The 57671-nt window shown below is 59.0% G+C and carries 46 protein-coding genes and 3 tRNA genes (2 of these 49 cut by a window edge); 12 read left to right on the forward strand and 37 right to left on the reverse strand.

Annotated elements, in window-relative coordinates:
• The 3 genes in view from F3I47_RS15100 to cysJ are tightly spaced (each overlapping or abutting the next) and all read right to left on the reverse strand, a layout consistent with a single transcriptional unit that may run on beyond the window.
• Positions 1-282: the start of a phosphoadenylyl-sulfate reductase gene (locus F3I47_RS15100; RefSeq protein WP_009086951.1), read on the reverse strand. It extends 453 nt beyond the left edge of the window; the window shows 282 of its 735 coding nt (coding positions 1-282); its start codon is at positions 280-282; the stop codon falls past the left edge of the window.
• On the reverse strand, positions 279-2000 hold the full coding sequence (gene cysI, locus F3I47_RS15105; RefSeq protein ID WP_150030187.1) for an assimilatory sulfite reductase (NADPH) hemoprotein subunit: 1722 nt from the start codon (positions 1998-2000) through the stop codon (positions 279-281). The genes F3I47_RS15100 and cysI overlap by 4 nt, the downstream gene beginning before the upstream one ends.
• Positions 2000-3811: an NADPH-dependent assimilatory sulfite reductase flavoprotein subunit gene (cysJ, locus tag F3I47_RS15110; protein ID WP_009086955.1), complete on the reverse strand. Its 1812-nt coding sequence runs from the start codon at positions 3809-3811 to the stop codon at positions 2000-2002. The genes cysI and cysJ overlap by 1 nt, the downstream gene beginning before the upstream one ends.
• 299 nt (positions 3812-4110) lie before the next feature.
• Between cysJ and queD the strand changes: the two genes are divergently transcribed.
• Positions 4111-4470 (forward strand): 6-carboxytetrahydropterin synthase QueD, encoded by a 360-nt coding sequence (gene queD / locus F3I47_RS15115; protein ID WP_009086958.1) that lies wholly within the window; start codon positions 4111-4113, stop codon positions 4468-4470.
• A 106-nt stretch (positions 4471-4576) separates the two neighbouring features.
• Here queD and queE read toward each other — a convergent pair whose 3' ends face one another.
• From queE to rlmD, 6 genes are all read right to left on the reverse strand, one after another.
• Positions 4577-5248, reverse strand: a complete 672-nt coding sequence (gene queE / locus F3I47_RS15120) for a 7-carboxy-7-deazaguanine synthase QueE (protein WP_150030186.1) — start codon at positions 5246-5248, stop codon at positions 4577-4579.
• A gap of 229 nt (positions 5249-5477) precedes the next feature.
• Positions 5478-6773, reverse strand: a complete 1296-nt coding sequence (gene eno / locus F3I47_RS15125) for a phosphopyruvate hydratase (protein ID WP_009086962.1) — start codon at positions 6771-6773, stop codon at positions 5478-5480.
• Between the two features lie 76 nt (positions 6774-6849).
• Positions 6850-8487 carry a glutamine hydrolyzing CTP synthase gene (gene pyrG / locus F3I47_RS15130; RefSeq protein ID WP_009086964.1) on the reverse strand — a complete coding sequence of 546 codons (1638 nt, stop codon included), beginning with the start codon at positions 8485-8487 and terminating at the stop codon, positions 6850-6852.
• Positions 8488-8719: 232 nt separating this feature from the next.
• Positions 8720-9505 (reverse strand): nucleoside triphosphate pyrophosphohydrolase, encoded by a 786-nt coding sequence (gene mazG / locus F3I47_RS15135; protein WP_009086966.1) that lies wholly within the window; start codon positions 9503-9505, stop codon positions 8720-8722.
• A 156-nt stretch (positions 9506-9661) separates the two neighbouring features.
• Positions 9662-11893: a GTP diphosphokinase gene (gene relA, locus F3I47_RS15140; protein ID WP_009086968.1), complete on the reverse strand. Its 2232-nt coding sequence runs from the start codon at positions 11891-11893 to the stop codon at positions 9662-9664.
• A gap of 29 nt (positions 11894-11922) precedes the next feature.
• The gene (rlmD, locus tag F3I47_RS15145; protein WP_150030185.1) at positions 11923-13239 is read right to left on the reverse strand and encodes a 23S rRNA (uracil(1939)-C(5))-methyltransferase RlmD; all 1317 of its coding nucleotides are present in this window, start codon (positions 13237-13239) and stop codon (positions 11923-11925) included.
• Positions 13240-13331: 92 nt separating this feature from the next.
• Between rlmD and barA the strand changes: the two genes are divergently transcribed.
• Positions 13332-16061 (forward strand): two-component sensor histidine kinase BarA, encoded by a 2730-nt coding sequence (gene barA, locus F3I47_RS15150; protein WP_009086972.1) that lies wholly within the window; start codon positions 13332-13334, stop codon positions 16059-16061.
• A 19-nt stretch (positions 16062-16080) separates the two neighbouring features.
• Here the strand turns inward: barA and F3I47_RS15155 are convergent, their stop codons facing one another.
• The 6 genes from F3I47_RS15155 to F3I47_RS15180 form a co-directional block, all read right to left on the reverse strand.
• Positions 16081-17220, reverse strand: a complete 1140-nt coding sequence (locus F3I47_RS15155) for a glycerate kinase (protein ID WP_150030184.1) — start codon at positions 17218-17220, stop codon at positions 16081-16083.
• A 75-nt stretch (positions 17221-17295) separates the two neighbouring features.
• The gene (gene garR, locus F3I47_RS15160; RefSeq protein ID WP_150030183.1) at positions 17296-18180 is read right to left on the reverse strand and encodes a 2-hydroxy-3-oxopropionate reductase; all 885 of its coding nucleotides are present in this window, start codon (positions 18178-18180) and stop codon (positions 17296-17298) included.
• Between the two features lie 18 nt (positions 18181-18198).
• Positions 18199-18969 carry a 2-dehydro-3-deoxyglucarate aldolase gene (gene garL, locus F3I47_RS15165; RefSeq protein ID WP_058958278.1) on the reverse strand — a complete coding sequence of 257 codons (771 nt, stop codon included), beginning with the start codon at positions 18967-18969 and terminating at the stop codon, positions 18199-18201.
• Between the two features lie 42 nt (positions 18970-19011).
• Positions 19012-20343, reverse strand: coding sequence for a glucarate dehydratase (gene gudD, locus F3I47_RS15170; protein ID WP_150030182.1), 1332 nt, complete (start codon positions 20341-20343; stop codon positions 19012-19014).
• A gap of 10 nt (positions 20344-20353) precedes the next feature.
• Positions 20354-21700 (reverse strand): enolase C-terminal domain-like protein, encoded by a 1347-nt coding sequence (locus F3I47_RS15175; protein ID WP_150030181.1) that lies wholly within the window; start codon positions 21698-21700, stop codon positions 20354-20356.
• Positions 21697-23058: an MFS transporter gene (locus tag F3I47_RS15180; RefSeq protein ID WP_009086984.1), complete on the reverse strand. Its 1362-nt coding sequence runs from the start codon at positions 23056-23058 to the stop codon at positions 21697-21699. The genes F3I47_RS15175 and F3I47_RS15180 overlap by 4 nt, the downstream gene beginning before the upstream one ends.
• Before the next feature lie 505 nt (positions 23059-23563).
• Between F3I47_RS15180 and garD the strand changes: the two genes are divergently transcribed.
• Positions 23564-25123 (forward strand): galactarate dehydratase, encoded by a 1560-nt coding sequence (garD, locus tag F3I47_RS15185; protein WP_150030180.1) that lies wholly within the window; start codon positions 23564-23566, stop codon positions 25121-25123.
• 55 nt (positions 25124-25178) lie between these two features.
• On the opposite strand, the gene F3I47_RS15190 is transcribed toward garD, so the two are convergent.
• From F3I47_RS15190 to syd, 4 genes are all read right to left on the reverse strand, one after another.
• Entirely contained in the window at positions 25179-25625 is a 447-nt protein-coding gene (locus tag F3I47_RS15190; RefSeq protein WP_046102465.1) for a flavodoxin, read from the reverse strand.
• 12 nt (positions 25626-25637) lie between these two features.
• The gene (gene truC / locus F3I47_RS15195) at positions 25638-26417 is read right to left on the reverse strand and encodes a tRNA pseudouridine(65) synthase TruC (RefSeq protein WP_150030179.1); all 780 of its coding nucleotides are present in this window, start codon (positions 26415-26417) and stop codon (positions 25638-25640) included.
• A complete protein-coding gene (locus tag F3I47_RS15200) occupies positions 26417-26746 on the reverse strand; it encodes a YqcC family protein (RefSeq protein WP_046102467.1) in 330 nt (109 codons plus the stop codon). The genes truC and F3I47_RS15200 overlap by 1 nt, the downstream gene beginning before the upstream one ends.
• A gap of 588 nt (positions 26747-27334) precedes the next feature.
• Positions 27335-27883 carry a SecY-interacting protein gene (syd, locus tag F3I47_RS15205; protein WP_150030178.1) on the reverse strand — a complete coding sequence of 183 codons (549 nt, stop codon included), beginning with the start codon at positions 27881-27883 and terminating at the stop codon, positions 27335-27337.
• A gap of 62 nt (positions 27884-27945) precedes the next feature.
• On the opposite strand from syd, the gene queF reads away from it, so the two are divergent.
• From queF to xni, 3 genes are all read left to right on the forward strand, one after another.
• Positions 27946-28791, forward strand: a complete 846-nt coding sequence (queF, locus tag F3I47_RS15210) for an NADPH-dependent 7-cyano-7-deazaguanine reductase QueF (RefSeq protein ID WP_009086996.1) — start codon at positions 27946-27948, stop codon at positions 28789-28791.
• A gap of 169 nt (positions 28792-28960) precedes the next feature.
• Positions 28961-30325 (forward strand): nucleotide 5'-monophosphate nucleosidase PpnN, encoded by a 1365-nt coding sequence (gene ppnN / locus F3I47_RS15215; protein WP_009086997.1) that lies wholly within the window; start codon positions 28961-28963, stop codon positions 30323-30325.
• Positions 30326-30360: 35 nt separating this feature from the next.
• Positions 30361-31116, forward strand: coding sequence for a flap endonuclease Xni (gene xni / locus F3I47_RS15220; RefSeq protein WP_046102470.1), 756 nt, complete (start codon positions 30361-30363; stop codon positions 31114-31116).
• Between the two features lie 24 nt (positions 31117-31140).
• Here the strand turns inward: xni and rlmM are convergent, their stop codons facing one another.
• The 4 genes from rlmM to F3I47_RS15240 all read right to left on the reverse strand — a co-directional run bounded on the left by rlmM (position 31141) and on the right by F3I47_RS15240 (position 34155).
• On the reverse strand, positions 31141-32241 hold the full coding sequence (gene rlmM / locus F3I47_RS15225; protein ID WP_150030177.1) for a 23S rRNA (cytidine(2498)-2'-O)-methyltransferase RlmM: 1101 nt from the start codon (positions 32239-32241) through the stop codon (positions 31141-31143).
• Positions 32234-32629: a DUF423 domain-containing protein gene (locus F3I47_RS15230; protein WP_009087000.1), complete on the reverse strand. Its 396-nt coding sequence runs from the start codon at positions 32627-32629 to the stop codon at positions 32234-32236. The genes rlmM and F3I47_RS15230 overlap by 8 nt, the downstream gene beginning before the upstream one ends.
• Positions 32630-32679: 50 nt before the next feature.
• On the reverse strand, positions 32680-33597 hold the full coding sequence (locus tag F3I47_RS15235) for a transcriptional regulator GcvA (protein ID WP_046102471.1): 918 nt from the start codon (positions 33595-33597) through the stop codon (positions 32680-32682).
• A 333-nt stretch (positions 33598-33930) separates the two neighbouring features.
• Positions 33931-34155, reverse strand: coding sequence for a YgdI/YgdR family lipoprotein (locus tag F3I47_RS15240; RefSeq protein ID WP_009087002.1), 225 nt, complete (start codon positions 34153-34155; stop codon positions 33931-33933).
• A gap of 209 nt (positions 34156-34364) precedes the next feature.
• Between F3I47_RS15240 and csdA the strand changes: the two genes are divergently transcribed.
• Entirely contained in the window at positions 34365-35573 is a 1209-nt protein-coding gene (gene csdA / locus F3I47_RS15245; RefSeq protein WP_058958273.1) for a cysteine desulfurase CsdA, read from the forward strand.
• A 2-nt stretch (positions 35574-35575) separates the two neighbouring features.
• Positions 35576-36031 carry a cysteine desulfurase sulfur acceptor subunit CsdE gene (gene csdE / locus F3I47_RS15250; RefSeq protein ID WP_046102473.1) on the forward strand — a complete coding sequence of 152 codons (456 nt, stop codon included), beginning with the start codon at positions 35576-35578 and terminating at the stop codon, positions 36029-36031.
• Here the strand turns inward: csdE and tcdA are convergent.
• Both tcdA and mltA read right to left on the reverse strand, forming a co-directional pair.
• The gene (tcdA, locus tag F3I47_RS15255; RefSeq protein ID WP_046102474.1) at positions 36010-36822 is read right to left on the reverse strand and encodes a tRNA cyclic N6-threonylcarbamoyladenosine(37) synthase TcdA; all 813 of its coding nucleotides are present in this window, start codon (positions 36820-36822) and stop codon (positions 36010-36012) included. The genes csdE and tcdA overlap by 22 nt on opposite strands.
• A 48-nt stretch (positions 36823-36870) precedes the next feature.
• On the reverse strand, positions 36871-38019 hold the full coding sequence (mltA, locus tag F3I47_RS15260) for a murein transglycosylase A (protein ID WP_009087006.1): 1149 nt from the start codon (positions 38017-38019) through the stop codon (positions 36871-36873).
• Between the two features lie 203 nt (positions 38020-38222).
• Between mltA and F3I47_RS15265 the strand changes: the two genes are divergently transcribed.
• The 3 genes from F3I47_RS15265 (at position 38223) to F3I47_RS15275 (ending at position 38572) form a co-directional block, all read left to right on the forward strand.
• Positions 38223-38299: transfer RNA gene (locus F3I47_RS15265), tRNA-Met, on the forward strand.
• A gap of 60 nt (positions 38300-38359) precedes the next feature.
• Positions 38360-38436: transfer RNA gene (locus tag F3I47_RS15270), tRNA-Met, on the forward strand.
• 59 nt (positions 38437-38495) lie between these two features.
• Positions 38496-38572 (forward strand) — tRNA-Met (locus F3I47_RS15275).
• Between the two features lie 112 nt (positions 38573-38684).
• On the opposite strand, the gene amiC is transcribed toward F3I47_RS15275, so the two are convergent.
• Positions 38685-39929 carry an N-acetylmuramoyl-L-alanine amidase AmiC gene (gene amiC, locus F3I47_RS15280; protein WP_046102475.1) on the reverse strand — a complete coding sequence of 415 codons (1245 nt, stop codon included), beginning with the start codon at positions 39927-39929 and terminating at the stop codon, positions 38685-38687.
• Positions 39930-40161: 232 nt separating this feature from the next.
• Between amiC and argA the strand changes: the two genes are divergently transcribed.
• Positions 40162-41490: an amino-acid N-acetyltransferase gene (gene argA, locus F3I47_RS15285; protein WP_009087010.1), complete on the forward strand. Its 1329-nt coding sequence runs from the start codon at positions 40162-40164 to the stop codon at positions 41488-41490.
• 51 nt (positions 41491-41541) lie between these two features.
• On the opposite strand, the gene recD is transcribed toward argA, so the two are convergent.
• The 11 genes from recD to ptsP all read right to left on the reverse strand — a co-directional run.
• Positions 41542-43383 (reverse strand): exodeoxyribonuclease V subunit alpha, encoded by a 1842-nt coding sequence (gene recD / locus F3I47_RS15290; RefSeq protein WP_058958013.1) that lies wholly within the window; start codon positions 43381-43383, stop codon positions 41542-41544.
• The gene (gene recB / locus F3I47_RS15295; protein ID WP_150030176.1) at positions 43380-46919 is read right to left on the reverse strand and encodes an exodeoxyribonuclease V subunit beta; all 3540 of its coding nucleotides are present in this window, start codon (positions 46917-46919) and stop codon (positions 43380-43382) included. The genes recD and recB overlap by 4 nt, the downstream gene beginning before the upstream one ends.
• Positions 46916-49807, reverse strand: a complete 2892-nt coding sequence (gene ptrA, locus F3I47_RS15300; protein WP_150030175.1) for a pitrilysin — start codon at positions 49805-49807, stop codon at positions 46916-46918. The genes recB and ptrA overlap by 4 nt, the downstream gene beginning before the upstream one ends.
• Before the next feature lie 108 nt (positions 49808-49915).
• The gene (gene recC, locus F3I47_RS15305; protein ID WP_150030174.1) at positions 49916-53293 is read right to left on the reverse strand and encodes an exodeoxyribonuclease V subunit gamma; all 3378 of its coding nucleotides are present in this window, start codon (positions 53291-53293) and stop codon (positions 49916-49918) included.
• 101 nt (positions 53294-53394) lie between these two features.
• Positions 53395-53634: a prepilin-type N-terminal cleavage/methylation domain-containing protein gene (locus F3I47_RS15310; RefSeq protein WP_033736452.1), complete on the reverse strand. Its 240-nt coding sequence runs from the start codon at positions 53632-53634 to the stop codon at positions 53395-53397.
• Positions 53635-53680: 46 nt separating this feature from the next.
• The gene (locus F3I47_RS15315) at positions 53681-54085 is read right to left on the reverse strand and encodes a DUF2509 family protein (RefSeq protein WP_150030173.1); all 405 of its coding nucleotides are present in this window, start codon (positions 54083-54085) and stop codon (positions 53681-53683) included.
• Positions 54082-54609, reverse strand: coding sequence for a prepilin peptidase-dependent protein (locus F3I47_RS15320; protein WP_190311365.1), 528 nt, complete (start codon positions 54607-54609; stop codon positions 54082-54084). Before F3I47_RS15320 ends, F3I47_RS15315 begins: the two co-directional genes overlap by 4 nt.
• On the reverse strand, positions 54606-55076 hold the full coding sequence (locus F3I47_RS15325; RefSeq protein ID WP_150030171.1) for a prepilin-type N-terminal cleavage/methylation domain-containing protein: 471 nt from the start codon (positions 55074-55076) through the stop codon (positions 54606-54608). The genes F3I47_RS15320 and F3I47_RS15325 overlap by 4 nt, the downstream gene beginning before the upstream one ends.
• A gap of 188 nt (positions 55077-55264) precedes the next feature.
• On the reverse strand, positions 55265-56059 hold the full coding sequence (gene thyA, locus F3I47_RS15330; RefSeq protein ID WP_150030170.1) for a thymidylate synthase: 795 nt from the start codon (positions 56057-56059) through the stop codon (positions 55265-55267).
• Positions 56056-56937 carry a prolipoprotein diacylglyceryl transferase gene (lgt, locus tag F3I47_RS15335; RefSeq protein ID WP_009087037.1) on the reverse strand — a complete coding sequence of 294 codons (882 nt, stop codon included), beginning with the start codon at positions 56935-56937 and terminating at the stop codon, positions 56056-56058. Before lgt ends, thyA begins: the two co-directional genes overlap by 4 nt.
• A gap of 191 nt (positions 56938-57128) precedes the next feature.
• On the reverse strand, positions 57129-57671 hold the 3' end of the coding sequence (gene ptsP, locus F3I47_RS15340; protein ID WP_009087039.1) for a phosphoenolpyruvate--protein phosphotransferase. 1704 nt of this gene lie beyond the right edge of the window; only the last 543 of its 2247 coding nucleotides appear in the window; its start codon lies beyond the right edge, outside the window; its stop codon occupies positions 57129-57131.

Here is a 57671-nt window from a genome sequence, read left to right on the forward strand (position 1 = left end):
AGCCAGCTCATCAATGAAACGGTAAGTCTCCGGGAAGAGATAGCCGGTGTCGGTCAGGATCACCGGAATATCGGGCTGCTGACGCGTCACCAGGTGCAGCGACACCGCGGCCTGAATACCGAAGCTGGAGGAGAGCACATAGGCGCCCGGCAGATGCTCCAGCGCCCAGCTGACCCGCTCTTCTGCTGACGCCTTTTCCAGCTGCGCATTGGTCGCCGCCAGCGCCATTGCGCGCTGGACTTTGGACATCTCATTCAGTGCTGCGAGGTCAGGATGACTCATTTTGCCTCCTCCCAAAAGTCGCGTGCCGGGTCCAGCACCGGCGCGACAATGCCCACGCGGATGGTGAAGTCACCAAAGCCTTCTGCGGCCTGGCGCTCGGTGGCCCAGCGTCCCACCAGCTCATCAATGGTGGCGAGAATTTCGCTTTCGTTAATGTTCTCACGGTACATGCGGGGAATACGCGTTCCGGTGCGGTTTCCGCCCAGATGCAGGTTATAGCGGCCTGGCGCTTTACCCACCAGACCCAGCTCTGCCAGCATGGCACGACCACAACCGTTCGGACAACCGGTAACGCGTAACACTATGTGCTCATCACCGACGCCGTGCGCATGCATGATGCCCTCGACTTTGGTCACGAAGGCGGGCAGGAAGCGTTCTGCTTCCGCCATCGCCAGCGGACAGGTCGGGAAGGCCACGCAGGCCATCGAGTTTTCGCGCTGCGGCGTGACGTGATCCATCAGACCATGTTCACGGGCGATCGCTTCAATCTTCGCTTTCTCGCTCTCCGGCACGCCCGCCACAATCAGGTTCTGGTTGGCGGTCAGGCGGAAATCGCCCTGATGAACTTTCGCAATTTCGGCAATGCCGCTCTTCAGCGGACGGCCCGGATAGTCGAGCAGGCGACCATTCTCGATAAACAGCGTCAGGTGCCACTTATTATCGATGCCTTTAATCCAGCCAATGCGATCGCCACGGGTGGTGAATTCATACGGGCGGATCGGCTCAAAGGTCACACCGGCACGTTTTTCCACTTCCGCCTTAAAGGTCTCGACGCCCACGCGCTCCAGGGTGTACTTGGTTTTGGCGTTTTTACGGTCGGTACGGTTACCCCAGTCGCGCTGGGTGGTGACGACCGCTTCAGCCACGTCGAGGATCTTATCCACCGGGAAGTAGCCAAACTCGCTGGCGGTGCGTGCGTAGGTCGCTTTATTGCCATGCTCGATCGACAGGCCGCCGCCTACCAGCAGGTTAAAGCCCACCAGCTTGCCGTTTTCAGCGATCGCTACGAAGTTCAGGTCGTTGGCGTGCAGATCCACGTCGTTGTGCGGCGGGATCACCACCGTCGTTTTGAACTTACGCGGCAGATAGGTTTCACCGAGGATCGGCTCTTCATCGGTGGTCGCGATCTTTTCCTTATCCCACCAGATCTCGGCATAGGCACGGGTGCGCGGCAGCAGATGCTCAGAGAGCTTCTTCGCCCACTCATACGCTTCCTGATGCAGTTCCGACTCAACCGGGTTCGAGGTGCAGAGCACGTTACGGTTGACGTCGTTGGCGGTCGCCAGCGCGTCCAGCCCCACTTCGTGCAGCATCTGATGCGTCGGCTTCACGTTCTTTTTCAGAATGCCGTGAAACTGGAAGGTCTGACGGTTGGTCAGACGGATGCTGCCATAAAGGGTTTTGTCGGTAGCAAATCTGTCGATAGCCAGCCACTGGGTCGGCGTAATGATCCCGCCCGGCAGACGGCAGCGCAGCATCATGGCGTGGCGCGGCTCCAGCTTCTGTTCAGCACGCTCGGCACGGATGTCGCGATCGTCCTGCTGGTACATGCCGTGGAAACGGATCAGCAGGAAGTTATCGCCGGTAAATCCACCGGTCAGACCCTCTTCCAGATCTTCTTTAATAGTGCCGCGCAGATAGTTGCTCTGCTTCTTCAGACGCTCAGCGTCGGTTAATTTGCCTTCTACAACCAGCGGTCCAGGGTGTTTATCGCTCATTAGTAAACGTCTCGCTGATAACGGCGCTCAATGCGCAGCTCACTTAAAAATTCGTCGGCCGTTTCACGATCCATTCCGCCGTGTTCGACCACCACATCCAGCAATGCCTGCTCGACGTCTTTTGCCATGCGATTGGCGTCGCCACAGACATAAAGATGCGCGCCCTCCTGAATCCAGCGCCACACTTCGGCACCTTTCGCGCGGATCTTATCCTGAACGTAAATCTTTTCAGCCTGATCGCGTGACCAGGCGAGGTCGATATGGGTCAGCAGACCATCCTTCACATATTTCTGCCACTCGACCTGATAGAGGAAATCCTCGGTGAAGTGGGGATTGCCAAAGAATAGCCAGTTTTTGCCGCCCGCACCGTCGTTATCGCGCTGCTGCATAAAGGCGCGGAAGGGAGCGATGCCGGTGCCCGGCCCGATCATGATGACCGGAGCATCCGGATCGGCCGGCAGGCGGAAGTTGTCGTTATGTTCGATGAACACCCGGACCTCACCCTCTTCTTCGATGCGATCGGCCAGCCAGGTGGATGCGCCGCCGCCACGCTGGCGACCTTCAATATCAAAGCGAACGGCACCCACGGTGATATGCACTTCGGTATCGGTTTCTGCCTGAGAGGAGGCGATAGAGTAGAGTCGCGGCGTCAGCGGACGCAGCAGTCCGGTCAGCTGTTCTGCGCTGAGCTCAGACGGGGCCAGGCGCACCATGTCGACGATGGGGTACTGCTGCGCGTAGTGCTGCAGCCTGGCTTTATCATCCACCAGTGCCAGCAGTTCGGCGTTACGCGACAGCTGAGCGTACTGCGCAACAATCTGCGCCGTATTCACCGTCAGCTCGAAATGCTTCTGCAGCGCCTCGGCCAGCGGCAGCGTGCTGCCCTGAACCTCAACCGGTTCATCGCCTTTCAGCCAGACCAGCTCCAGCAGTTCGCTGACCAGCGCTGCGTCGTTTTCATACCAGACGCCCAGCGCATCGCCGGGCTGATAGCGCAGACCGGAGTCGCCCAGATCGATTTCGATATGGCGCACATCTTTGTCGGAATCCCGTCCGGTGATTTTCTGATTCACCGCCAGGCTGGCGCTGAGCGGCGCCTCTTTGCTGTAGGGGCTGGTGGTCACTTCGTTGACGCTGCCTGCCACTGTCGCGGCCGCCTGCGCCGGCGATTCAGTCGGCACCCGCGCTTTGAGGATCGCTGTCAGCGCACTGCGCCAGGCCGTGGCCTGCTCCGCATACTCGACATCCGCATCCACGCGATCAAGCAGGCGCTCGCCGCCCAGCTCGGCCAGACGGCTGTCAAAATCTTTGCCCGCCTGACTGAAGAATTCATAGGAGGTATCGCCCAGGCCAAACACGGCAAAGGCGGCCCCCTCCATTTTCGGTGCCTTTTTCGACATCAGGAACTTATGCAGCGCCACCGCCTCTTCAGGCGGTTCGCCCTCGCCCTGGGTCGAGGTAACGACGACCAGCATCTTTTCCTGGCCAATCTGTTTGAACTTGTAATCACCGGCGTTCACCAGGTTGACATTCAGCTTGGCGGCCAGCAGGTCATCACGCAGCTGCTCGGCCAGACGACGGGCATTGCCGGTCTGTGAGGCGGAAAGCAGTGTGATAACCGGTGCTTCAGCGGCCGCCGCAGGCGGTGTGCTGCTGGCGACGGCGCTACCCGGTGCCTGTTCTACCCTGCCCCAGAAATAGCCTGACAGCCACGCCAGTTGAGTCGGGGAATAATCTGTCGTCGCCGCCTGTAAGCGGGCGAGTTGTTCCGGAGAGAGCGGAAGCATTGAACCAGGTGCCTGAGTCGTCATCGCGTTAAAAATTCCAGTATCAGAAGTCCGGACCGTAAAATGGCGGAAGAGTGCGTAGGTTACCGGGCTGTATATTAACGATTAAATACGCCTTCGACATATCAAATAACCAAAATGACTAAATGGTTTTTCAGGTAGGATTAATCAGCAAAAGTGGTAAGCAAAGCGGCGCTATATCAGTTAATTAGCTGGACATCAGAGGAAGACGGGTGAAGAAAAAGAACGCTTCGTGCGCAGCGGGTGCGAAAAAAGCGGTAATCAGGTAGAATCCAGCGGTTTTTTAATGTCTGAGAACCACTATGTCTACCACCCTGTTTAAAGAATTCCAGTTCGAGGCCGCGCACCACCTTCCGAATGTGCCGGCCGGACACAAATGTGGCCGTCTGCACGGTCATTCGTTCCTGGTTCGTCTGGAGATTACCGGCGAAGTGGATGCGCATACCGGCTGGGTTATGGATTTTGCTGAACTGAAAGCGGCGTTTAAGCCGGTCTACGATCGGCTGGATCACTACTACCTGAACGATATTCCCGGCCTGGAAAATCCCACCAGCGAAGTGCTGGCGAAATGGATCTGGGATCAGATGAAGCCGCAACTGCCGCTGTTAAGCGCGGTCATGATCAAAGAAACCTGCACTGCGGGCTGCGTTTACCGCGGCTGACCCTGTCGGATCGAATCCTTCGATCCGACGCGGCTCCCCTTTTTCGCCTCTGCCATCCCCTGCCCTGCACGCCCCCCTCCGCGCGCAGAAACCACCGCGATGAAAATCAGGCGATATTGAGATATTTGTGAGTCTGCATCGACAGACGCCAGTTACGGGCGATGCAGGTCTCAATGCAGAGGCGGGTCGCCTCCTCTTTGCGGCTGATGGGCTGAAGCGCGATGATGCGCGGTTTGCTGTCCTCAATGCCCGCCAGTAGTTCATCCAGTGCCTCGACATCACGCTGGCGCGCCACCGGATGTTTGATTTCATCAGCCCGGCTCAGGGCCTGCGGCAGCACGTCGTAGCCGCCGCGCATGTTCACCTTCGGCGACACCGTCACCCAGGTCCGTTCAGAGCAGTGGATTTCGTGAGTGCCACTGGTCTCAATCTGGCACTGAAAACCCTGCTGCTCCAGCGCAGCGGTTAACGGACGCAGATCATATATCGCCGGTTCACCGCCGGTAATCACCACGTGCCGCGCCGTCCAGCCCTGCTGTTCGATGGCGCGAAGCAGGGTCGCCGCGTCGGCATCGCCCCAGGCGTCACTCTCCACCGTTTTGATCAAAATATCGCCCAGCGAGGTCTCCCGATCTGCCCGCTTGTCCCAGGTATGTTTGGTATCACACCAGCTACAGCCCACCGGGCATCCCTGCAGGCGGATAAAGAGAGCAGGCACGCCGGTGTAGTAACCTTCGCCCTGCAGTGTCTGGAACATTTCGTTAATCGGGTAGAACATTTTTTACTCGCCTGGATAAATCGGGGCGCTGATTATGGCAGATTTGTCGCGCAGCTCAACCACGCGTTGTGCCTTTTCTCCGCGCGCAGGGAACTGCACGGGCCGGCAGGATTGCCGCTTGATCGGGCCCTGCCATCCGTGACTGTACACTGCATAAACAGAAAGCCCCGCACAGGGCGGGGCTTTCTGTTTATGCGATGCCACGCAACGTGGCATCAGCATCGGGTCATTACTGACCTTTAACTTCTTTCAGACCGTTGAATGGCGCTTTAGAACCCAGCGCTTCTTCGATACGGATCAGCTGGTTGTACTTAGCAACACGGTCAGAGCGGCTCATTGAACCGGTTTTGATCTGGCCTGCTGCAGTACCAACCGCCAGGTCAGCGATGGTCGCATCTTCGGTTTCACCTGAACGGTGAGAGATCACCGCAGTGTAGCCCGCGTCTTTCGCCATTTTGATCGCAGCCAGAGTTTCGGTCAGAGAACCGATCTGGTTGAATTTGATCAGGATGGAGTTAGCGATACCTTTTTCGATACCTTCTTTCAGGATTTTGGTGTTGGTTACGAACAGGTCATCACCCACCAGCTGGATTTTGTCGCCCAGAACTTTGGTCTGGTAAGCGAAGCCGTTCCAGTCAGATTCATCCAGGCCATCTTCGATAGAGACGATCGGATACTGTTTAGTCAGATCTTCCAGGAAGTGGGTGAACTCTTCAGAGGTGAACGCTTTACCGCCTTCACCGGCCAGAACATATTTGCCATCTTTGTAGAACTCAGATGCCGCACAGTCCATCGCCAGGGTGATGTCTTTGCCCAGCTCGTAGCCTGCTGCTTTTACCGCTTCTGCGATAACAGCCAGTGCTTCAGCGTTGGAACCCAGGTTTGGTGCGTAGCCGCCTTCGTCACCGACAGCGGTGCTCATGCCTTTGCTTTTCAGCACTTTTGCCAGGTTGTGGAACACTTCAGAACCCATACGGATGGCTTCTTTCACGTTAGCTGCGCCAACCGGCTGAATCATGAACTCCTGGATGTCGACGTTGTTGTCGGCATGTTCGCCACCGTTGATGATGTTCATCATTGGCAGAGGCATAGAGTATTTGCCTGGGGTGCCGTTCAGTTCAGCGATGTGCTCATACAGTGGCTGACCTTTAGACGCCGCCGCCGCTTTTGCCGCTGCCAGGGAAACAGCCAGAATGGCGTTTGCACCGAAGTTAGATTTGTTCTCAGTACCGTCCAGGTCGATCATGATCTTGTCGATGTTCGCCTGATCTTTCGCGTCTTTGCCTTTTACCGCTTCAGCAATCGGACCGTTTACTGCAGCAACGGCTTTGGTTACGCCTTTGCCCAGGAAACGTGATTTGTCACCGTCACGCAGCTCCAGCGCTTCGCGTGAACCGGTAGAAGCACCTGATGGCGCAGCGGCCAGGCCTACGAAACCGCCTTCCAGATGCACTTCAGCTTCAACAGTCGGGTTACCACGTGAGTCGATAATTTCGCGACCGATGACTTTTACGATTTTGGACATTACGATTTTCCTCAGTACAAGTTAGTCAATCCTAAGACAAACAACGCGCGAAAAGTTCGCGCGCTGTTTGTGAAACTTACTTCGCTAAACGCTTCTGATGCTCATGCGCGGCTTTCACAAAGCCGGCAAACAACGGATGGCCATCGCGTGGTGTCGAGGTGAACTCCGGGTGGAACTGGCAAGCCACAAACCACGGATGGTTCGGGATCTCGATGATCTCAACCAGCTGATCATCACCAGAGCGACCCGCCACGCGCAGACCGGCTGCTTCAATCTGCTTTAACAGCATATTGTTGACTTCATAGCGGTGGCGATGGCGCTCAACGATGGTGTCAGAGCCGTAGAGCTGGCGAACCTGGCTGCCCGGCGTTAACTGACACTGCTGGCTGCCCAGACGCATGGTGCCGCCCAGATCGCTCTGCTCGCTGCGGACTTCGACGTTGCCCTCTTCGTCACGCCATTCGGTAATTAACGCCACCACCGGGTATTTACAGTCTGGCACAAATTCGGTGGAGTTGGCGCCCGGCATCCCGGCGACATTGCGCGCAAACTCCATCAGCGCGACCTGCATGCCCAGGCAGATACCCAGGTACGGCACATTGTTTTCACGCGCGTACTGCGCGGTCATCAGCTTGCCTTCCACACCGCGGTAACCGAAGCCACCCGGAATCAGAATCGCATCCAGATCTTTCAGCAATTCGACACCGCGTGATTCCACATCCTGCGAATCGATCAGTTTGATGTTCACGGTCACGCGATTTTTCAGGCCGCCATGTTTCAGCGCTTCGATCACGGACTTATAGGCATCCGGCAGCTCAACATACTTGCCCACCATACCGATGGTGACTTCGCCACCCGGATTGGCTTCTTCGTAAATCACCTGCTCCCACTCGGCCAGGTTGGCTTCCGGTGCGTTCAGGTTGAAGCGCTTGCAGATATAGTCATCCAGGCCCTGCGATTTCAGCATGCCAGGAATCTTGTAGATGGAATCGACGTCCTTCAGCGAGATAACCGCTTTTTCAGGGACGTTACAGAACAGGGCGATTTTGGCGCGTTCGTTAGCCGGTACGGCACGGTCAGAACGGCAAATCAGCACGTCTGGCTGGATACCGATCGACAGCAGCTCTTTAACAGAGTGCTGAGTCGGTTTGGTTTTCACCTCACCCGCCGCCGCCATATAAGGCACCAGCGTCAGGTGCATGTACATGGTGTGCTCGCGGCCCACATCGACGGCCATCTGACGAATCGCTTCCAGGAACGGCAGCGATTCGATATCGCCTACCGTGCCGCCGATTTCGACCAGCACGACATCATGACCTTCGCCGCCTTCAATGATGCGCTCTTTGATGGCGTTGGTGATGTGCGGGATAACCTGAATGGTTGCGCCCAGATAGTCGCCCCGGCGCTCTTTGCGCAGGACATCTGAGTAGATACGACCCGTGGTGAAGTTGTTGCGACGCGTCATTTTGGTGCGGATGAAGCGCTCGTAGTGACCCAGATCCAGGTCAGTTTCGGCGCCGTCGTCAGTGACGAAAACTTCGCCGTGCTGCGTCGGGCTCATGGTGCCTGGATCCACGTTGATATACGGGTCCAGCTTCATGATGGTCACGTTCAGACCACGGGCTTCGAGAATGGCTGCGAGGGAGGCTGCGGCAATGCCTTTACCCAGAGAGGAAACGACCCCGCCGGTCACAAAAATATAATTCGTTGTCATGCTGAACCTGAGAGTTTAGGTTTAAAGACGGTGGAATAACCAGGACGGGAAAACAGTATACTGGAAACCGCTATCAGCCACAATTGATGAATCACAGCCATCCTCCAACGCATTGCTGCGGCTAACATAGCGGATAGCCGCCAAAGAAATGTTGACGTGCGTCACAAAGTTGATGGCGCGCTGAATCGTGTAAGCGCAAACGGCGACTTTATGCACAGCGCTGGAATAATCATCACTTCTCCCCGGCTTTGACCTGCTGCCAGGCGGCCTCCATCTGTTCCAGCGTCGCACCCGGCATACTCAGTCCCTGCGCGGCAATGATCGCTTCCACCGCGCGGAAGCGGCGCTCAAACTTGTCGTTGGCCTTCTGCAGCGCGGTTTCTGCTTTGCTGCCCAGATGGCGCGACAGGTTGACGGTGGCGAACAGCAGATCGCCAATCTCCTCTTCCAGCTTTTCGCTGTCCACCACGCTCTGCTGCGCCTCATGCATGACCTCATCAATCTCTTCATGCACTTTCGCCACCACCGGCCCCAGGGTGGTCCAGTCGAAGCCGACATTATGGCAACGCTTCTGGATTTTATGAGCGCGCATCAGCGCGGGCAGTGCTTTCGGGATGTCGTCCAGCGCCGAATGCTGCGCTTTCTCTGCCCGTTCGGCGCTCTTAATCGCTTCCCAGTTTTTCAGCACCTCCGTGCTGGTTTCCGCCGTGGCCTCGCCAAAGATGTGCGGATGACGGCGCTCCAGCTTGTCGCTGATGGCGTGGCAGACATCCTCAAAGTTGAAGCGATCCGCTTCGCTCGCCATCTGGGCATAAAAGACCACCTGAAACAGCAGGTCGCCCAGCTCGCCGCGCAGGTCGCTGAAATCTTCGCGCTGGATGGCATCCAGCACCTCATAGGTCTCTTCCAGCGTATAGGGCGCGATGGTGGCAAAGGTCTGTTCACGATCCCACGGACAGCCATGCTCGGGATCGCGCAGGGTTTTCATAATGCCAAGCAGGCGCTCAATAGCGTTCATTCGGGTAGATCCTTGATTGATGGTCAGATGACAGGAAACAGAGAGGCGCATGACAGTCGCTGACGGATGCAGTAACGCGCGTCCGGCAGCGCCCCGGGGTGCAGATTGCGCCCGCGCAACCGCACGCTGCCGGTTGCCGCAGGGCCTGACTGATAATCAGTGCAGGCGACGGGCGTCAATGATATCAGAGACCTGGTTCAGACGCGCCAGGACACGTCCCAGTACCTGATGGTTGTAGATCTCAATATCCATGTCGATGGTGGCGAGCTGTTTTTTGGTGTCGCTGCGGCTCGACACGCCCAGCACATTCACTTTTTCATTGGCGAGAATGGTGGTGATGTCGCGCAGCAGCCCGCTGCGATCGTTGGCCGTCACCCGCACCACCAGCGAATAGCCGCTGGAGTAGCTTTCGCCCCACACTGCATCGACGATGCGTTCCGGGGCGTGTGAGATCAGTTCGGCCAGCTGGTCGCAGTCGGCGCGGTGGATAGAGATGCCGCGCCCCTGGGTGATGAAACCGACAATATCGTCGCCCGGGATCGGCTGGCAGCAGCGGGCGATATGGTGCATCAGATTGCCCACCCCTTCCACGACCACACGCCCGCTCTCTTTGCGCGCCGGCGGAGTGTAGGCTTTCTGCGTCAGCTGGCGCAGCGCCTCGCGATCTTCCTCTTCGGCGCTCGGCTTGTTCAGCTTCGCCTGCAGGAAGTTCACCATCTGATTAAGACGAATATCGCCGCCGCCAATCGCCGCCAGCAGCTCTTCAAGCGAGGTCACGTTATAGCGCGGCAGCAGCAGTTTTTCCGCCTCGCGCAGGCTGATATCGAACTGGTTCAGCTCGTTATCCAGAATCTGCCGTCCGGCGGCAATGTTCTTGTCGCGATCCTGCTTGCGGAACCAGTTGTGGATCTTCGAGCGTCCGCGGCTGGTGGTGATGTAGCCCAGGTTCGGGTTGAGCCAGTCGCGACTCGGGTTCGGCTGCTTCTGGGTAATCACCTCAACCTGATCGCCCATCTGCAACTGATAGGTAAACGGCACAATGCGGCCGCCAATTTTTGCGCCGATGCAGCGGTGACCGATGTCGCTGTGAATATGGTAGGCAAAGTCGAGCGGTGTCGATCCGGCGGGCAGATCCACCACGTCCCCTTTCGGGGTAAAGACGTAGACCCGGTCATCAAACACCTGGCTGCGCACCTCTTCAAGCAGCTCGCCCGAGTCCGCCATCTCCTCCTGCCAGCTGATCAGCTTACGCAGCCAGGCGATGCGCTCTTCGTGGCCGGCAGCGCCACGCGCGCTGCTTGAGGTTGGCCCCTCTTTGTATTTCCAGTGCGCCGCCACCCCCAGCTCCGCATCTTCATGCATCTGGCGGGTACGGATCTGAATCTCCACCGTTTTGCCCTGCGGGCCTAACACCACGGTATGAATCGACTGATAGCCGTTGGGTTTCGGGTTGGCGACGTAGTCATCAAACTCGCTGGGCAGATGGCGATAGAGCGTATGCACCGTGCCCAGCGCGCCGTAGCAATCCTGCAGGCGATCGGCCACAATGCGCACCGCCCGCACGTCAAACAGCTCATCAAAGGCCAGCGACTTTTTCTGCATCTTACGCCAGATGCTGTAGATATGTTTCGGACGACCGTAGACCTCGGCGCGCACGCCCTCTTTGGCCATCTCTTTGCGCAGGTTGCTGACGAAGTTGTCGATATACTGCTCGCGGTCGATACGCCGCTCATGCAGTAACCGGGCAATATGTTTGTATTCGTCGGGATGCAGATAGCGGAAGCAGTAATCTTCCAGCTCCCATTTGAGCTGACCGATGCCGAGACGGTTGGCCAGCGGGGCATAGATGTTGGTGCTCTCTTTGGCCGCCAGCACCCGCTCATCTTCCGGCGCATCTTTCATTTCGCGCAGGTTCATGATGCGCTCGGCCAGCTTCAGCACCACGCAGCGGAAATCTTCGACCATCGCCAGCAGCATACGGCGGACGTTATCGACCTGTTCAGAGGCCATGGAGTCGTTGTGAATCGCTTTCAGCTGGCGGATGGCGTCCATGTCGCGCACGCCGTGCACCAGCGAGACGATGCCTTTGCCGACGGCGGTTTCCAGCTCCTCCTCACTCACCACTTCATCGTTAGCCAGCGGGAAGATCAGCGCAGCACAGAGGCTTTCGATATCCATGCTGAGCATGGAGAGGATTTCCACCATCTCGATCCCGCGCCACAGCAGCAGCGACTGATCGGGATGGTCCTGCGTCTGCGCTTCACAGTAGCGCCAGGTATCGGCAACGCGTTGACATGATTGCGGGTTGGCGATACCGAGACTGGCGATCCACTGGTCGAGGGCAAATTCCCCCTCAGTATTTAAATGCGCACTTCTGACCGCAACCATAACCTCTCCTGCACAACGACATACATCGCTTATGTTTTTCTGAACAGCACCATGGATTCGAGATGACGGGTATGAGGGAACATATCCAGCATCGCGACCCTTTCCAATTGGTAGCCTGCCGACAGCAAGACCTGACTGTCGCGGGCGAGTGTTGTTGGATTACACGACACATAGACCACGCGTTCTGGCGCAAGTTTAACCACATGTGCCATTACGCCCGCAGCCCCGGCGCGTGCCGGATCGAGTAATACCTTGTTAAATCCCTGTGCCGCCCACGGCTGGCGCGACACCGTCTCTTCCAGATTATGCTGAAAAAAACTGACGTTTTTAAGATTATTCGAATCAGCATTATACGCTGCCTGCCGCACTAATGCTGCAACCCCCTCCACACCAACCACATTTTGTACGAAGATTCCTATAGGAAGTGTGAAGTTTCCCATGCCGCAAAAGAGATCCAGAACCCGGTCTTCCGGTTGCAGATCGAGCCAGGCTATCGCCTTTGCCACCATCTGCTGATTCACCGCATCGTTAACCTGAATAAAGTCCTGTGGACTGAAGGTTAGCTTAAGCTGGTGAGAGTGATAAAAAGGTGTCTGAGTAGTTAGCGACGTTAACCCTTCATCACCCGCATCCAGGAAGAGCATCAGCTGATGCTTATGCGAAAACTGTTCCAGTTTTTCACGGTCGTCCGGGTGCAGCGCATCAAGATGGCGCAGGATCATCAGCGGGCCGTTATCCGCCAGCACCAGTTCCACATGACCGAGACGCCTGACGGCGCGCAGTGCACTCAGGCAGTGGTGCAGCGGCACCAGCAATGCCTCAAGTTCGGGCACTAAAACGGGGCAGTGCTGGATATCGACCAGATCGTTGCTCGCCTCCTGGCGGAACCCCATCTGCAGCCGCTGCGCTTTATTCTGCCACTGCAGACCCAGACGGGCGCGACGCCGGTAGCCCCAGGGTTCACCGGCGATCACCTCCTCCACCGCGATCGTCCGCGCGGCGGCCTGGCTCAGCATCCGGCTCAGCGCCTGAGCTTTGCTCTGCTGCTGCAGCTCCACCTCTGCATGCTGCTGCTGGCAGCCACCGCAGCGATCAAAGTGGGGACAGCGCGGTGCGACGCGCGCCGGACTGCGGCTGAGCAGCCGTTTCACTTTCCCCCGGGCAAACTGGCGTTTATCCTCTGTCAGCGTGATCTCCGCCTGCTCACCCGGCAAGGCACCGGCGACAAAAATCGTTTTGCCTTTGTGACGCGCCACGCCCTGCCCGAACGGATCGAGCTCATCGATGGTGACGGTGATCCGCTGTTGTGTCGCCACGCGCTGTTTTGCAACGTAAAATTGCGCCATAGTGTTATCAGTTCTCTTTATCGAAACGACCTGCACGGTGCTGTCGACAGGATGTGCAGGGAGGTTAATGCCGGAGTAGCCAGGCGACTATTATGACCAAATACAGCCTGCGGGCGCGAATGATGATTTTAATTCTGGCACCCACGCTGATGGTTGGCCTGCTGCTCAGCTCATTTTTTGTGGTCCATCGCTACAATGAACTGCAGCGCCAGGTAATCGATGCCGGGGCGAATATCATCGAACCGCTGGCTATCTCCAGCGAATACAGCATGACCTGGGACGATCGCGATGCGATGCGGGAGCTGGTGAGTTTACTGCACCGCCGCCACTCCGGCATCGTCCGGGCGATCTCGGTGTTCGATAATCATAACCAGCTCTACGTCACCTCCAATAACCGGCAGAACCTCAGCCTGCTGCAGCAGGAGGATATCCACGCCCTGCCCGATGATGTCTCCATGGAGCGTCACGGTAATCTGTTGATTTTGCGCACGCCGATCACGGCCGAGCGTTACGATCTGGATGAATTGCCCGATGAAAAGGTCAAACCCTCGGGCAACCCCCTGGGCTATGTGGCGATTGAACTCGATCTGCAGTCGGTGCGCCTGCAGCAGTATAAAGAGGTGTTTGTCGCGACCCTGATGCTGCTCTTCTGCCTCTGCCTCGCGATGCTGTTTGCCTATCGTCTGATGCGTGATGTCACCGGCCCGATCCGCAACATGGTGACCACCGTTGACCGCATCCGTCGCGGTCAGCTCGACAGCCGCGTTGAGGGGTACATGCTGGGCGAACTCAGCACGCTGAAAAACGGCATCAACGCCATGGCGATGTCGCTGACCGCCTATCACGAAGAGATGCAGCACAACATCGACCAGGCGACGTACGATCTGCGGGAAACGCTGGAACAGCTGGAGATTCAGAACGTCGAACTGGATCTGGCGAAGAAGCGCGCTCAGGAAGCGGCGCGCATCAAATCGGAGTTCCTGGCAAACATGTCGCACGAGCTGCGAACGCCGCTTAATGGCGTGCTGGGCTTTACCCGCCAGATGCTGAAAACTCAGCTGCGCACGACCCAGCGCGACTACATGCAGACCATCGAGCGCTCGGCCAACAACCTGCTCAGCATCATTAATGACGTGCTCGATTTTTCGAAGCTGGAAGCGGGCAAGCTGATGCTGGAGGCGATCCCCTTTCCTCTGCGTGCCACCCTGGATGAGACCCTGGTGCTGCTGGCCCCGTCGGCGCATGACAAGGGGCTGGAGCTGACGGTGGTGTGCGACAGCAGCGTGCCGGACAACGTCATCGGCGACGCGCTACGCCTGCAGCAGATTCTGATCAACCTGATTGGCAACGCCATCAAGTTTACCGAACAGGGCCACATCGGCCTGCGCGTCACGCAGCGCGTTATGACCCAGACGCGCGTCGAGCTGGAGATTCAGGTAGAGGATAGCGGCATCGGTATCTCTGAGCAGCAGCAGACGCAGCTGTTTCAGGCGTTCCGCCAGGCCGACGCCAGTATTTCGCGCCGTCATGGCGGCACCGGGCTGGGGCTGGTCATCACCCAGAAACTGGTGCGGGAGATGGGCGGGGATATCACCTTCAGCAGCCAGCCGGATCAGGGCTCTACCTTTGTGATTCGCGTGCAGCTGGATCTTAACCCCAACGCGCCCGGTATGCCGCGCGTGCTGGAAGCGCTGTCACAGTCCCGCATCGCCTATGTCGAGGCGGATGCCACCGTTGCCCGCGCGGCGCTGGAGATGCTGAGCGCCACGCCGTTGCAGATCGACTACAGCGAAACGCTGGAGGGCCTGCCGGCGTCCCACTATCCGCTGCTGCTGATGGCGATGCCGGTCAGCATCAGCCAGCCCGAGCTGCTGAACGAGGGGAGGATCAATGCGCTGCTGGATCGGGCAGATAATGTGCTGATGGCCCTGCCCAGCCCGATGATGCTGCTGGCTGATGAACTGAAGGTGCGCGGCATTGACGGCTGCATTGCGAAGCCAATCTCCCTGACGCGACTCCTGCCGATGCTGCTGGATCTGCACACCCGCCAGATCAGCGAGCTGCCCTTCTCCCCGCGCCTGCCGCTGACGGTGATGGCAGTGGATGATAACCCTGCCAACCTCAAGCTGATTGGTGCGCTGCTGGAGGAGCAGGTGCAGAATATCCTGCTGTGCAGCAGCGCCGAACACGCTATCCGCGAGGCGCGCCAGCAGTCGCTGGATGTGATTCTGATGGATATTCAGATGCCTGACATCGATGGCATTCGCGCCAGCGAAATCATCCGTGGTCTGCCGCTGCACGCCACGACCCCCATCGTGGCGGTGACCGCTCACGCCATTGATGGCGAACGCGAGCAGCTCATCAAAGCGGGCATGAATGACTATCTTGCCAAACCGATTGATGAGAGCAAGTTAAGGCAGCTGCTGGCGCGCTATACGCCCGCACCGGTGGTCGCCGTGCCGGAACTGCCGCCGATACTGCCGACGCTGGACTGGCAGCTGGCACTGCGGCAGGCGGCGAATAAACCCGACCTGGCACGGGATCTGCTGCGGATGCTGCTGGAGTTTTTACCGGAAGTTCACGCGAAGATGGCACAGTTTATGGCCGCCAATGAGGTCACGGCCCTGCGGGAGATCATTCACAAGCTGCACGGCAGTGCCAGCTACAGCGGCGTGCCGCGCATGAAGCAGCTCTGCCACCAGCTGGAGAGAGAGCTGCTGCAGGCCAGCGATATCGCCGCCCTGGAGCCGGAACTGCTGGAGCTACAGGATGAGATGGAGAACGTGGCGCGTGAAGCCCGGCAGCTGCTGGGCATCGGGTAATCCGGGGCTGGCCGCAGGATCAGTGAAAGCCGGCCAGCTTTAGCGTGGCGGCGACGTTACGCGCCGTCATCGTTACATTTTTGCCGGCCGTGGCGAGCGCCTCATCCAGCGTGCAGATACTGTAGAGCACGCTGAACACCGCATCAATACCATGCTGATGCACCACCCCCACATCCTCCGTCAGGCTGCCGGCGATGCCTATCACCGGCTTGTTGAAGCGCTTTGCCACGCTGGCGACCCCCACCGGCACCTTGCCATTGATACTCTGGCTGTCGATGCGGCCTTCCCCGGTGATCACGAGGTCGGCATCTTTTACCTGCTCCGCCAGCCCCAGCGCCTCCGTGACAATTTCGATGCCGCGCCGCAGTTCTGCCTGGCAAAAGGCGTGCAGCGCCGCCCCCATGCCGCCCGCCGCACCGCCGCCGGGGATATGCAGCACGTCGATATCAAGGTCGCGCTGAATAATCGCGGCGTAGTGGGTCAGCGCCTGATCGAGCTGCTGCACCAGTGCCGGTGTCGCCCCTTTCTGCGGACCGAAAACAGCCGAAGCGCCCTCCTTTCCGGTCAGCGGATTGGTGACGTCGCATGCCACCTCAATGCGACACTGCCGAAGACGGGCATCCAGTGCGTCAATCTCAATGGTGGCGAGATCAGGCAGCGCCCCGCCGCCGTAACCAATCTGCTGGCCGCGATCGTCCAGCAGCCGGGCGCCCAGCGCCTGCATCATCCCGGCACCGCCATCGTTGGTCGCACTACCGCCAATGCCAATAATGATGTGGCCGACGCCTTTATCCAGCGCATGCCGGATCAGCTCGCCGGTGCCGAACGAGGTGGTGATCAGCGGATCGCGCTGGGCGGCGGGCACCCGCTCCAGTCCGCTGGCTGCCGCCATTTCGATATAGGCGGTGGACGCATCGCCGGAGAGGCCATAGAAAGCCTCGACCTGTGTGCCCAGTGGCCCGGTCACCTTCAGCCTGACGATGTTTCCTTTCGTCGCCGCGACCATCGCTTCTACCGTTCCTTCGCCGCCGTCGGCGACCGGTATTTTCACGTAGTGGGCATCGGGAAAGATGTCACGGAATCCCGCTTCAATCGCCGATGCCACCTCCAGGGCGGATAAACTCTCTTTATATGAATCCGGTGCGATTACGATTTTCATAGGCAATCCGAGCACAGTTGAGTCATTGAAACGGCGCTGAACCCGGCCGGTTTCCGCGGAGACCGGCACCGGGATTTAGCGGGCGATTTCAACCTTCGCTAACTTCTCATAATAGCAGGCCAGCGCACTGTGGTCGGACGTTCCCTGGCCATCATTACGCAGCGCCTGCATCATCTCCATCACCGCCGCCGTCAGCGGCAGATGCGCGCCCAGCGTGTGCGAGGTATCCAGAGCGTTCGCCAGATCCTTGATATGCAGGTCGATGCGGAAGCCCGGCCTGAAGTTGCGATCCATCACCATCGGCGCTTTCGCCTCCAGCACCGTGCTGCCCGCCAGGCCGCCACGAATCGCCTGGAACACCAGCTCCGGACTGACCCCCGCTTTGGTCGCCAGCGACAGGGCTTCGGACATCGCCGCGATGTTCAGCGCCACAATCACCTGATTGGCCAGCTTGGTGACGTTGCCCGCGCCGATGTCACCGGTGTGCACTACCGATCCCGCCATCGCCTTCATGATGTCGTAACAGCGCTCAAACACCGCTTTCTCTCCGCCGGCCATGACGGAAAGCGTGCCTTCAATCGCTTTCGGCTCCCCGCCGCTGACCGGGGCGTCCAGCATGCTGATTCCTTTTTCTGCCAGCGCATCGTGCACTTCCCGGCTCGCCAGCGGCGCAATCGAGCTCATGTCGATCACCACCAGGCCCGGCTTCGCGCCTTCGATAATGCCGCCCTCTCCCAGACAGACCGCTTTCACCTGCGGCGAGTTGGGCACCATGGTAATGACCACCTCGCACTGCTCAGCCACCTCTTTCGGCGAGGTTGCCACGGTCGCGCCCAGTTCAGCCAGTTCAGCTTCATTGCTGGCGTGGTGATCGCGCACCACCAGTGAATAGCCCGCTTTCAGCAGATTTTTGCTCATGGGTTTACCCATGATGCCCAGGCCAATAAATCCAATCTTCATTGCGTGTCTCCTTGCTGCTTAGCGCTTAAATTTGTCGCACAACGCCTGGGTGGCGCTGCGGAATACCCCGAGATCGCTGCCGACCGCCACAAAGGTGGCTCCCCACTCCAGATAACGACGGGCGTCCGCCTCCACCGGGGCCAGAATGCCCGCCGGCTTCCCGGCCGCTCTGGCACGGTCAAAAATGTGTTTAATCACGTCCAGCACCTCCGGGTGGGCGGGCTGGCCGAGGTAGCCCAGCGCCGCAGAGAGATCGCCCGGCCCGACAAAGATGCCGTCCACGCCGTCGACCGCGGCTATGGCGTCGATGTGGTCAACCGCCTGCCGGGTTTCGATCTGCACCAGCACGGTGATGTTGTCATTGATGCTCTGGTTGTAATCCGGCAGGGTGCCGTACATGTTGCTGCGATGGGAGACCGACACGCCGCGAATACCGGCGGGCGGGTAGCGGGTTGAGGCGACCGCGCGCCGCGCCTCCTCTTCTGTCTCAACAAAGGGCACGAGGAAGTTGTTAAACCCGATATCCAGCAGGCGCTTGATGATCACCGGCTCGTTGCAGGGCGGCCGTACGACCGGCGCACTGTGGCTCCCTTTCAGCGCCATCAGCTGTGGCACAAACGTGGTGATATCGTTGGGCGCATGCTCTCCATCCAGCACCAGCCAGTCAAAACCGGCCAGCCCCAGGATTTCGGTAGAGATCGGACTGGCCAGCGCGCACCAGCTGCCAATCAGGGTTTCACCCGCTAACAGGCGACGACGAAATCCGTTGGGCCAGGCTGCATTACTCATGGTTGAACTCCTGTGACGACGGCTCCGCGTGAGCCAGAAAGATTAACGAACCAGGCACGGACGTTTGTTATCGAAAGTCCAGCCTGGCACCAGGAACTGCATCGCTTCGGCATCGTCACGCGCGCCCAGCCCCTGCTTCTGATAGAGCGCGTGGGCCTGCATCACCTGATCCATATCCAGCTCGATACCGAGACCCGGCTTCTGCGGCACCTGCACCATGCCGCCTTTGATCAGGAACGGCTCTCTGGTGAGACGCTGATTCCCCTCCTGCCAGATCCAGTGGGTATCGATGGCGGTGATCGCGCCAGGCGCGGCCGCGGCAACGTGGGTAAACATCGCCAGCGAAATGTCGAAGTGATTATTGGAGTGGGAGCCCCAGGTCAGGCCGAAGTCGTGGCACATCTGTGCGACCCGCACCGAGCCCTGCATCGTCCAGAAATGGGGGTCGGCCAGCGGAATGTCGACCGACTGCAGCGACAGGGTGTGTCCCATCTGTCGCCAGTCGGTGGCGATCATATTGGTGGCGGTAGGCATGCCGGTCGCGCGGCGGAACTCCGCCATCACTTCCCGCCCGGAGTAGCCCTGCTCCGCGCCACAGGGATCTTCTGCGTAGGCGAGCACGCCCTTGAGCTGTTTGCCGAGCAGGATCGCCTCATTGAGTGACCAGGCACCATTGGGATCGAGGGTAATACGCGCCGTGGGAAAGCGTTTTGCCAGCGTCGTCACCGCTTCGGCCTCTTCGCCGCCGCGCAGCACGCCGCCTTTGAGTTTGAAGTCGTTGAAGCCATATTTCTCATAGGCGGCTTCCGCCAGGCGCACCACGGCTTCGGGGGTCAGCGCCTCTTCATGACGCAGGCGATACCAGTCGCATGGATCGTCCGGCTGGCTCTGATATGGCAGGGCGGTTTTTCTGCGGTCGCCGATATAGAAGAGGTAGCCGAGCATCTCCACGCGGTCGCGCTGTTGCCCGTCACCCAGCAGCGAGGCAACGTTAACCCCCAGGTGCTGACCCAGCAGATCCAGCAGTGCTGCCTCAATGCCGGTGACCACATGGATTGTGGTGCGCAGATCAAAGGTCTGGTTGCCGCGACCGGCCGCATCCCGATCGGCAAACGTCGTGCGCACCAGGCTGAGGGTATTTTTATATTCGCCCAGCGTTTTGCCGACCACCAGCGAGGCGGCATCTTCCAGCGTCTGACGAATTTTCTCCCCGCCGGGGATTTCACCGACGCCGGTATGTCCGGCGTTATCTTTGATAATGACAATGTTGCGGGTGAAGAATGGCGAGTGCGCGCCGCTGAGATTCAGCAGCATACTGTCGTAGCCGGCAACCGGGATCACCTGCATGGCGGTCACTTTAGGTGTTGAACTCATCTCCTGCTCCTTATGCTGTTGCACGGCCAAATGCCGGGCGCTTGCGATCAAATGTCCAGCCGGGGATCAGATACTGCATCGCCGTGGCGTCGTTGCGCGCACCGGCGGGCAGTGACTGATAGAGCTCACTGGCTTTGTGCACCTGGTCCCAGTCGAGCTCGATCCCCAGACCCGGCGCATCCGGCACGGCAATCTTTCCGTTGCGGATTTGCAGCGGGTTTTTCGTCAGGCGCTGATCGCCCTCCTGCCAGATCCAGTGGGTGTCAATCGCGGTCGGGTTACCAGGCGCGGCCGCACCGACATGGGTGAACATCGCCAGCGAAATATCGAAGTGATTATTGGAATGGCAGCCCCACGTCAGGCCCCACTCATCGCACAGCTGGGCGACCCGCACGGCCCCGCTCAGCGTCCAGAAGTGCGGGTCCGCCAGCGGGATGTCGACCGCGTTAACCATCACCGCGTGGTTCATCTCCCGCCAGTTGGTGGCGATCATATTGGTGGCGACCGGCAGGCCGGTCGCGCGCCGGAACTCGGCCATCACTTCACGTCCCGAATAGCCCTGCTCTGCCCCGCAGGGGTCTTCGGCGTAGCTCAGCACATCCTGCATCCCCTTGCAGAGGGCGATGGCCTCATCCAGCCGCCATGCCCCGTTGGGATCTACTGTGATGCGCGCGCCGGGAAAACGCTGCTTCAGCGCCACCGCCGTGGCGATCTCCTGCTCGCCGGGCAGCACGCCCCCTTTAAGTTTGAAATCTTTAAAGCCATAGCGATCTGCCGCCGCCTCCGCCAGTCGCACGACCGCTTCGCTGGTGAGCGCCTCCTGATGACGCAGGTGATACCAGTCGTGGCTGGCCTGCTCACCACTCTGATAGGGCAGATCGGTTTTGCGGCGGTCACCGAGATAGAAGAGATAGCCCAGCACCGTGACTTCATCCCGCTGTTTGCCCGGCCCCAGCAGTTCCGCCACCGGCACGCCCAGACACTGTCCCAGCAGGTCGAGCAGCGCCGCTTCCAGCGCGGCCACGGCGTTGACCCGCAGCTCAAAGGTCCAGGCACCGTTGCCAAAGGTGGCGAAGTCAGCCGACGCATTCCCTTTATGCACCTGCTGCACCAGACGATTCATGCGGGCAATCTGCTGGCCTTCGACCTGCGGAATGGCGGCCACCAGGGTCTGGTAGATGGTGTCGCCGCCGGGCGCTTCACCCACGCCGGTGTGTCCGGCGCTGTCGGTGAGCACCACGATATTGCGGGTAAAGCAGGCGTTGTGCGCGCCGCCAATGTTGAGCAGCATACTGTCGTAACCGGCGACCGGGATAACCTGCATCGCCGTAATCACGGGTGAACTTTGCGTCGTCATGAGGCGTCCTTAACCGGCCGGGTTTTCAGTTCAACACGTTTGATATCACCGGCGATCACCAGGAAGCTGAAGGCGGCGACGAAGGCATGGATACCGACATAGATCAGCGCACCCTCAAAGGAGCCGCTGGTGGCAATGATGTAGCCGATGGCGATGGGCGTCACGATGCCGGAGAAGTTGCCGAACATGTTGAACAGGCCGCCGCTCAGCCCACTGATCTCTTTGGGGGCGGTATCCGCCATCACTGCCCATCCCAGCGCGCCGATCCCTTTACCGAAGAACGCCAGCGCCATGAAGAAGACCACCAGCCACTCGGTTTCGGTGTAGTTACACATCACCATCGAGATAGAGAGCAGCATGCCGAGCACAATCGGCGTTTTACGTGCAATATTCAGCGAGCCGGTTTTGCGCATCAGCCAGTCGGAGATCACCCCACCCAGCACCCCGCCGAGGAAGCCACACACCGCCGGCACCGAAGCGATAAAGCCCGCTTTGAGAATCGACATGCCGCGCGCCTGCACCAGATAGACCGGAAACCAGGTGATAAAAAAGTAGGTTAAGGCGTTAACACAATACTGGCCGAGGTAGATGCCGAGCATCATGCGGGAGGTCAGCAGCTGTTTGATCTGGAACCACTTTTCGCTCCAGCTCACCCTGCGGCTCTCCTTTTTGACATCCATATTGATTAGCGCCCCGCCCTGCTCCATGTAGGCCAGTTCGGCTTTGTTTACGCCGGGGTGATCGGTGGGATCGTGGATCACTTTCAGCCAGATGAAGCTCAGGATGATCCCCAGCCCGCCCATGAACCAGAAGACGTGTGCCCAGCCCACTTCCGACACCAGCCAGCCCATGATGGGCGCAAAGATCACCGTGGCGAAATATTGCGCTGAATTGAAGATCGCCACCGCGGTGCCACGCTCCTGCGCCGGAAACCAGGCGGCCACGATGCGGCTGTTGCCAGGAAAAGAGGGGGCTTCAGCCAGCCCCACCAGGAAGCGCAGCAGAAAGAGTGACACGATGATGCCGAAGCCGCTGAAGATATCGACAAAGCCCTGCAGCAGGGTAAACAGCGACCAGGTAAAAATACTCCAGAAGTAGACGCGCTTTGAGCCAAAACGATCGAGCAGCCAGCCGCCTGGGATCTGACCAATTACGTACGCCCATGAGAAAGCAGAGAAGATGTAGCCCAGTCCGACCGAATCGAGGCCGATATCTTTGGACATCGCCGAACCGGCTATCGAAATGGTGGCGCGGTCGCCGTAGTTGAATGAGGTGACGATGAATAACATCACCACAATCCAGTAACGGGCGTTGGTGCGCTTCTGCACCGCTTCCGCAGTCTGGCTGAAACTATTCATGATGCACTCCTGAAATATAGCGTGAGCTACATTCGCTCTGACTGCATACACATCGCGTTGGGTATCAGAGAGAAGTTGGGTTAAACACGGCGATCTCTTTGGTTCAGGACGGGCCAATACGTCGTGACAGATAACCTGACTTTGGCTAACGGCGCTCAGTATAAAAACAGCCTGTGGCGAGCACATTGGCGTATCGCCCTGGAATAATGGCCGTTATGAAGTGATTGTCTGGCGGATGCACGAAACCCTGCGGCATGGCTCACGAAAGCGGCAAATAGCGCGGCCGAAACCGTGCCAGGTCGCCCTTTCCCCTCCGCTTTGTGAGGCGTTTCACTTGCTTCTGGAGAATCGACCCAAAACAGCGCGGCAGATCGGCGTAATAGTGGTCAGTTGCACAATGTGTGGCCTGCTTCCCCTCTTTATACTGAAGCTGGCTAATACACCGCAGGTAACAGGTCAGATTATGCGAGCCGGACAAGCCGGTGCGCCCGACAGGAGATAGGCGATGAACCCCATAACAGATGAACAGCCGCTCTGCATCAGAGTCCATGAGCATGACAACGTGGCGATTGTGGTCAACACGCTGGGTCTGCCCGCTGGCACGCAGTTTGCGGATGGCCTGACGCTGACGGAACATGTGCCGCAGGGGCATAAAGTCGCGCTGCAGGCGATTCACCAGGGAGGGGCGATCGTGCGTTATGGCGAAGTGATCGGCTATGCCGTGCGGGATATTGCCTGCGGCAGCTGGATCGATGAGTCACTGGTGGCGCTGCCGGAGGCGCCGCCGCTGGCGAGCCTGCCGTTAGCCACCCAGGTCCCGCCCGACCTGCCGCCGCTGGAGGGCTACACCTTTGAGGGCTACCGCAATGCGGATGGCAGCGTGGGTACCCGTAACCTGCTCGGCATCACCACCAGCGTCCACTGCGTGGCGGGTGTGGTGGATCATGTGGTGCAGATCATTGAACGGGAGTTACTGCCGCGCTATCCGAATGTGGATGGCGTGGTCGCGCTGAATCACCTCTACGGCTGCGGCGTGGCAATCAACGCCCCCGCAGCGGTGGTGCCGATTCGCACGATTCATAACCTGGCGCTGAATGCGAATTTCGGCGGTGAAGTGATGGTCATCAGCCTCGGCTGCGAAAAGTTACAGCCGGAGCGTCTGCTGACCGGCACCCCCGACGTGCAGGCGATTTCGCTGGATGATGATGACATCGTGCGTTTGCAGGATGAAAAGCTGGTGGGGTTTGGTGCGATGGTAAAGGCGATTCTGCAGGTGGCAGAGCGTCATCTTCAGCGGCTGAATCAGCGTCAGCGCGAAACCTGTCCCGCCTCGGAACTGATTGTCGGCATGCAGTGCGGCGGCAGCGATGCGTTTTCCGGCGTGACGGCGAATCCGGCGGTGGGGTTCGCCTCGGATCTGCTGGTGCGCTGCGGGGCCACCGTGATGTTTTCTGAGGTCACGGAGGTGCGGGATGCCATTCACCTGCTGACGCCGCGGGTCATTAATCAGGAGGTCGGAAGGCGTTTACTTGAAGAGATGGCCTGGTATGACAATTACCTCGACCAGGGCAGCACCGACCGCAGCGCCAATCCGTCACCGGGCAATAAAAAAGGGGGACTGGCGAACGTGGTGGAGAAAGCGCTCGGCTCCATCGCCAAATCGGGACGCAGCGCCATTGTGGAAGTGCTGTCCCCCGGTCAGCGCCCCACCCGCCGCGGACTGATCTATGCGGCAACGCCCGCCAGCGATTTTGTCTGCGGCACCCAGCAGCTCGCCTCCGGCATTACGCTGCAGGTCTTCACCACCGGTCGCGGCACCCCGTACGGGCTGGCGGCCATTCCGGTCATCAAGATGGCAACCCGTAACGCGCTGGCCGAGCGCTGGCACGATCTGATGGATATCAATGCCGGCACGATTGCCACCGGAGAAGAGAGTATTGAGCAGGTCGGCTGGCGGCTGTTTGCGTTAATTCTTGATATCGCCAGTGGCAGGAAGCAGACCTGGTCCGATCGCTGGGGCATCCGTAATCAGCTGGCGGTCTTTAATCCGGCACCGGTGACGTGAGCCGTGCCCGGTGTCTCCCTGCCGTCGGCTGGCAGAGAGAGCCCGGGCGAGGCGATCAGAGCAGCGCACCCCAGGCATCGACCCAGGGCGAGGTCACCGCTTCCGGTTCTGGATTTTCGGTGGCATCCACCAGCAGCACCTCACCGACCCGCTGTGCGCCCTGCTCCTGCAGCAGCGCATCAAAGGCTTTGCCCGCGCCACAGAAGTGGTCGTAACTGCTGTCGCCCAGCGCAATGACGCCATAGCGCAGCGCGGGCTGGTGCCCCAGCTGATCCTTTATCGCGTGGAACAGACCGGAAATGGTGTCAGGAAAATCGCCCTGCCCGGTGGTTGAGGTGACGATTAGCGCCACATCGCCTGCAAAGGCCTGCCAGTCCGCCAGCGTCGGGTCATCAAACAGGGTCACGCTGTGCCCCTGCTGCTGCAGAATCGGCTCGGCCTCTTCCGCCACCAGCAGCGCATTGCCGTAAACCGTCCCCACAAAAATGCCAATCTTTGCCATCTGATCTCTCCCTTATTCTGAAACGTTATCCTGTCCTGGCGCGGCCTCAAACTCAACCCGCGGCACCTCAGGAATGCAATCCTGCCAGCCAAACTGCGTCATCAGCCTCTGCCAGACGCTATCCAGCCCGGCGCGCAGCACCAGTGGCTCGCCGGTCACCGGGTGGGTCAGGGCCAGACTGCTGGCGTGCAGCATCAGCCGGTCAGCGCCAAAATGTTGCGCGGCGCCCCGGTTCTGACGCAGGTCGCCATGCGCCGAATCGCCAATAATCGGATGACGCAGGTGGGACATATGACGGCGCAGCTGATGTTTGCGACCGGTTTTAGGTGAGAGCTCAACCAGACTGTAGCGCGAGGTGGGGTAACGGCTGATGGCGACCGGCATCTCGACCGTGGCCAGCGACTGATAGTCGGTGACCGCGGGCTGTGCGGCACGTGCTTCAGTGGCGTGCTTGTCCGCGATTTTGTCCCGCTCTTCAACCAGCGGATAGTCCAGCGACCCGCTGCTCTCCAGCCAGCCACGCACCACGGCGTGATAGGTTTTCTGCATCTGATGCTGTTCAAACTGCTGAGAAAGCTGGCGGCCAACCTCACTCGAGAGGCCCATCAGCAGCACCCCGGAGGTCGGCTTGTCCAGACGATGGGCGGTAAAGACATGCTGGCCGATCTGATCACGCACGGTCTGCATCACAAACACGGTTTCATGCCGATCCAGCCAGCTGCGATGCACCAGCCAGCCGCTGGGCTTGTTGACCGCAACCAGCCACGCATCCTGATAGAGTATCTCAAGCATCAGTGGGCCGCATCCCTGAGCAACGCATCCAGCTGACGCAGCGTGAGCAGCAGCGGTGCAATACCGGGCTGGTCAGGCACCAGCGCAACCTCATAATAGGGCGCGACGGCAAAGTTTTGCGGCAGCGGATGGCCGGCTGCCATCAGGGCGTGCATCCGCGGAATCAGCACCCACTGGAGCCATTGCAGCGGCTCAAGCGTATCGAGGCAGAAGGGTTCACGACTCTCCAGTGCCTCCACGGCAGGCGGCGTGCTCTGCCAGAGCTGATATTCACGCATCACCGCTTCCAGCTGCTCCAGCCGCTGCGTAATCAATTGTTCAGGCGTCATGCGCCACCTCCGGCTAGCCGTCAAAAAATGGGCGGCAAGCATATCACTTGTTGGCACAGGCACAAAAAAAGGGAGCACTGTATAAACAGTGCTCCCGGTTCGTTTGCAGCCATCCTGCTACGTTAATGCTCCCTGCTCTTCCGTGACAACTTGTCCAGTGCGAACTCCTGTCGCGCATCGTCCTGATGATTCCTAAGCATCCTGGCCCGCCACCTCGTCCGAGGGGCTCCCGTTCTCCATCCTGGAGGTGTCCCTGACTCAATCCTGAGCGATCCTGTTTCATCCTGAAACCTTCCGTGTGCCGTAAGCTCCGTTACGTTCCTGCCTCATGGCTTATCATCATCCTGACGATATCTTTTTCCTGAGCATCCTGCAGTGGGAAATATTTTGACAGAACTCGTTACGCGCACAAGTGACTTACAGCTGAACTTTACAAAATGTGCGGCACAAATTCAGATAATCGCCATTAAGTTGATGATTCACAATATTTTTACATTGCAGCCTTCCGGATGGCTCAGATTTTATATAGCGATCTCTCACACCACATGTAAGAGATCTCTCACAAGCGAGGCGGCAAATCACTGCAATTCAGATGATAACCGGTTGTAATGACTTAAGAAACATCTCAAGATTTTCCGCAATAATCTGGCGCTGTTTACGGCCAGGCTGTTCCAGAATCACCTCGCCAGTCAGGTTAGAGAGGGAGACGATCTCCTCGTCTGACGCCGTCGTGGCGATAAACAGCGTCGGTGACTGTCGGAGGCGGCGCTGCATAACCAGATGCCCAATCAGGTTCTCCTGAAGCCGCAGGAAATCCTCTTCACTCCACACCTGCAACAGCGTCAGCTGATTCTCACCATGACGCGCCGGCATGTCGCCGGCAAACTGCGTGGTATAGAAGGCGGTGACTGACGGCTGCAGCTGCAGATCCACGGCCCGCTCGACTCCATCCAGTGTCGGCGGCAGACTAAAAGGCTGCGGCTGCCAGATGACCTGCTCCTCACGCTCCTCCAGCGCGCAGGGCGACGCGACGCCAGCGAGATCGCGGCTGGCCGGAGCATGCCCCGTCTGCGCCAGCCAGTGCTGGCAGTAACGGGTGGTAAAGTTGCGCAACGCGGCGGCAGTTTGCTGCATCATTCATATTCTCACTTCTGATGGGTTACACTTAGCCACTTTGATGAATTCTGGTGGTAACCGCAATGACTACACACGAACAGGATCAGGCACTCAGCAACCTGACGCTGGGCAAGCCCACAGCCTATCACGATCGCTATGACAATGGCTTATTGCAGGCGGTGCCGCGCAGCCTGAACCGCGAACCTCTTGGCCTGTTTCCTGAAAGTCTGCCGTTTACCGGCGGCGATATCTGGACGCTGTATGAGCTCTCCTGGCTGAACAGCAAGGGGCTGCCGCAGGTTGCCGTGGGTGAAGTGGTGCTGGATGCGCATAGCCGCAACCTCATCGAGTCGAAAAGCTTCAAGCTCTATCTCAACAGCTTCAACCAGACCCGCTTTGCCGACTGGGGTGAGGTGCGTCAGACGCTGGAGCGCGATCTCCGCGCCTGTGCTGAAGGTGACGTGCGGGTGGCGCTGTTCCGTCTGAATGAAATCGAAGGACAGCCGATCGGTCATTTTGAGGGGACCTGCATTGATGAGCAGGATATCGCCATCGAGGATTATCGTTTTAACGCTGACTATCTGGCCGATGCCGCAGGCAGCGAAATCGTGGAAGAGACGCTGGTCAGCCATCTGCTCAAATCAAACTGCCTGATTACCCATCAGCCCGACTGGGGCTCGGTGATGATCCGCTACAAAGGTCCGCGCATTCACCGCGAAGCGCTGCTGCGTTATCTGGTCTCCTTCCGCCAGCACAACGAATTTCATGAACAGTGTGTCGAACGCATCTTTAACGATGTGATGCGCTTCTGCCACCCGGAAGCGCTGACGGTCTATGCGCGCTACACGCGGCGCGGCGGGCTGGATATCAACCCATGGCGCACGAATGTGCCCTTCTCGCCCGGTTTTTCGCGTCTGGTGCGTCAGTAGTTTGCGAGAGCTCTCGCAGGCTGCATGAAGGAAGCGCAGTTCCGCTTGAGCTGGGCGGGCCGACAAGGCTACTCTGGTGATGGCGGCAATCTGCGGGTTGCCGACCAGGGATTTTCGTCACTGCCGTTGCAGTGCCAACACGCACCCAGGCGGGTGTAAAGGAGTTCATTTGATTACCCATATCAGCCCCCTTGGCTCAATGGATCTGCTCTCGCAGCTGGAAGTCGATATGCTCAAGCGCACCGCCAGCAGCGACCTCTATCAGCTGTTCCGCAATTGCTCTCTGGCCGTGCTTAACTCTGGCAGCCAGACTGACAGCAGCCACGAACTGCTCTCCCGCTTTGAAAACTTCGACATCAACGTGCTGCGCCGTGAGCGTGGCGTCAAACTGGAGCTGATCAACCCACCGGAAGAGGCCTTTGTGGATGGCCGCATTATCCGGTCCCTGCAGGCGAACCTGTTTGCGGTACTGCGCGACATCCTGTTTGTCAGCGGCCAGCTCGCCATGCCGGGGCGCTTAACCGCGGGTGAAGAGAATGACTCCGCCACGATCACCAACACCGTTTTCTCCATTCTGCGTAATGCACGGGCACTGCACATCGGTGAGTACCCCAACACCGTGGTCTGCTGGGGCGGTCACTCCATTAACGCGGTTGAATATCAGTATTGCCGCAATGTCGGCACACAGCTGGGCCTGCGTGAGCTGAATATCTGTACCGGCTGCGGACCCGGCGTCATGGAAGCACCGATGAAAGGGGCCGCCGTCGGCCATGCGCAGCAGCGCTACCGTGACAGCCGCTTTATTGGTCTCACCGAACCCTCAATTATTGCGGCGGAACCGCCTAACCCGCTGGTCAATGAGCTGATCATCATGCCGGACATTGAGAAGCGTCTGGAAGCCTTTGTGCGTATTGCCCACGGCATTATCATTTTCCCGGGCGGGGTCGGCACCGCCGAAGAGCTGCTCTACCTGCTGGGCATTCTGATGAACCCGCAGAACAAGGACCAGGTGCTGCCGCTGATCCTGACCGGACCGGAAGAGAGTGCCGACTACTTCCGCGTGCTGGATGATTTCATTGTTAACACGCTGGGCGAGCAGGCGCGTAAGCATTATCAGATCATCATCAACGATGCAGCCGAAGTGGCGCGTCTGATGAAGAAAGCGATGCCGCAGGTCAAAGAGAATCGTCGCGAAACCGGCGATGCGTATAGTTTCAACTGGTCCATCCGCATCGAGCCCGATCTGCAGATCCCTTTCCTGCCGACCCATGAAAACATGGCGAACCTCAATCTCTACACCAACCAGCCTCCTGAAAAGCTGGCTGCTGACCTGCGCCGGGCCTTCTCAGGCATCGTAGCCGGTAACGTGAAAGAGATCGGGATCCGCGAAATCCGTGAGAAGGGACGTTACCGGCTGCATGGCGATGCCGACATCATGCACCGCATGGACGAGCTGCTGCAGGGCTTCGTTGCTCAGCAGCGTATGAAACTGCCCGGCACCGCCTACATCCCCTGCTACGAAATCATTAAATAAACCAGGAGGCAGCCCATCGGGCTGCCCGGACTCTCATGGCTCTTCATCTTGTTATTGTTGATGCGCTGAACCTGATACGCCGTCTCCATGCGGTTCAGGGCTCCCCCTGTGTCGAAGGCTGCGTCGCCGCGCTGCGTCAGGTCTTAGGCCACACCCGCCCGACGCACGCCGTGGCCGTATTTGATGGCGACGCGCGTCATCAGGGCTGGCGTCATCAGCTGTTAGCTGATTACAAAAGCGGGCGTCCGCCGATGCCTGAGGATTTGCAGGCGGAGATGCCGGCGCTGCAGGAAGCCTTTCGTGCCGCCGGGGTAAGCTGCTGGATGGCGGGCGAGGATGAGGCAGATGATCTGGCGGCGACGCTGGCGGTCAAAATGGCCCAGGCCGGCCATCAGGCCACTATTGTCTCCACGGATAAAGGCTACTGCCAGTTGCTGGCTCCGGAAATCCGCATCCGCGATTACTTCCAGAAGCGCTGGCTCGACCAGCCCTTTATCGACGCCGAATTTGGCGTTCCCCCGCAGCGGTTGCCCGACTTCTGGGGATTATGCGGGATCAGCAGCAGTAAGATCCCGGGTGTCAGCGGTATCGGCCCGAAAAGCGCGAAACAGCTGCTCGCAGAGTTTCACACGCTGGAGGGGATCTATCAGCAGCTCGATAAGGTGCCGGCTAAATGGCGGGAAAAGCTCGCAGAAGGCCAGCAGATGGCGGAAATCAGCCGTCAGGTCGCGACACTGAAACGGGATCTGCTGCTGGCAGGCAATCTGAATACGCTGCGTTATCGTGGCTGAGTGCCGCAACACTCAGCCCGGTGATTAACGTTCGTCGCGGCGGCCACCCGTGGCGGCCCAGATGCGACGGACATGCACCGTCACCTCTTCGCGATCGTGATAGAGCTGACGCGCCTGGATCTGAGCGTTAATGCCATTCTCATTCAGCCTCTCCTGAAGCATCGCCAGATTCTGCGTTACCTCTTCATAACGCTTTTTCATCGGCAACTTGAGGTTGAAGATCGCTTCACGGCACCAGCCGTTGACCAGCCAGTCGGCCATCAGATTTGCCACGCGAACCGGTTTCTCCACCATGTCACACACCAGCCAGCTGATATTGGTGCGTGGCGGACGGAACTTAAAACCGTCCGCTTTTTCGTGCATCACCTGACCGGTTTCCATCAGGCTCAGGGCCATCGGACCGTTGTCGACCGCGTAAACCATCATGCTGCGTCTGACCAGCTGATAGGTCCAGCCGCCCGGACAGGCACCCAGATCGACCGCGTACATGCCGCTGGCTAAGCGCTCATCCCACTCATCGGCCGGAATAAAGACGTGAAACGCCTCTTCCAGCTTCAGGGTGGAGCGGCTTGGCGCATCCGATGGAAACTTAAGGCGCGGAATCCCCATGTAAAACGGCGAGCTGTTTTCCGGCAGGGAGTAGCCGACATAACAGGTGCCTGGCGCGATGAAGAAGACATGCACCACCGGCCGTTTCGGGCTTTCGTAGTTGAGCAGGATCTTACTTTCACGCAGGGCCGCGCGCAGCGGCACGGTAAACTTACGGCAGAATTTGGTCAGCTCTTTGGCTTCGTTGGTGTCCGGCACTTCAACACGCAGTTCGCCGCCCTTCTCAACAACGCCGGTCAGCATACCGACAATCGGCGTAATGCGATCCTCCTGCGGCAGGTCGCGCAGCAGTTCGCCCACGACCAGCATCTGTCGGGCAAAGATCAGCTCCTGGAACGGCAGTTCCCGCACCAGACGCTCAGCATCTTCAAACTGATAGCACTCAAAGAGCACATAGCCGGCATCCTCTTTAACCCGCGGAAAACCGTAGACTTCACGTTCTGCCGCTTTGGCGCTGATTTCCGCCGCGCACTCTTTTTCAAAACCGGGACGACAATAGAGTAAAATTTTATTCATGGCGTTCTGCCTTTCGTTTAAGACGCAGCGCGCCAATCAACATCAATACCCAACCGGCGAGGAAACAGATTCCGCCCACGGGGGTGATAAAAACCCAAAACTTCAGATGCGACAGCGCCAGACAGTAGAGGCTGCCGCTGAACAGCACGGTGCCGAGCGCCATCAGCGCACTGCTCCAGTAAAACCAGATATTGGCGCGGCGCAACATCGCCGCCCCCAGGCCCATCACCGCGAGCGTATGATAAGCCTGATATTCCAGCCCGGTATGAATCCAGGCCATTTCAGCCGCGCCCAGCGACTGACGTAAAACGTGGGCACCAAATGCGCCAAAAGCCACCAGCAGAAAACCGCTGATAGCCGCAAAAACAAACATGGCACGACTGGACATTAACCGATCCTCAGGGTGCTTTTGCATCGTAATGCAAACAAATCAAGATGTTATTGTTGGTAACGAAAGCGGAATTTTTCTTGTTCGGTTGCGGCTTTTGCCAGGATCCACTGTCGGAAGGCCGCTATTTTACCCAGTTCTGCCTGACTGTCATGACAAACCAGATAAAAAGCATTTTTACTGACTAAGACATCATTAAACGGACAGATTAACCGCCCCGCTTCGATTTCGCTCTGCGCCATGACGTTATTTGCCAGCGCCACGCCCTGACCATGAATCGCCGCCTGCAGCACCATGGCGCTGTGGCTGAAGATCGGCCCCTGCTGCACATTAATATGCTGCAGGCCGAGCTGCCGGATATAGGATTGCCAGTCACGACGGGACGCGTCATGCAGCAGCGTAAAGCGCGACAGGTCCATCGGCGTTTTCAGCGGATTATCGCCGGTCATCAGCGACGGTGAACAGACCGGCAGCAGATATTCAGCATAGAGTTTTTCCACCCGCAGCCCCGGCCAGTTACCGCGTCCGTAAAAGATCGCCACGTCGACATCGTCGGCCAGTTTTTCTTCGTCGCGGTCTACAGCCTGGATGCGCACATCAATCCCCGGATAAGCCATATTAAAGCTGGAAAGACGGGGAACCAGCCACTGAATGGCAAAGCTCGGCAGTAAACTGACGGTCAGCGCCCCCTTGGCGCTGCGCGCCTGCAGCTTGCGGGTCGCTTCGTTTATCGCCGAGAAGATCTCTTTAATATCGAGGTAGTAGCTTTGTCCTTCTTCCGTCAGTAATAACGAACGATTCCTCCGCCTGAACAGCTTTAACCCGAGAAAATCTTCCAGAGACTTTATCTGATGGCTTACAGCTGCCTGGGTGACAAACAGCTCTTCAGCGGCTTTGGTAAAGCTGAGATGACGCGCAGCCGCGTCAAAAACACGCAGTGCATTGAGAGGAGGAAGGCGTTTCGACATGGTTTTCCGTATCCGGATCGGCGAAAAATACGAGGGCTTATACAAAGCGTTTACGTATTAGAATTTTTAATCCGAGGCATTATAATTTGTCCGTTGAGGAACCACCAGCAAATACCTATAGTTGCCGCACTTCCTGAGCCGGAACGAAAAGTTTTTAGATTTGTGAGTGAGTTCGCAGATTTTCTGAAAGCTTTTGGCTTGTGGTCGTGATGTTGTGTTTGCAATTTTTTGATCCGACGATTGCGGATCGAACTCTTAATTCCTGTAGATTTACCCTGTCTGTCCATAGTGATTTTAAATAGCACCGCAAATTGCGGTGCTTTTTTTTGCTGCTTACTGGCCCATCTCAACCATCTCTTTGACGTCAGTACGGTTAATCTGCTGCTCGTTGCCATTCGCATCTTTATAGCTGATCATACCGGTATCATCATCAACCTTAGGCTTGCCATCAGCAACAATGGTGCGTCCATCATTGGTATGCATCACGTAATTGCTTGAACAGCCCGCCAGGGTAAAAGCCAGAGTACACACGGCCAGCACTGCGGTAAGTTTATTCATCTGCTATCTCCTTGTAGATTGATTGCATCAAACCACCCGCGTTACGCTAACCAGAGGCAGCCGATAAGTGAGATCGACCAGTGAACGTCCGATCGTTATGCGGGTTTGGTTCAAACCTTGCAATATTCAGCATAACGCGCTTTTCCAGCTTTGCCAGACGCCGACCACGCTTTCAGTGTGGTCCTGATTATTCACACTATGGGCCAGGCATGACCGCATTTAATCCCACCGCATTTCGCCAGCAGTTTCCCGCACTCGCCGACGCCGGTGTCTATCTCGACAGCGCAGCGACCACGCTGAAACCCCAGGCTGTTATTGAGAGTACGCAGCAGTTTTACAGCCTGAGTGCGGGCACGGTGCACCGCAGTCAGTTTGCCGCCGCGCAGGCCCTGACCCAGCGCTATGAGCAGGCGCGATCGCAGGTTGCCCGCTGGCTTAACGCCGCGGACGATCGTGAGATCGTCTGGACACGCGGCACCACCGAAGCGATCAATCTGGTGGCAAACAGCTGGCTGCGTCCGCGCTTACAGCCCGGCGACGAGATTGTGGTCAGCGAAGCAGAGCATCACGCCAATCTGGTGCCCTGGCTGATGGCCGCCCAGGCCTGCGGTGCGCGCGTGGTGAAATGGCCCTTAGGGCCGGACCGGCTGCCCGATATCGGCCTTTTGCCCGCCCTGCTGAACCGCCGCACCCGCCTGCTGGCGGTCGGCCAGATGTCGAACGTCACTGGCGGTTGTCCCGATCTCGCCCGGGCGATTCAGCTGGCGCACGATGTGGGTGCCAGGGTGATGGTCGATGGCGCGCAGGGGGTGGTGCACTGCCCGCCCGATCTGCAGGCGCTGGATATCGACTTTTACGCCTTTTCCGGCCATAAAATTTACGCGCCGATGGGCATCGGTGCGCTCTATGGCAAAGCTGAACTGCTGGAGGCGATGGAACCCTGGCAGGGCGGCGGCAAGATGATTACCGATGTCGATTTCACGGGCTTTACGCCGCAGCCGGTGCCGTGGCGCTTCGAGGCAGGAACACCGAATGTGGCGGGCGTGGTGGGCTTAAGTGCCGCGCTGAGCTGGCTGTCGCAGTACGACCTGACGCAGATGGAGCGCTGGAGCCAGCAGCTGGCAACGCTGGCCGAGGAGCAGCTGGCGGAGCTGCCGGGTTTCCGCAGCTTCCGCTGTGGCAGTGCCAGCCTGCTGGCCTTTGATTTTGCCGATCAGCATCACAGCGATCTGGTGACGCTGCTGGCCGAACAGGGCATCGCGCTGCGGGCCGGTCAGCACTGTGCGCAGCCGCTGCTGGCGGCGCTGGGCGTCAGCGGCACGCTGCGGGCTTCTTTTGCCCCCTATAATAACCTGCAGGATGTTGATGCGCTGGTGCGCGCCATGAAGAGCGCCGTCGCGCTGTTATCGGAGTTTTGATTATGTGTTCATCGCTGTTAGCGCCACACCCGTTTGGCGAGCAGATTACCGTTGCCAGCCTGACAGAGCGTTTCAGCCACTTTCATCAGTGGGAAGATCGCTATCGTCAGCTGATTCAGCTGAGTCGTCAGCTGCCGGCTCTGCCGGAGGCGCTGAAAACCGCGGACATCGAGCTGAGCGGCTGTGAAAACCGGGTCTGGCTGGGCAGCCAGCTGCGTGAGGATGGCGCGCTGCATTTCTACGGTGACAGCGAAGGACGCATCGTACGTGGCCTGCTGGCGGTACTGCTGACCGCCGTTGAGGGCCGGATGCCTGACCAGCTGCTGGCAGACGATCCCCTGACGCTGTTTGATACGCTGGGACTGCGCGCTCAGCTTAGTGCTTCACGCAGCAGTGGCCTGCAGGCGCTGGCCGACGCGGTCCGGCAGGCCGCACGTCAGGCGCTGACGGCATCCTGACGGGCTGCGCGCGCCAGAAATTTCTTCAGCGCGTGCGAAACGGCGACAAAGCCAAAGCTGGCGGTCACCATGGTGGCCGCACCAAAGCCAGACGAACAGTCCATTCTCTTTGGCCCTTCTGCCGTGGCGCGTGACGCACAGACGCTGCCATCCGCCTGCGGATAGACCAGCGCTTCGGTGGAAAAAACGCAGTCGATGCCCAGTTTTCCTTTGCTGTTTTTCACCACGCCCAGACCTTTCAGTCGCTCACGCAGCTTTGCCGCCAGCGGATCCTGGATGGTCTTCGCCAGATCGGCGACCTGGATCTGGGTAGGATCAATCTGCCCGCCTGCGCCACCGGTGGTGATCAGCGGGATCTTATTGCGGCGACACCAGGCGATCAGCGCCGCTTTAGGCCGCACGCTGTCGATCGCGTCAATCACGTAGTCGAAACCGGCTGCCATCAGTTCCGCGGTGTTATCAGGCGTAATAAAGTCATCAATGCAGATCACGTCACAGTCAGGATTGATGGCGCGCAGACGCTCAGCCATCACCTCTGTTTTCGCCTTACCGACGTTGCCCTGCAGCGCATGAAGCTGTCGGTTGGTATTGGTGATGCAGACATCATCCATATCAATCAGGGTAATTTTGCCAATGCCGGTGCGCACCAGCGCCTCTGCGGCCCAGGAGCCGACGCCACCGATACCGATCACGCAGAAGTGAGCGTCAGCAAACCGTTGCAGCGCATCCTGACCATAGAGACGCGCCGTGCCGCCAAAGCGCTGATGCCAGGCGTCGTTTAACACTTTCATAGTTGAACCTGTTACGTCGTGCGGGCCCGCAGGCCCGCAGAGAAGAAATCAGTTAGCGCCCAGAAGCAGTGAACCACTGTTGCCGTTTTGCGGGCTGGAGAACAGCGGCTGACCGGCCCCCGGCGCGGCTTTGAGCACCCAGACGCGTCCGTAGTGATTATAGAAGCCCGCCAGATGCGCCGCGTCCGGGCCGATACCCTGATAGATATCAAAGTGCTGCCCTTTAATCGCACCGCCCACGTCGAGGGCCACCATCAGGCGCATCTCATACTTGCCGTTGAATTTGCCCTTCTCATTCAACTGTGGCACTTCCGCCAGCAGTACCGTGCCTGCCGGAATGATAGAGCGGTCAGAAGCCACAGAGGCTTTCGCTACCAGCGGCACCGCACTGGCACCGCGCACCGGCGTGAAAGGCTCCGCCTTAAAGAAGACGAAAGAGGGGTTTGTCTCCAGCAGCGCACGCACTTCCTGCGGCGAGTGCTCCTGCGCCCACTGGCGAATCGCCTGCATCGACATATCTTCGCGCTTCACTTCACCGCGGTCGATCAGCTCCTTACCGATGCTGTGATAACCCCAGCCATTTTTACCGGCGTAACCAAAGAAGCTCATCGGGCGACCATCGCCAAAGTCGACATAGCCACTGCCCTGCACATCCATCATGAAGTTATCAATCAGCGAGTTGCTGTAGGCGATGATGTAGCGGTCATCGAGTGCGCCACTATAGATAGAGGCGCGGCTCGGGAGTTTTGCACCACGTTTGCGCGGCGGCATGCGATAAATCGGATACTGGAATTCACCCTGGCGGGTGTAGCGCGCCTGCACCACCGGCGTATAGTAACCGGTAAACTGTACGTTACCGTAGTTATCCGTGCCCTCCATCTGCCAGGCGTTCAGCCCGTACTGACGAAGCTGCCGGGTGTCGGCGCCCGCCATCAGCCAGCTCTCAATCGCGCTGTAGGTGCCGTTCTGGCGACCATAGAGCGCAGACGAGGCGGACTGGATCTGGCGAACCTGCTCGCCAAAGTCCCGGCCATTGACCGGCGCGCCTTTGGCATTGGGCTGATTCACCAGCGCCAGCGGCTGTTCCAGTTTGCCATCTTTATATTGCTGACCGCGATCGGTCGGTTTAGAGCTACAGGCCGCCAGCAGCGTAATCAACGCGCCAGTGAGTGCATACTTCACCCAATGTAATTTCATTCTCTTCTCTTTTTATAACTGTTCGCCCCGCGACGATAGCAAAGCCCCCGGCAGAATGAAATGCATCCGCTTTGACCTCGCGCGGAACAGTTCAATAATTAGCCAGATGGGGGAATCCTTCAGCAACTGGCTGTTAATTTGGCTTTTATCTGCAAAAAGGGGTTGCATCAATCAGCGCGGAGAGTATAGTGCGCTTCCACGGACGCGGGGTGGAGCAGCCTGGTAGCTCGTCGGGCTCATAACCCGAAGGTCGTCGGTTCAAATCCGGCCCCCGCAACCAATACTTCTGTAGCACTCTGGCAGAAGTGACAATGTGAAAAGTCGCAAAGCGCAAGACGGACGCGGGGTGGAGCAGCCTGGTAGCTCGTCGGGCTCATAACCCGAAGGTCGTCGGTTCAAATCCGGCCCCCGCAACCACACTTTTGCAGCGGTTTCACAGATGTCAGAAAATAAAAAGTCGCAAAGCGCATGACGGACGCGGGGTGGAGCAGCCTGGTAGCTCGTCGGGCTCATAACCCGAAGGTCGTCGGTTCAAATCCGGCCCCCGCAACCACTATTTAAACACCTGAAAGGGTGTTTTTTTGTTTCTGCCGTTCCCCTTCTCTTCTGTTTTCTCTCTTCCATGGCGAAAAGTCTGCGGATAACCGGGGCTACCCGCACGTTAATTAGCGATGCGCCAGCGCGGCCCCGCTCTCCACATAGGCTTTGATGCCGTTCAGAATCGCCTCCGCAACCTGATGCTGATAGCGGGTGGTGCGTAACTTCCGCTCCTCCTCCACGTTACTGATAAACGCCGTTTCCACCAGAATAGAGGGGATATCCGGGGCTTTCAGCACGGCAAATCCCGCCTGATCGACAGTGCGCTTGTGCAGATGGTTAATGCGGCCCATGCGATGCAGCACCTCTTTACCGAACTTCAGGCTGTCATGGATCGTCTGACGCTGCACCATGTCGAACATGGTGTGATCGAGATAGCGGTCACCGCTTTTGCTGACGCCGCCAATCAGATCGGATTCATTCTGCGTCTGAGCCAGGAAACGGGCCGCGGCGGAGGTTGCCCCGCTGGTGGATAAGGCAAAGACTGACGAACCGCGTGCCGCCCGGCTGGTGAAGGCATCTGCATGGATGGAAACAAAGAGATCGGCGCGCTGTTTGCGGGCTTTAGCAACCCTGACGCGCAGCGGAATAAAGACATCCTCATTGCGCGTCATGTACGCCTTCATGTTGGACTCTTTGTCGATCAGCGCTTTAAGCCGCCGTCCGATCTTCAGCACGATATCCTTTTCACGGGTCTTATATTTGCCGTGCGCGCCCGGATCTTCCCCGCCGTGCCCCGGATCGATCATGATGACAATCGGTCGATCGCGTCCCGCCCTGCCCGGCAGAGGGGCCTGAACCCCGGCGTCTTTCTCCAGCGCGCCCTGATTATAATCTTTCAGCAGCGCCAGCAGCGGATCGTCTTCCGCCTGGTTCTGGGTCGGATAGAGATCCACCACCAGCCGGTGATTGATTCCGGCGACCGGGGCCAGATTAAAGATCTTCGGCGAAACGTTGCGCTTTAATTCGAGAACGACGCGAACCGTGTCGCTGTCGAACTGGCCGACCCGGGCATGTTTAATAAAGGGATCATCGACCCGCACCAGTTTGTTGACCCCTTTCAGGACCGGATTAAGGTGCAGGCCCTGAATATCTATGACCAGGCGTTCAGGATTGCTCAGCGCAAACTGCTTATATTTCAGCTCAACGCTGGACTCCAGCGTCATCCGTGAATAGGTCGATGAGGGCCAGATGCGCACGGCCACAATGTGATTTTTTGCCGCCAGCCCGGTGCGGCTGACGCTTAACAGCAGTAAGGCGCCTGTCCCCTGTAAAAATCGTCTGCGTGAAAAATGGGAATTAACGTCTGACATGCCGCTCCAGCTGCTGAGTAATGTCTAAAAAAGCGCCAGTTAATAAAATGGCGGCGAAAACTTTATCCAATCCCCGGAATGATGTCACCCCGGAAAACCTAAATAATGCAGGCTGTTAGCGGCTTTGACACTCATAAAAACGTAAATTTTCGTCAGGATTAAGGCTTGCAAAATGGCACGCAAAAGCATAAAAATACAAAAAATACGAATAAACATTCATTGAGGGTTGGCCGTGAAGGAACGTAGTACCGAGCTGGTTCAGGGGTTTCGCCATACCGTTCCCTATATCAATGCCCACCGGGGTAAAACCTTTGTCATCATGCTGGGTGGCGAGGCGATTGAGCATGAGAACTTCTCCGGCATCGTCAATGATATCGGCCTGCTTCACAGCCTGGGTATCCGTCTGGTGGTGGTCTATGGCGCCCGCCCGCAGATTGATGCCAGTCTGGCGCAGCAGCAGCTGGAGCCGGTTTATCATAAGTTTACCCGGGTGACCGACGCGCAATCCCTGGAGCTGGTGAAACAGGCTGCTGGCCGGCTGCAGTTAGATATTACGGCCCGCCTCTCGATGAGTCTGAACAACACGCCGCTGCAGGGTGCGCATATCAATGTGGTGAGCGGCAACTTCATCATTTCACAGCCGCTGGGCGTGGATGATGGCGTGGATTACTGTCACAGCGGCCGCATCCGTCGTATTGATGAGGCGGCGATTCATCGTCAGCTGGATAACGACGCCATTGTGCTGCTTGGCCCGGTGGCAGTTTCCGTGACCGGCGAGAGCTTTAACCTGACATCCGAAGAGGTCGCCACCCAGCTGGCGATCAAACTTAAAGCGGAAAAAATGATCGGCTTCTGCTCTGAGCAGGGCGTGCTGAACAGCGACGGCGAGATCATTTCCGAACTCTTCCCGAACGATGCGCAGGCCCGCATCGACGAGATTGAAAAGGAGGGTGACTACCTTTCCGGCACGGTGCGCTTCCTGAGGGGGGCGGTGAAAGCCTGCCGCAGCGGAGTCCGCCGCAGCCACCTGATCAGCTATCAGGAAGATGGCGCGCTGTTGCAGGAGCTCTTTTCTCGCGACGGTATCGGTACGCAGATCGTGATGGAGTCGGCAGAACAGATCCGCCGTGCCAACATCAACGACATTGGCGGCATCCTCGAACTGATCCGGCCGCTTGAGCAGCAGGGCATTCTGGTTCGCCGCTCACGCGAACAGCTGGAGATGGAGATTGATAAATTCACCATCATCCAGCGCGATAACCTGACCATCGCCTGTGCGGCACTCTATCCCTTTATGGATGAGAAGATTGGCGAAATGGCCTGTGTGGCGGTGCATCCGGACTATCGCAGCTCTTCACGCGGTGAGATGCTGTTGCAGCGTGTGGCGCTTCAGGCGCGCCAGATGGGGCTGGAAAAACTGTTCGTGTTAACCACCCGCAGCATCCACTGGTTCCAGGAGCGCGGCTTTACGCCGGTAGATATCGAGTCACTGCCGGAAAGTAAAAAAGAGATGTACAACTATCAGCGGCGCTCAAAAGTGCTGATGGCCGACCTCACCTGATGTTACCCCTCCGGGGGAGAGCGATCATGGATGTGAACTCTCCCCTCTCTTCTATCCTGCTGCGCTCAGTCGATCGACCAGACCACTGCGTCGCTGCGTCTGCAGCTGCACGGCGCGCTGAAACACACCCGGTTCGCTGTAGATGGTCAGCTGACGCCGCGCGCGCGTAATGGCGGTGTAGACCAGTTCGCGGGTCAGTACCGGCAGAGATTGAGTTGGCATGACCAGCGCAGTGTGGTCAAACTCCGATCCCTGTGATTTATGCACCGTCATGACCCAGGCGGTTTCATGTGAGGGTAAACGGCTCGGCTGAATCGCTTTGATCGTGCCATCCGGCAGCGGGAAAAAGACCCGGAGGTTGCCCTCATCATCACGCAGCGCAATGCCAATGTCGCCGTTAAACAGGCCGAGCGCGCTGTCATTGCGGGTGATCATCACCGGCCGCCCGGCATACCAGCGGCTGCCGATGCCAGGACGACGGAGGCGCTGCAACTGCATCAGCCGCTGTTCGATGCGCTGATTCAGCCCCTGTACGCCAAAGGGGCCGTCTCGCAGTGCACAGAGCAGCTGATAACGGCCAAACGCCGCAATCACCTCTGCGGGTGAGGCCTGCTCCCTGATCAGCTGCAGGAAAGGCTGATAACCGGCGGCGACCTCATCCAGCATCGCCTGATAGGCTTCCGCACTGTCCAGCGGCTGATAGCTGACATCCTCATAGGCCTCAGCAAACACCGCCCTGACCTCCTCCGCGTCACCACGATTGATGGCTTTTGCCAGCAGACCGATGCCGGATGAGGCGTCAAAACGGTAACTTTTCTGCAGCAGGCAGATGCTGTCGCGCACCGTCGGTGCCTGCAGATCGTCACTGCCCTGCAGGGTGCAACCGGTCAGCAGGGCAAGCTGTTCTGCCCGCGCCTGGCTGTAGCCACTTTCGGTACAGCGGCAGATGTCGCCCAGTACCGCCCCCGCCTCAACCGAGGCCAGCTGGTCGCGATCGCCCAGAAACACCACGCGGGCATGCGGCGGCAGCGCGGCAATCAGTTTGGCCATCATCGGCAAATCGACCATCGAGGCTTCATCCACCACCAGCACATCAAGATGCAGCCGGTTACCGGCATGATAGCGCAGGCGCTGGGTATCAGGTTGCGCGCCCAGCAGGCGATGCAGGGTCGTGGCTTCAGCAGGAAAACGCTGACGCTCTTCGTCACTCACGGCCAGATCCTGCAGTGCCCTGCCCAGAGATTCGGTCAGCCGCGCGGCAGCTTTACCGGTCGGGGCCGCCAGCTGGATCCGCAGCGCGCCGGGATGCAGACGAATCAGCGCCGCGAGCAGTTTCGCCACGGTGGTGGTTTTCCCGGTGCCGGGGCCGCCGGAGATCACCGCCGTCTTGCGGGTCAGCGCCACCGCCGCCGCAATCTTCTGCCAGTTTTCCGGCTGGTCACCAAACAGGCTGTTGAGCACCTCACCGGCGGCACGCATATCCAGCGCGGAGGTCATCTCCTGAGCGGCAAAAAAGTCGGCAACCCGGCCTTCGCTGTGCCACAGACGATGCAGGTAGAGACGCTGATTGCTCAGCACCAGGGGTGTCACCCGACTGCCGTCGCTGACCGCCGACCAGTCAGCAAGACGAGCTGACCAGTTATCGGGCGCACCAGCAGCCTGCCAGATCGCCTGAGCCAGTGCAGGCTGCCGGCCGGCGAACAGCCGGGCTTCACAGAGGTTGCTCAGCGGTAAACAGACGTGCCCTTCGCCCGCCTCGGCGCTGACGCAGGCCGCCGCGAGCAGCAGCGCAGGCTGTGATTCAGCAGCCACAAGGCGGGCAAACTGAATATCCAGCGGACGCAGGAGACGTTTGTCGACAGCCTGCAGCAGCAGACTCAGCATGTCACTCATCCTCTCTCTCCGTTCTTACCAAACAGTGCATCCATCTCCTCCACACACTCTGCGGAGGGGCGGGTAGCAAAAATGCCGTTGTCGGGCGAGCTGCCATCCATCCCGCGCAAAAACAGATAAAAGACGCCGCCAAAATCGCGATCGTAGCGGTAATCCGGCAGGCGATGGGTCAGATAGCGATGCAGCGCCAGCGTATAGAGCTGATACTGCAGATCGTAGCGGTGCCCGATCATCGCCTGCGCCATCGCCTCCTGGGTGTAAGCGCTGTGGCTTTCCCCCAGCCAGTTCGACTTGTAGTCGAGCAGATAATATTTTCCCTGCCAGCGGAAGACCAGATCGATAAAGCCCTTCAGCATGCCCCGCACCTGACGAAAATCCAGCGAGGCAGCCTGCTGAGAGAGGCTGTCGTGCCGCCGCAGCAGCGCATCCAGCCCGGCTGCCGTCAGCAGATTATCGATCGGCAGATAAAACGCCATCTCGATCAGCCGTTCGCTGCTTTTGATCGCCGACAGCGTCAGCCCCTCCGCGTTGAGCGGGGTCTCTAACACCCGCGCGATCCACGTCTCCAGCACCGGTAACCAGCTCAGCGGGTAGCCATTATGCTGCAGCTGATCTTCCAGCCAGATGCGGTCCGGCGGTTCAGTAAAGTCGATAGACTCAAACAGGCCGTGCAGAAACGTACCGGGTGCCGCACCGCGCGGAAAATGGTGCGGCGTCAGTGCCGTCTCTTCTCCGCTCTCCTCTTCGCCCGCCGCGTCAATATCGAAGCTGGGCAATGCGTCCAGCAGCGGCGAACTGTGGTGCTGCTGCAGGCCGGAATAACTGGTGACCCGCCAGACATCCGTTCGCGCCTGAGTAACGACGCGGCTGCTCAGGACGTCGTCGCCCGGCTGCGCATCCTGCCATCGTTCGCCGGGCAGCAGATCTGCCTCGACCAGCGCAATGCCCGTCCCGGTTAATGCCTGCAGAGAACGGCTGAGCTGCTGCGCATCGGCCGCCTCGCCTTTCTGAATCAGATAGCCGAGCGCGCTCTTGTGCAGATCGCTTTCGCCCTCTTTTTTACGCGTGCCTTTGATCAGCGGCGCAATCCCGACGCTGCAGTGATACACCGAGCGGGTCAGCGCCACATAGAGCAGGCGCAGATCCTCTGCCAGACGCTCCTCTTCCGCCAGCGCCAGGCTTTGTGCATCGCCCTGAACGTCCAGCAGAGCCGCAAAACTTTCGCGGTCGTGGTAAAGCGCACTGGCCGCTTCGCGAAATCCGGCAGCAAACGGAAGCCAGACCAGCGGGTATTGCAGCCCTTTCGATTTGTGGATGGTGATAATCTGCACCAGGTGGCGGTCGCTCTCCAGACGCAGCTGCTGGCTGGCGGCCTGGCTGTTCGGGCGGGCAATCTGCTGCGCCAGAAAACGCACCAGCGCGTGCGGGCTCTCCAGCTGCACTGAGGCTTCCTGCAGCAATTCCCCCAGATGCATCAGATCGGTCAGGCGCCGCTCTCCGTTCTCCGACGCCAGCATATTCTCCGCCAGCTGCCGTTTGATCATCACGTCGCGCAGCATCGGTAACACGCCGCGCTGGTGCCACAGCTGCTGCCAGACGGCAAACTGCTCGACCAGCGCATCCCAGTCGCGTTCATTCTGGCTCAGCGTTTCCAGCGTCGCCGCATCAATGCCAAAGATAGAGGTCGCCAGCGCGCTGCGCAGTAAGCGCTCCTGCTCCGGGGCCTGAATCGCCTGCAGCAGCCAGAGTAATTCACGCGCTTCCGGCGTGGTATAGACGCTGTCGCGGCTGGAGAGGTAGACCGAGGGGATCGCCAGCGCATTCAGCGTATCGCGGATTAAGGTGGCTTCATTGCGGCTGCGCACCAGCACCGTGATATCGGAAGCCCGCACCGGCTGCAGCGCCTCCCCTTTTCCTGCAAAGGCGCGCCCCTGCTGTCCGGCCACCAGCCAGCGGCTGATGTCGGCGGCACACTGCTGCGCCATAAACTGCTGATAATCACTGCTGCCGACGCCCTCACCGGGTTGCAGCCAGAAGCGTAACGCCGGTTGCGGCTGCCCATCATAAATCAGTTTCAGTGACTGATTGGGTGCCGCAGGCTGCACCGGCTGAAAAGGGATTGCCGAGAACAGGAACGGTGACTCAAGCTGCGAGAAGAGGCGGTTAACGCTTTCGACCATTTCCGGCGAAGAGCGCCAGTTCGTATCCAGCGTGTAGTGAGCACTGACTTCGTTTCTGGCCCGCAGATAGGTAAAGATATCCGCGCCGCGAAAGGCGTAGATCGCCTGTTTCGGGTCACCGATCAGAAACAGCGCCTGCTCCGGCTGATTCACATAGAGCGTGCGGAAAATACGATATTGCTGCGGGTCGGTATCCTGGAATTCGTCAATCAGGGCGACCGGGAAACGCGCCCGGATGGTTTCCGCGAGCAGAACCCCGCCAGGCTGTTGCAGCGCCTCATCCAGCTTACTGAGCAGGTCGTCAAAACCTAACAGCGCCCGCAACCGCTTCTCGCGCTGAACCGTGGCGCGCACATCGATCAGCGCCTGAGCAATGATCACATCCCGCAGCGACAGCGGCTCTGCCAGAAACTGGTCGATGGCCTCAAACAGGGCGTGGCGTGGTGCTTCACCCTTTTTGGTTTTCTCCTCCAGCACCTGCTGGCCAAACCGCTCCAGCTCCTTCGGCAGCTGATAATCCAGCGTCTCACTGCTGGCCCACTGGGTGACTCTGGCGACCCAGTTGGGCAGATGTTTACTGCTGTAGCTGCGCTTATCCACGCCTGAGGCGCTGATGATGCCTTCAACGTCGCGACTCAGCGCCTGCCACTGCTGTTTGATGGCGTTGATGCGCGCCAGATTGCGGGCATGGCGGGAGGCCAGCGTCTCATCGGCCGCGGGCGGTCGTTTCAGTCCTGGCGTTTCGCCCTGGAGCCAGGGACGCAGCGTGTTCAGCAGGCTGTCCGGCCCGCTCCACTCTGCGGCGATAATCCGCGCCACATCCAGCGACAGCGGATAGCACTGGCGACGCCAGAAGTCGGCGGCGGACTGCTTCAGCAGCGCCTGCTCATCTTCGATCAGCTCCTGCTCAAACAGCATGCCCGACTCAAACGCATTCAGATTGAGCATCCGCTGACAGAAGCCGTGGATGGTAAAGATGGCGGCTTCATCCATCTGCCTTTCGGCGGCCAGTAGCTGCGCCGCGGCCTGACTCAGATCCGGCATCTGCTCCAGTAATCGCTGATGCATCGGATTGCTGCTTTTGCCCCGGATACAGGCCAGACGCAGCTGGTGGATGTTCTCGCGGATACGGCCGCGCAGCTCGGCGGTGGCGGCCTCGGTAAAGGTCACCACCAGAATCTCTTCAACCGAGAGCGGCCGGCTGTAGGCGTTTTCTTCACCCAGCCCCAGCAGCAGGCGCAGATAGAGCAGGCCAATGGTAAAGGTTTTTCCGGTGCCGGCAGACGCCTCAATCAGCCGCTCACCCCTGAGCGGCAGCGTTAAAGGATTCAGCGATACGGGGGGTAACTGCGTCATTGGGTCTCACTCTTTACCGGCAGCGACTGCTGCAACTGCGCCACTTCATCCCAGGTTTTCCAGCCAGGCTGCCGGGCATAGTCAATTTTGCCATTGTTACTGCCCGCAATCTGCGAGGTCATGACCATGCCATTATGTTCGATAACCGCCTTGCGGAAAAAGTCTGCCACGCTGGCCGGGGTGAGCAGCTGCACCTGCTCTATCACTTTCTGCCGGGTATCAAACGTCTCATTCTGACGATCGAAGTCACGGCTGTAACGATCGGCTTCTTCATCCAGCGTCTGGGGACGCTGCTGCAGGTCATTGATCATCGCCTGCTGATACTGCGCAAAATCGGCCTGGCTCATGTTGCGCAGACGTTTTTCCGCCTCGGGATAGAACGCCTGGTAACGCTGCAGCAGCCAGTCGGGTTGCCGGCTGTTACTCTGCAGCAGGAAGCCAACGCCCCACTGTCGGCCGACCGGCATCTGGAAGGCAAATACCGCATAGCCGAGCTGCTCTTTTGTGCGCAGCTGATTGTAGAACCACGGCTGCACGATCTGGCTCAGCATGGAGCTGTTGGCCATGCTCTGATATTCGCTGTAGCCCAGCGGAATATAGAGCGCGGCAAGCGCCGAGTCGGTACTGCTGCCCGGCTGCTGCAGATTGGCCTTCAGCGGTTTATCGAACGAGACATACTGACTCTGCCAGTCGCGGGTCGCGTGACTCTGCATCTGCTGTTTAAGTTCATGTCCCAGCTGCGTCACGCTGTCTGCACTGAGGTTGCCGACCACCAGCATCTCTGGCGTCGCATCGCGGAACAGCGCGTCGCGGTAAGCCGTCACCTCATCAAGCATGATTGTGCTGACCAGTCTGCGGCGCGTCTCGCGCTGGGTATAAGGCAGCTGAGAGAGCATCTGCATCGGCTGAATCGCCTGTTCAAACGCCTTGCCCTTTTCCGCCGCCTCCAGCCGCTCCAGATACCAGGATTTTGCCTGCGCCAGTTGCTGCTCTGTCGGCTGGAAGTGGGCATACCCTTCGACCAGTTTCTTCAGCAGCACCGGCAGGCGCTGCGTGAAGCCGCTGGCATTGAACACCAGACCTTCATCTTCACCGGTTGAAAAGCTGATGCCGCCCACCGAAGCCTGCGAATTAAGCTCGTCCAGCGCCAGGCTGGAGAGGTAGTCATTCAGGCCGAACAGCACCTGCTGACGCGCATCGCTGATGGCGTGCCTGTTGCGTAAGGCCAGGGTGATCGCCGCCTTTGGCTCGCGGGCATAATAGCGGCTGGGCATCCAGTAAATGCGCATGCCGTCATCATTAGCCAGTCTGACCGGATGCTGCCAGGTTTTACCGTCAGCGGGCAGCAGCGTGAAGTCGTCCGGAATATAGGGGTTCAGCGCAGGCATTGCCAGCGCGATCTGACTGGCGCGCTGCTGCCAGTCAGCAAAGGTCTGCGGCGTGATTTTCTCTGCCTGATAAGGCGCGTCCACAAAGTAGGCTTTTTTGTTGTGCGGCTCCTGCGGGCTGATGTACCAGATACGCGCACGTTGCGGCGTCATCTCCTGCAGGCGGGCAGCGATCGCGGCGGCATCGTACTGATCGGCCAGGTAAGGCGCATCCAGCGTGTGTTCCACCGGCACCCGCAGCATGGTGTCGGCCAGCCACTCAATGTAATCCATATCGCGGGTGATAGAGGGATAGCGGAAGTCGAGCGCCAGTACGTGAGAGACCTCATCGAAATAGCGCTTATCGTCGCCCTGCTGACGCAGCAGACTGATGTAGCTGAATACCGCCGCCACCACTTCATCACGCTGCGCCAGGCCTTTATCCGTCAGGGAGACCGTAATGGCAAACACGCCGCTGTTACGTTCGGTCATCGGGTCGGCGCCGGCATTGACACCGTCCGCCAGCCCCTGCTTCTGCAGCCAGTCGGTCAGCGTATTTTTGCTGCGGTTACTGATTAAGTAGCTGATCAGCGTGTCCGTTTTACTGCGAAAACGATCGCTGTTGTTCCCGATGCGGAATTCAATTTTGAGCTGCTTGCGCGGCTGGGCGGGCACATAGTGAATGATGATGCCCTGCTGCGCATCGGTGACCACCGGCACGTTAATCTCCGGCACGCTGGCATGGTGATTTTTGATGCGGCCAAAGGTTCTGGCCGCAATCGACGCCATCTCCGGCAGCGGTTTGTTGCTGTAGATGACCGCCTTCATCAGGTTAGCGGAGTAATGCGTGTGGTAGAAGTCCAGTAGCGCCTGGTGCAGTTTACTGCCCGGCTTATCTTTCAGGGTCTCTAAATTACCGCCAGAAAAACGCGACGCCGGGTGTGCCGGGTTCAGGGTTTCGGCGCCGACCTGAGCCATGCGCAGGCCATCACGCGCGCGCGCCATGGTCAGCTCGGCATTGACGGCGTGACGCTCGCGGTCAGCGTTGACCGGATCCAGCAGCGGTGCCGCTACGGCATCCGCCAGGCGGTCGACCGCCGGTTCCAGCGCCGCATTTTCCACTTCCAGATAAAAGGCGGTGCGATAAGAGGCGGTGCTGGCATTGTGGCTGCCACCATGCTTTTTCAGGAACTCGGCCAGGTTGTCCGGCTGCGGGTAGCGCTTTGAGCCCATCAGCACCATATGTTCGAGGTAGTGAGCCAGTCCCGCCTGCTGATCGGGATCGTCCAGCGATCCAATCGGCAGCGTCAGCGCCGCCAGCGATTTCGGTGCCACCGGATCGGATACCAGCAATACCGTCAGTCCGTTATCGAGACGGATGGCCTGATAGTTTCGGGGGTCCTGGTCACTTTTGCGAATGGTGTCGTTAACTGGCTGCCAGCCTGCAGATGTCTGCGCCAGGGCTGTGCAAGCCACCAGGCTCAACAGTAGTGCCGCTATCCAGCGTGCGTGTAGCCGCATGTAAACCCCTCTTGTTTCCCGATAAGCCGCCAATTACTGACGCGGCGGCTCAAAGCCAGGCAAAAATTTCTGTGTGTGTAGTCAGTCTGCAAAATGCGATCTGACCTGCTATTCATCATCCTGATGTGCGGCCAGCACCGGCAAATACCAGCGCTGCGCCGCCTCAGTGATCTGCTGCAGTTGCGCCTCATCCAGCACGCGGCAGAGCCGCTGCAGATAGGGGTCGCTGCCTTCACCCTCCACCTGGTAGCTGCCAGACCAGGCCGTCAGCAGGCGATTGCGCGCCTTCAGCTGCGTGGCCTCATCCGTGAGTAACTGCTGGCTCTTTTTGTCGTAGCTGGCGGTCAGCCACGCACCGCCACTTTTGCTGAGCAGCATCAGCGGCTGACACAACCCGTCGAGGTAACCGGCGATATAGTCATTCAGGGCGGCCATCGCCTCTGACTGCGGCACGGCAGGAAAACACCAGCGGCTCTGCTGGCGGCCATACATACGGCTGCTGCCGGTGCCGCCCAGCGCGCAGTAAATCAGATGCTCCAGCCAGAGCAGCAGGCCATCGTTCATGTTGAGGACGCCAGGCCGCCAGCGCAGGAGCCCGTCGCTCTGCACCTGCGTCAGCCAGCCGGTTAAGCTGACCTGCTCCAGTTGCAGATTCACTTCCCAGCTCTCGCCGTCGCTGCGCTGGTTCACCACTTCCGCCGCCACTTCCTGCATCTCATCACGCTGCGCCTGCCAGAAAAGTTCGCCAAATGCGCCGTAAGGCAGATTACCGGCGGCACGATGGTGCGCATAGAGCCGCTGGGTATCCTCACCTTCGACCAGGGCATTCAGCAACTGGGCATTGATCTGATAACGCTCCAGGTTGTCGAGCGCAAAAGGTTCGCTGTCGGGCAGCTCATCCTCCTCCAGCCAGAAGCTCACGCCGAGACGCTGGTGGAACCAGGCGCGAACCGGGTGCCGCCAGAAGCGCAGAAAGGCCTCTAAGGTGAGCGCATCAATGTCCGGGGCCGTCAGCGGCTGGACAAATTCGGGTTGCGGCTGCCCCGCCCCCTGGGCGGCAGGCAGCCACTCGCGGGCGAAGCTCTGCAGTCTGGCGGCAGGCTGGAAGTTCTCAGCGGCAAACGGCATCCTGCTGTTGAGGTGCTGCAGATGCGCCCGTACCCGTCCGGCACTCTCATCCAGCTCCAGATGACCATCCCCCTCCAGGTAAAAACTCTGTCCGATGTAATCCAGCAGTTCTGTGACCAGCACCGAGGGATAGCGTTCCGTATTATCCTGAATCGCCCGGCCGATATAGCTGATGTAGAGCTGCTGCTGAGCGGAGAGCATCGCCTCAAGAAACAGGTAACGGTCATCATCACGGCGGCTGCGGTCGCCTTTACGGGACTGCTGCTGCATCAGATCAAAGCCTAACGGCGCAAGCGTGCGCGGATAGACGCCGTCGTTCATCCCCAGCAGACAGACCAGCTGGAACGGTATTGAACGCATCGGCATCAGGGTACAGAAGTTGATCTGCCCGGCCAGAAAGCGCTGGCTGATGCGCTGCTGATCGAGCCGGCTGCGCAGGTCGTCGCGCAGCAGCGCCACCGGGATCGCCTCCTCAAACCGCGCATCCATTCCGTACTGAATCAGTTGCTGCCACTGCTCTTCCACCAGCAGTAAAGCGGCCTCGGTTTCCGCGTCAGGCGTGAAGAAGGCGTTCAGCAGTTCCCGGCACATCGGCAGCCACTCCGCCAGCGGGCGGGGTTCCGCCAGCCGCTCACGCCAGTGATTCAGCCGCGCGAGCAGCTCAGCCAGATGGCCCGCCAGTTCCCCCACCAGGCCACTCGACTCGTCATAAGGCAGAATCCCCTCCCAGTCGCCGTTGTGGCTCTCCATCGCATAACCCAGCAGCATACGCTGCAGGCCAAAGCGCCAGGTGTGCTGGCCGGTAATCGGCAGTGAGAGGGCTTCAACGCTGGCATCATCCAGCCCCCAGCGAACGCCTGACTCGCTGACCCAGCGCCGCAGCAAACGCAGGCCGCTTTCATCAATGGCGAAGTGGGACGCCAGCGCCGGCACATCCAGCAGCGCCAGCACATCTTCTGAGACAAAACGGCTGTCCGGCAGCGCCAGCAGATGCAGAAACGCCACGATGGCCGGATGCGCCTGACTGGCCCGCCGGTCTGAAATCGCAAAAGGCAGATAGCGATCGGCGGGCGCATTGGCGAACACGGCCTGAATGAACGGTGCGTAAGCGTCGATGTCGGCCACCATCACAATAATGTCGCGTGCTTTCAGCGTCGGATCAGCCTCCATCATCGCCAGCAGATGATCCTGCAGCACCTCAACTTCGCGCTGCGCACTGTGGCAGACCTGCACCACGATCGAACGATCCGCCGGATCGAGGAGGCGCTTGCGATCGCTGTGCGCCAGTTCCGCCGCGTTCAGCCCGATGATGGCACTGTCCTGCAGATTGAGAAGATCGTACTGCATACAGTGCAGCAGGTTGTCCGGCTCTACATCCACAAAGGCATCAATGTCGTCGCTGGCATCCATCTGGCTGAGCAGAAAGAGGTTGTCACGCCCCAGCTTGCCCCAGGAGGCCAGCAGCGGATTCGTCAGTTGCTGTTCACCGGCTTCGTTAAACAGCTGCGGCGCCTGCTCTGCGTCCCGGAACAGTCCACGCGCCGCCTCAGCGTCATGGCGGCGGCGCTGACGGCTTTGCAGCTTCGCCAGGAAGGCATAGTCCTGAATGTCGCCCCAGTAGTCGCGGCAGGGATTGGTAAACAGCAGGTGGATGTCGATGTGACGTCCCAGCGCCTGCAGCGCCTGCAGATAGATCGGCGGCAGTGCGGAGATACCACAGATAAAGACCCGCCTGGGCAGGTTTTCCGGCGTGCTCTTCGCCTGCTCCAGCGTGCGGATAAATCGCGCATAGAGATTCGCGCGGTGCCATTCCGGCTGTCGCAGCGTGCGGGTGTAGCTCACCAGATCGCGCCACAGGGCGGCCTGCCAGCGCTGCGCTTCGCCCAGCCCGTCGATACTTTCGCCGCGCTCCCAGCTGTTAAGCCAGTCAGCGCGATAGACCAGATACTGGTCAAACAGATCCGCCACACGGGAGCTGAGCTGAAACAGTTTGCGCTTGTCGCCGTCGTCATGGAGATAGTGACGTAAGGAGGTAAACTCCTCCTGCTCCAGCATCACCGGCAGCCGGTGCATCAGCTTCCAGCTCATGCTGGCCTTACTGAAGGCACTCTCTACCGGGATGTCGGGCAGCACGCGCACGAACATCTCCCAGATGAAACTGGCGGGCAGCGGAAATTCGATGTTGGCTGCAATGCCAAAGGTCTGCGCCAGCTCCATCTGCAGCCACTGCGCCATACCCGGACTCTGCACCAGTATCATTTCTGACGCGAAAGGGTCATCAAGAGGATCATGTTTAATCACCGCAGCCGCGAGAATCTTCAGCACATCAAGCTGATTTGAGTGATAGACGTGAAACATGACAACTCCTGTGGTAACTCAGAACATGACTGCGGTATTGCGGCCCTGTCACTTTACCGCGTATCGCTGTTGAAACCCATCAAAAGGGCGTCCCGCAGGCGTTAACATCGCAGTCGGCTCAGGGAGGCATGACGCCCGAAGGGACCGGTGACGTCGGCCCGTTCCAGCATGCAGCCCGCGGGCCCCGGCTGCTGTTGCAGCGTGGATTGCCAGCCCGCAACCTCATGCCCCGCCAGGCGCTGTTCAGCGACGTACCAGGCCTCCTGCTGCGCCCACTGCTGACTGAATCCCCGCGCCAGAGCGCGATGATAGTGCAACAGCGTGCTGCTGCTTAATGCCATCAGCAACAGAGCAAATAACACCTCTGGCAGTGAGAAGCCTGCGCCTTTACAGACAGGCGGCGGGAGGTGTGAGCGGGCAGTAGTCAATCCAGCCGTGCGGCAACGCGCGGATCTGATTGTCCCGTAACCGGACCCACTGCCAGACCGCCATGCCACTGCCGCTGGCTTCTCCTTTAAGCAGACCTTCATCTTTTTTACTCCGTTGCAGGCAGCTGACCCAGCCCTGACGCACCTCCTGCTGACAGCCTGAATCCGCATGCGCTGACCAGCTCAGCGTTAAGCCCCATTGCAGCGCAGACTGCGCCCGCCAGAAATCCTGGATAAACTGCTGTTCATCCGCCAGCACGCGTATACCCTGCTCTGACAGCCTGCGGCTGGCGTGCAGCGCCACGCTGCCCATCACCATGATCATCAGAACCATGCCCAGCGCGCTGCTGCCTCGCTGCTTCACAGGTTCTCTTCTTCTACCCAGCGCTCTGTCATTTCGTGCCAGCGTCCGGCCCGCCCCTGCAGCGTGATCCTGATCTGTCCGCCCTGCCGGCTGACGCTGAACTGCTCCACGCGCATAAACGCGGGGTCGGAGAGCCGCTCCCAGCCCGCAGAGTGACACTGGTCCACACCCCGCTGCATCTCCAGTTGCTGCTGTCGCAGGCGATAGCCGTAATAGTCACTTTCAGCATGGCCGACCCCTTCCCACTTTCCATTGCTGTTTTCATCCCAGCGCAGCAGCAGGCAGTTCTCCTGCAGAGTGAGTGCGCCACTGCCGCACTCGCCGTGACAGTAACCGGCACGCCGCACCGCCTTTTCCAGGGTGGCCATCATCTGCTGTAACTCCTGACGCAGCTGTGCCCGCTGCAGCATCCCAGCGTTCTCTGTCAGCAGCCGCGGCAGAAAGCGCCCGGCACTCAGCATCACAACCGCGCTGATGGCCAGGGCGACCAGCATCTCCGGCAGGCTGAATCCGGCGACTTTCAACGGCAGTTCTCCTCATCGTTCAGGCAAAGACGGATACGGGCTCTGGCGGAGATAATCAGCCAGATGCGCCCGGCAGCATTGCCCAGCTCAATGCTGCCCGCCCTGGCAACATTACGACGACCATAGAAGCCCGGTTCACCACGCAGCCTGTACAGCGTTACCCCGGCATGGGGAGCGATGAAATGGAGCCGTTTTCCGCCGTCACAACCGGTCGCAGGCAGGCGGCCTGCCCCGATACACCAGGGGCTGCCCGGCTGCGACCACAGGATCAGGTCACGGTTTTGCCGGTTGGCCTGCGCACGCAGCCGCAACAGGAAGCCCTGCAGTTGCTGTGCGCTGTCGCGCAGTTGCTGCCGCTGTTGCCAGCGCTGCCAGCCATGCAGTGCGGCAAGGCTCAGCATGCCGGCAATCACCATCACCAGCAGCAGCTCCGGCAGGGTAAAACCCCGAACGTTTGCACTTTTCATGGCATCAGACTGGCGGGAATGAGCGGGTGAGACAAGCCGCAGCGTCACGGGCTGGAGAGGCTGTCGCAGAGAACCGGCGTGACAGACAGGCAATCTCAGGAAGCGTGCGCGCGATGCCGCAGATGTTCCGGACAACAGGTAAAAAAAAGCCCCGGCGGAGTGCGCCAGGGCTTGATGTTTATCGCGGGTCAGATGGCGACGGGGGCTTTGATCGCAGGATGCGGATCGTAGCCTTCAATCTCAAAATCGTCGAACCGATAGTCAAACAGTGACGCCGGTTTGCGTTTGATAACAAGCTTCGGCAGCGGACGCGGTTCACGGGTCAGCTGCAGACGCGCCTGCTCCAGATGATTGCTGTAGAGGTGCGTGTCACCGCCGGTCCAGACGAAGTCGCCGACCTCCAGATCGCACTGCTGCGCCACCATATGCACCAGCAGCGCATAGCTGGCGATATTAAACGGCAGGCCCAGGAAGATGTCGCACGAGCGCTGATAGAGCTGGCAGGAGAGCTTGCCGTTCGCCACATAGAACTGGAAGAAAGCATGGCAGGGTGCCAGCGCCATCTGGCTCAGTTCGCCGACGTTCCAGGCTGAAACGATGATCCGGCGTGAGTCGGGATCGCGCTTCAGCTGCTCCATCACCTGGCTTAACTGGTCAATTTCCTGACCGCTGGCCGTTCCCCAGCTGCGCCACTGTTTGCCATACACCGGGCCGAGATCGCCCTGCTCATCGGCCCACTCATCCCAGATGGAGACCTTGTTATCTTTCAGATAACCGATGTTGGTCTCCCCTTTCAGGAACCACAGCAGCTCATGAATGATCGAGCGGATGTGGCATTTCTTGGTGGTGACCAGCGGAAAACCATCCTGCAGATTGAAACGCATCTGGTGACCAAAAATTGAAAGCGTACCGGTGCCGGTACGGTCAGCTTTTGGCGTGCCTTCGTTCAGCACATGCTGCATCAAATCCAGATACTGTTTCATTTTTCCTCGCGAAATTGTGGCTGCGGGCGACGACGATACGCCCAGATCATCATAATTATACCGGCAATAATCATCGGCACAGAGAGGATCTGTCCCATACTGATACCGCCTTCAAACAGGCCCAGCTGAGCATCCGGCTGGCGGAAGAACTCAACGATAATGCGGAATGCGCCATAGCCGATCAGGAACAGGCCAGACACGCTGCCCATCGGACGGGGCTTACGGATAAACAGGTTCAGGATGATGAACAGCACTACGCCTTCCAGCGCCAGCTCATACAGCTGCGAGGCATGACGTGGCAGCACGCCGTAGGTGTTGAGCAGCGCCTGATATTGCGGATTGGTGGCGGCCAGTGCCACATCTTCGCTGCGGGAGCCGGGGAACAGCATCGCATAGCGGAAGTTCGGATCGACACGACCCCAGAGTTCGCCGTTGATGAAGTTACCGAGACGCCCGGCACCCAGACCAAACGGGATCAGCGGTGCAATAAAGTCGGAGACCTGGAAGAAATTACGTTTAGTCCGGCGGGCAAAAATCAGCATCACCACAATCACCCCGATCAGGCCACCGTGGAATGACATGCCGCCATCCCAGACTTTGAACAGATAGAGGGGATTTTCCAGGAAAAGCGGCAGGTTGTAGAACAGCACATATCCAATGCGTCCACCCAGGAAGACGCCCAGGAAACCCGCGTAAAGCAGGTTCTCAACTTCCTCTTTTTTCCAGCCGCTGCCAGGTTTGTTAGCACGGCGTACCGCCAGCCACATGGCGAAAACAAAGCCCACCAGATACATCAGACCGTACCAGTGAAGCGAAACCGGTCCAATCGAGAAGATCACCGGATCGAACTGCGGAAATGCAATATAGCCGTTATTCATCTTTCACCGTCTATTTTTCTACCCTGAAAAGGGGCGTTGTCAGGCACATAAATTAAGGCTGCGCATCATAGCACAGCCGGTTTTTTGAATTGTCGTGCAAATGTAAACACGAATAACGCGCTGAGGCAGAACGTGAAGAGCGTGAGCACCCGTCCGGGACAGGACGAAAATTCAGCCTGTCAGGATGGCGCTTAGCGTCCGCCGCGAATCAGGCCACCCAGGCCACGCCGCTCCATAAAGGCCGACACCAGATGGCGCACTTCGGTGGCGGTATGCGCATTCATTCCCTGCTCGCTGAGCTTCTGCGTTTCTTCGTGATCCAGATGACGCAGCAGATATTTCACCCGCGGGACATTTTTTCCGTTCATGCTGAGATGGCGATACCCCAGCCCGATCAGCAGCGCCACGCACATCGGATCGCCTGCCATTTCACCACACAAACACAGTTCAAGATTCGCGAGACGGGCTTCCTGCGCGATGGCATTCAGCGCGCGCAGCATCGCCGGATGCAGCGAGTCGTACAGGTTCGCGACGCGGGTATTGTTGCGGTCTACCGCCAGCAGATACTGCGTCAGGTCGTTGGTGCCGACCGAGATAAAATCGATCCGCGACGCCAGATGCGGGATCATAAACAGCATGGAAGGCACTTCGATCATCACCCCAATGCGCGGCGCGGGGATCGGGTAGCCCAGCATCTCCTCCACTTCGCGACCGGCGCGATCGATCAGCCGTTT

The organism is Pantoea sp. M_10 (genome assembly GCF_008631515.1).
Taxonomy (GTDB): domain Bacteria; phylum Pseudomonadota; class Gammaproteobacteria; order Enterobacterales; family Enterobacteriaceae; genus Pantoea; species Pantoea anthophila.

Bases quoted from the DNA above. Each gene is read 5' to 3' on its own strand.
- cysI (WP_150030187.1), bottom strand. From the start codon at position 2,000: ATGAGCGATAAACACCCTGGACCGCTGGTTGTAGAAGGCAAATTAACC.
- cysJ (WP_009086955.1), bottom strand. From the start codon at position 3,811: ATGACGACTCAGGCACCTGGTTCAATGCTTCCGCTCTCTCCGGAACAA.
- queD (WP_009086958.1), top strand. From the start codon at position 4,111: ATGTCTACCACCCTGTTTAAAGAATTCCAGTTCGAGGCCGCGCACCAC.
- queE (WP_150030186.1), bottom strand. From the start codon at position 5,248: ATGTTCTACCCGATTAACGAAATGTTCCAGACACTGCAGGGCGAAGGT.
- eno (WP_009086962.1), bottom strand. From the start codon at position 6,773: ATGTCCAAAATCGTAAAAGTCATCGGTCGCGAAATTATCGACTCACGT.
- pyrG (WP_009086964.1), bottom strand. From the start codon at position 8,487: ATGACAACGAATTATATTTTTGTGACCGGCGGGGTCGTTTCCTCTCTG.
- mazG (WP_009086966.1), bottom strand. From the start codon at position 9,505: ATGAACGCTATTGAGCGCCTGCTTGGCATTATGAAAACCCTGCGCGAT.
- relA (WP_009086968.1), bottom strand. From the start codon at position 11,893: ATGGTTGCGGTCAGAAGTGCGCATTTAAATACTGAGGGGGAATTTGCC.
- rlmD (WP_150030185.1), bottom strand. From the start codon at position 13,239: ATGGCGCAATTTTACGTTGCAAAACAGCGCGTGGCGACACAACAGCGG.
- barA (WP_009086972.1), top strand. From the start codon at position 13,332: ATGACCAAATACAGCCTGCGGGCGCGAATGATGATTTTAATTCTGGCA.
- F3I47_RS15155 (WP_150030184.1), bottom strand. From the start codon at position 17,220: ATGAAAATCGTAATCGCACCGGATTCATATAAAGAGAGTTTATCCGCC.
- garR (WP_150030183.1), bottom strand. From the start codon at position 18,180: ATGAAGATTGGATTTATTGGCCTGGGCATCATGGGTAAACCCATGAGC.
- garL (WP_058958278.1), bottom strand. From the start codon at position 18,969: ATGAGTAATGCAGCCTGGCCCAACGGATTTCGTCGTCGCCTGTTAGCG.
- gudD (WP_150030182.1), bottom strand. From the start codon at position 20,343: ATGAGTTCAACACCTAAAGTGACCGCCATGCAGGTGATCCCGGTTGCC.
- F3I47_RS15175 (WP_150030181.1), bottom strand. From the start codon at position 21,700: ATGACGACGCAAAGTTCACCCGTGATTACGGCGATGCAGGTTATCCCG.
- F3I47_RS15180 (WP_009086984.1), bottom strand. From the start codon at position 23,058: ATGAATAGTTTCAGCCAGACTGCGGAAGCGGTGCAGAAGCGCACCAAC.
- garD (WP_150030180.1), top strand. From the start codon at position 23,564: ATGAACCCCATAACAGATGAACAGCCGCTCTGCATCAGAGTCCATGAG.
- F3I47_RS15190 (WP_046102465.1), bottom strand. From the start codon at position 25,625: ATGGCAAAGATTGGCATTTTTGTGGGGACGGTTTACGGCAATGCGCTG.
- truC (WP_150030179.1), bottom strand. From the start codon at position 26,417: ATGCTTGAGATACTCTATCAGGATGCGTGGCTGGTTGCGGTCAACAAG.
- F3I47_RS15200 (WP_046102467.1), bottom strand. From the start codon at position 26,746: ATGACGCCTGAACAATTGATTACGCAGCGGCTGGAGCAGCTGGAAGCG.
- syd (WP_150030178.1), bottom strand. From the start codon at position 27,883: ATGATGCAGCAAACTGCCGCCGCGTTGCGCAACTTTACCACCCGTTAC.
- queF (WP_009086996.1), top strand. From the start codon at position 27,946: ATGACTACACACGAACAGGATCAGGCACTCAGCAACCTGACGCTGGGC.
- xni (WP_046102470.1), top strand. From the start codon at position 30,361: ATGGCTCTTCATCTTGTTATTGTTGATGCGCTGAACCTGATACGCCGT.
- rlmM (WP_150030177.1), bottom strand. From the start codon at position 32,241: ATGAATAAAATTTTACTCTATTGTCGTCCCGGTTTTGAAAAAGAGTGC.
- F3I47_RS15230 (WP_009087000.1), bottom strand. From the start codon at position 32,629: ATGTCCAGTCGTGCCATGTTTGTTTTTGCGGCTATCAGCGGTTTTCTG.
- F3I47_RS15235 (WP_046102471.1), bottom strand. From the start codon at position 33,597: ATGTCGAAACGCCTTCCTCCTCTCAATGCACTGCGTGTTTTTGACGCG.
- F3I47_RS15240 (WP_009087002.1), bottom strand. From the start codon at position 34,155: ATGAATAAACTTACCGCAGTGCTGGCCGTGTGTACTCTGGCTTTTACC.
- csdA (WP_058958273.1), top strand. From the start codon at position 34,365: ATGACCGCATTTAATCCCACCGCATTTCGCCAGCAGTTTCCCGCACTC.
- csdE (WP_046102473.1), top strand. From the start codon at position 35,576: ATGTGTTCATCGCTGTTAGCGCCACACCCGTTTGGCGAGCAGATTACC.
- tcdA (WP_046102474.1), bottom strand. From the start codon at position 36,822: ATGAAAGTGTTAAACGACGCCTGGCATCAGCGCTTTGGCGGCACGGCG.
- mltA (WP_009087006.1), bottom strand. From the start codon at position 38,019: ATGAAATTACATTGGGTGAAGTATGCACTCACTGGCGCGTTGATTACG.
- amiC (WP_046102475.1), bottom strand. From the start codon at position 39,929: ATGTCAGACGTTAATTCCCATTTTTCACGCAGACGATTTTTACAGGGG.
- recD (WP_058958013.1), bottom strand. From the start codon at position 43,383: ATGAGTGACATGCTGAGTCTGCTGCTGCAGGCTGTCGACAAACGTCTC.
- recB (WP_150030176.1), bottom strand. From the start codon at position 46,919: ATGACGCAGTTACCCCCCGTATCGCTGAATCCTTTAACGCTGCCGCTC.
- ptrA (WP_150030175.1), bottom strand. From the start codon at position 49,807: ATGCGGCTACACGCACGCTGGATAGCGGCACTACTGTTGAGCCTGGTG.
- recC (WP_150030174.1), bottom strand. From the start codon at position 53,293: ATGTTTCACGTCTATCACTCAAATCAGCTTGATGTGCTGAAGATTCTC.
- F3I47_RS15310 (WP_033736452.1), bottom strand. From the start codon at position 53,634: ATGGCATTAAGCAGCAGCACGCTGTTGCACTATCATCGCGCTCTGGCG.
- F3I47_RS15325 (WP_150030171.1), bottom strand. From the start codon at position 55,076: ATGAAAAGTGCAAACGTTCGGGGTTTTACCCTGCCGGAGCTGCTGCTG.
- thyA (WP_150030170.1), bottom strand. From the start codon at position 56,059: ATGAAACAGTATCTGGATTTGATGCAGCATGTGCTGAACGAAGGCACG.
- lgt (WP_009087037.1), bottom strand. From the start codon at position 56,937: ATGAATAACGGCTATATTGCATTTCCGCAGTTCGATCCGGTGATCTTC.